The organism is Duncaniella muricolitica, assembly GCF_910574735.1.
Taxonomy (GTDB): Bacteria; Bacteroidota; Bacteroidia; order Bacteroidales; family Muribaculaceae; genus Duncaniella; species Duncaniella muricolitica.
Genome location: NZ_CAJTCF010000030.1, coordinates 1 through 44,661, shown reverse-complemented (window position 1 = coordinate 44,661; position 44,661 = coordinate 1). Strand labels below are relative to the sequence as shown.

39 protein-coding genes are annotated in these 44,661 nt (G+C 54.4%); 12 read left to right on the top strand and 27 right to left on the bottom strand.

What is annotated here, in order from left to right; genetic code table 11:
* Window positions 1–199: 199 nt before the first annotated feature.
* The 8 genes from QGT73_RS08275 to QGT73_RS08240 all read right to left on the bottom strand — a co-directional run bounded on the left by QGT73_RS08275 (window position 200) and on the right by QGT73_RS08240 (window position 7,832).
* Entirely contained in the window at window positions 200–1,153 is a 954-nt protein-coding gene (locus QGT73_RS08275; RefSeq protein WP_280122140.1) for a methylenetetrahydrofolate reductase, read from the bottom strand.
* A gap of 14 nt (window positions 1,154–1,167) precedes the next feature.
* Window positions 1,168–1,944 (bottom strand): glycosyltransferase family 32 protein, encoded by a 777-nt coding sequence (locus tag QGT73_RS08270; protein ID WP_280122139.1) that lies wholly within the window; start codon window positions 1,942–1,944, stop codon window positions 1,168–1,170.
* 23 nt (window positions 1,945–1,967) lie between these two features.
* Entirely contained in the window at window positions 1,968–2,606 is a 639-nt protein-coding gene (locus tag QGT73_RS08265; protein ID WP_280122138.1) for a WbqC family protein, read from the bottom strand.
* Between the two features lie 120 nt (window positions 2,607–2,726).
* The gene (locus QGT73_RS08260; protein ID WP_280122142.1) at window positions 2,727–4,127 is read right to left on the bottom strand and encodes a S26 family signal peptidase; all 1,401 of its coding nucleotides are present in this window, start codon (window positions 4,125–4,127) and stop codon (window positions 2,727–2,729) included.
* A 49-nt stretch (window positions 4,128–4,176) separates the two neighbouring features.
* Window positions 4,177–4,968: a 4-hydroxy-tetrahydrodipicolinate reductase gene (locus QGT73_RS08255; RefSeq protein ID WP_123616583.1), complete on the bottom strand. Its 792-nt coding sequence runs from the start codon at window positions 4,966–4,968 to the stop codon at window positions 4,177–4,179.
* 66 nt (window positions 4,969–5,034) lie between these two features.
* Window positions 5,035–5,736: a hypothetical protein gene (locus QGT73_RS08250; RefSeq protein WP_280122137.1), complete on the bottom strand. Its 702-nt coding sequence runs from the start codon at window positions 5,734–5,736 to the stop codon at window positions 5,035–5,037.
* Window positions 5,733–6,842, bottom strand: a complete 1,110-nt coding sequence (locus QGT73_RS08245) for an AAA family ATPase (protein ID WP_280122136.1) — start codon at window positions 6,840–6,842, stop codon at window positions 5,733–5,735. Before QGT73_RS08245 ends, QGT73_RS08250 begins: the two co-directional genes overlap by 4 nt.
* Before the next feature lie 138 nt (window positions 6,843–6,980).
* Window positions 6,981–7,832: a phospholipase A gene (locus tag QGT73_RS08240; protein WP_280122135.1), complete on the bottom strand. Its 852-nt coding sequence runs from the start codon at window positions 7,830–7,832 to the stop codon at window positions 6,981–6,983.
* Between the two features lie 110 nt (window positions 7,833–7,942).
* On the opposite strand from QGT73_RS08240, the gene QGT73_RS08235 reads away from it, so the two are divergent.
* From QGT73_RS08235 to cysS, 7 genes are all read left to right on the top strand, one after another.
* Window positions 7,943–9,031, top strand: coding sequence for a hypothetical protein (locus QGT73_RS08235; RefSeq protein WP_280122134.1), 1,089 nt, complete (start codon window positions 7,943–7,945; stop codon window positions 9,029–9,031).
* 24 nt (window positions 9,032–9,055) lie between these two features.
* Window positions 9,056–9,313 carry a sialidase family protein gene (locus QGT73_RS08230; protein WP_280122133.1) on the top strand — a complete coding sequence of 86 codons (258 nt, stop codon included), beginning with the start codon at window positions 9,056–9,058 and terminating at the stop codon, window positions 9,311–9,313.
* 45 nt (window positions 9,314–9,358) lie between these two features.
* Window positions 9,359–10,753: a right-handed parallel beta-helix repeat-containing protein gene (locus tag QGT73_RS08225; protein ID WP_280122132.1), complete on the top strand. Its 1,395-nt coding sequence runs from the start codon at window positions 9,359–9,361 to the stop codon at window positions 10,751–10,753.
* Between the two features lie 81 nt (window positions 10,754–10,834).
* Complete coding sequence (locus QGT73_RS08220) at window positions 10,835–11,782, top strand: phosphoribosylaminoimidazolesuccinocarboxamide synthase (RefSeq protein ID WP_123616590.1); 948 nt, start codon at window positions 10,835–10,837, stop codon at window positions 11,780–11,782.
* Window positions 11,783–11,788: 6 nt separating this feature from the next.
* Window positions 11,789–12,523, top strand: coding sequence for a bifunctional demethylmenaquinone methyltransferase/2-methoxy-6-polyprenyl-1,4-benzoquinol methylase UbiE (gene ubiE, locus QGT73_RS08215; protein ID WP_280122131.1), 735 nt, complete (start codon window positions 11,789–11,791; stop codon window positions 12,521–12,523).
* 64 nt (window positions 12,524–12,587) lie between these two features.
* Window positions 12,588–12,911: a DUF3467 domain-containing protein gene (locus QGT73_RS08210; RefSeq protein WP_280122130.1), complete on the top strand. Its 324-nt coding sequence runs from the start codon at window positions 12,588–12,590 to the stop codon at window positions 12,909–12,911.
* A 96-nt stretch (window positions 12,912–13,007) separates the two neighbouring features.
* Window positions 13,008–14,483, top strand: coding sequence for a cysteine--tRNA ligase (gene cysS / locus QGT73_RS08205; protein ID WP_280122129.1), 1,476 nt, complete (start codon window positions 13,008–13,010; stop codon window positions 14,481–14,483).
* Window positions 14,484–14,602: 119 nt separating this feature from the next.
* Here the strand turns inward: cysS and QGT73_RS08200 are convergent, their stop codons facing one another.
* The 12 genes from QGT73_RS08200 to QGT73_RS08145 form a co-directional block, all read right to left on the bottom strand.
* The gene (locus tag QGT73_RS08200) at window positions 14,603–15,997 is read right to left on the bottom strand and encodes an alkaline phosphatase (protein WP_280122128.1); all 1,395 of its coding nucleotides are present in this window, start codon (window positions 15,995–15,997) and stop codon (window positions 14,603–14,605) included.
* A 38-nt stretch (window positions 15,998–16,035) separates the two neighbouring features.
* The gene (locus QGT73_RS08195) at window positions 16,036–17,553 is read right to left on the bottom strand and encodes a GH3 auxin-responsive promoter family protein (RefSeq protein WP_280122127.1); all 1,518 of its coding nucleotides are present in this window, start codon (window positions 17,551–17,553) and stop codon (window positions 16,036–16,038) included.
* Window positions 17,554–17,605: 52 nt separating this feature from the next.
* The gene (locus QGT73_RS08190) at window positions 17,606–18,316 is read right to left on the bottom strand and encodes a DUF4919 domain-containing protein (protein ID WP_280122126.1); all 711 of its coding nucleotides are present in this window, start codon (window positions 18,314–18,316) and stop codon (window positions 17,606–17,608) included.
* A 157-nt stretch (window positions 18,317–18,473) separates the two neighbouring features.
* Window positions 18,474–18,953, bottom strand: a complete 480-nt coding sequence (locus QGT73_RS08185) for a hypothetical protein (protein ID WP_280122125.1) — start codon at window positions 18,951–18,953, stop codon at window positions 18,474–18,476.
* 126 nt (window positions 18,954–19,079) lie between these two features.
* On the bottom strand, window positions 19,080–19,511 hold the full coding sequence (locus QGT73_RS08180; protein WP_280122124.1) for a SufE family protein: 432 nt from the start codon (window positions 19,509–19,511) through the stop codon (window positions 19,080–19,082).
* Between the two features lie 370 nt (window positions 19,512–19,881).
* Window positions 19,882–21,897 carry a hypothetical protein gene (locus tag QGT73_RS08175; RefSeq protein WP_280122123.1) on the bottom strand — a complete coding sequence of 672 codons (2,016 nt, stop codon included), beginning with the start codon at window positions 21,895–21,897 and terminating at the stop codon, window positions 19,882–19,884.
* 135 nt (window positions 21,898–22,032) lie between these two features.
* Window positions 22,033–22,461 (bottom strand): phage holin family protein, encoded by a 429-nt coding sequence (locus tag QGT73_RS08170; RefSeq protein ID WP_280122122.1) that lies wholly within the window; start codon window positions 22,459–22,461, stop codon window positions 22,033–22,035.
* A gap of 192 nt (window positions 22,462–22,653) precedes the next feature.
* A complete protein-coding gene (uvrC, locus tag QGT73_RS08165; protein WP_280122121.1) occupies window positions 22,654–24,465 on the bottom strand; it encodes an excinuclease ABC subunit UvrC in 1,812 nt (603 codons plus the stop codon).
* Window positions 24,466–24,557: 92 nt separating this feature from the next.
* Entirely contained in the window at window positions 24,558–25,076 is a 519-nt protein-coding gene (locus tag QGT73_RS08160; protein WP_280122120.1) for an adenine phosphoribosyltransferase, read from the bottom strand.
* A 106-nt stretch (window positions 25,077–25,182) separates the two neighbouring features.
* Entirely contained in the window at window positions 25,183–27,063 is a 1,881-nt protein-coding gene (gene mnmG / locus QGT73_RS08155; protein ID WP_280122119.1) for a tRNA uridine-5-carboxymethylaminomethyl(34) synthesis enzyme MnmG, read from the bottom strand.
* Between the two features lie 113 nt (window positions 27,064–27,176).
* Window positions 27,177–27,605 carry an rRNA maturation RNase YbeY gene (gene ybeY, locus QGT73_RS08150; protein WP_425278394.1) on the bottom strand — a complete coding sequence of 143 codons (429 nt, stop codon included), beginning with the start codon at window positions 27,603–27,605 and terminating at the stop codon, window positions 27,177–27,179.
* A 215-nt stretch (window positions 27,606–27,820) separates the two neighbouring features.
* Entirely contained in the window at window positions 27,821–28,426 is a 606-nt protein-coding gene (locus QGT73_RS08145) for a DUF4254 domain-containing protein (RefSeq protein WP_280122118.1), read from the bottom strand.
* Window positions 28,427–28,700: 274 nt separating this feature from the next.
* Here QGT73_RS08145 and QGT73_RS08140 point away from each other — a divergent pair, with 274 nt between their 5' ends.
* Window positions 28,701–29,480, top strand: a complete 780-nt coding sequence (locus tag QGT73_RS08140; protein ID WP_280122117.1) for a radical SAM protein — start codon at window positions 28,701–28,703, stop codon at window positions 29,478–29,480.
* 55 nt (window positions 29,481–29,535) lie between these two features.
* The gene (locus tag QGT73_RS08135) at window positions 29,536–30,441 is read left to right on the top strand and encodes a S66 peptidase family protein (RefSeq protein ID WP_280122116.1); all 906 of its coding nucleotides are present in this window, start codon (window positions 29,536–29,538) and stop codon (window positions 30,439–30,441) included.
* Window positions 30,442–30,511: 70 nt separating this feature from the next.
* On the opposite strand, the gene QGT73_RS08130 is transcribed toward QGT73_RS08135, so the two are convergent.
* The 4 genes from QGT73_RS08130 to pyrH form a co-directional block, all read right to left on the bottom strand.
* Window positions 30,512–31,648, bottom strand: coding sequence for an MFS transporter (locus tag QGT73_RS08130; protein ID WP_280122115.1), 1,137 nt, complete (start codon window positions 31,646–31,648; stop codon window positions 30,512–30,514).
* A 159-nt stretch (window positions 31,649–31,807) separates the two neighbouring features.
* A complete protein-coding gene (locus QGT73_RS08125; protein ID WP_280122114.1) occupies window positions 31,808–33,787 on the bottom strand; it encodes a retaining alpha-galactosidase in 1,980 nt (659 codons plus the stop codon).
* A 91-nt stretch (window positions 33,788–33,878) separates the two neighbouring features.
* A complete protein-coding gene (frr, locus tag QGT73_RS08120) occupies window positions 33,879–34,436 on the bottom strand; it encodes a ribosome recycling factor (RefSeq protein WP_280122113.1) in 558 nt (185 codons plus the stop codon).
* A 62-nt stretch (window positions 34,437–34,498) separates the two neighbouring features.
* The gene (pyrH, locus tag QGT73_RS08115; protein WP_280122112.1) at window positions 34,499–35,209 is read right to left on the bottom strand and encodes a UMP kinase; all 711 of its coding nucleotides are present in this window, start codon (window positions 35,207–35,209) and stop codon (window positions 34,499–34,501) included.
* A 154-nt stretch (window positions 35,210–35,363) separates the two neighbouring features.
* Here pyrH and QGT73_RS08110 point away from each other — a divergent pair, with 154 nt between their 5' ends.
* Both QGT73_RS08110 and QGT73_RS08105 read left to right on the top strand, forming a co-directional pair.
* On the top strand, window positions 35,364–36,077 hold the full coding sequence (locus QGT73_RS08110; RefSeq protein ID WP_280122111.1) for a response regulator transcription factor: 714 nt from the start codon (window positions 35,364–35,366) through the stop codon (window positions 36,075–36,077).
* Entirely contained in the window at window positions 36,067–36,687 is a 621-nt protein-coding gene (locus QGT73_RS08105) for a ribonuclease HII (RefSeq protein WP_280122110.1), read from the top strand. Before QGT73_RS08110 ends, QGT73_RS08105 begins: the two co-directional genes overlap by 11 nt.
* Window positions 36,688–36,739: 52 nt before the next feature.
* Here QGT73_RS08105 and metH read toward each other — a convergent pair whose 3' ends face one another.
* From metH to QGT73_RS08090, 3 genes are all read right to left on the bottom strand, one after another.
* Complete coding sequence (metH, locus tag QGT73_RS08100) at window positions 36,740–40,384, bottom strand: methionine synthase (RefSeq protein ID WP_280122109.1); 3,645 nt, start codon at window positions 40,382–40,384, stop codon at window positions 36,740–36,742.
* 83 nt (window positions 40,385–40,467) lie between these two features.
* Window positions 40,468–41,253, bottom strand: a complete 786-nt coding sequence (locus QGT73_RS08095) for a M48 family metallopeptidase (protein ID WP_280122108.1) — start codon at window positions 41,251–41,253, stop codon at window positions 40,468–40,470.
* A 92-nt stretch (window positions 41,254–41,345) separates the two neighbouring features.
* The gene (locus tag QGT73_RS08090) at window positions 41,346–42,419 is read right to left on the bottom strand and encodes an SGNH/GDSL hydrolase family protein (RefSeq protein WP_280122107.1); all 1,074 of its coding nucleotides are present in this window, start codon (window positions 42,417–42,419) and stop codon (window positions 41,346–41,348) included.
* Between the two features lie 894 nt (window positions 42,420–43,313).
* Here QGT73_RS08090 and QGT73_RS08085 point away from each other — a divergent pair.
* Window positions 43,314–44,441 carry an SU10 major capsid protein gene (locus QGT73_RS08085; protein ID WP_280122106.1) on the top strand — a complete coding sequence of 376 codons (1,128 nt, stop codon included), beginning with the start codon at window positions 43,314–43,316 and terminating at the stop codon, window positions 44,439–44,441.
* The last annotated feature ends 220 nt before the right edge of the window (window positions 44,442–44,661 follow it).

The window sequence follows — 44,661 nt, the reverse complement described above, 5'->3', positions numbered from 1 at the left end:
GTAAATGTTATAATTGGACACTATAAATTTACGAATTTTTCGCGAGAATACCAAGAAAATCAGCCATTTAGTTTTATGCTAAATGGCTGATTGTTTTATTATTGGATAACTGAACTCTTATATCGAACTCACGTTAAAATAAAACCGACGTCGATAACGACGCCGGTTTTATTTTATTGAAATCTTCTGTTTCAATCTCTTAATATATCTCCTTTGCCACTCGGGCCACTGAGTCGGTGGCCATGAGCGTGTAGAAGTGGAGCGAGGGGACTCCGTGGGCCATAAGGTCGCGACACTGCGCTATGCACCATTCGACACCTACGGCTTTGGCCTGCTCGTCGGTGGTGCATCGGGCGAGCTCGGCTGCAAAAGGCTCGGGAATGTCGCTGCGAAACACTCTCGGCAACACCGTGAGCTGGCTGCGTGTGACCACAGGCTTGATGCCGGGAATGATGGGGACCGTGATGCCTTCGGCCCGGCAGCGGGCTACGAAATCGTAATATTTCTGATTGTCAAAAAACATCTGGGTCACGAGATATGACGCTCCGTTGTCGACTTTCATCCGCGCGTAACGCAGATCGCTCTCCATGTTGGGCGCGGCCTCGTGCTTTTCGGGATAACAGGCCATGCCGTAGCTGAAAGGTGTGGCGTTGGCCTCGAAGGGCTCGCCGTCGGCATAGATGCCGCGGTTGAAATCGTTGACCTGAGCCTGAAGATCGGTGGCATGAAGATTGACCAGTGACGGGTCGGTCGACTTGTCGGGCCCCTTGGCGTCGCCCTGGAGGAGCAGCAGGTCATGCACTCCGAGAAAGTTGAGGTCGATGAGGGCATATTCGGTCTCGTCGCGGGTGAATCCCTTGCATATGATGTGGGGGACGGCCGTGATGCCATACTTGTTTTGTATGGCCGAGGCGATGGCTACCGAGCCGGGACGCTTGCGTATCTTTTTCTTGACGATAGTGCCGTCGGGGCGTTCCTGATACTCGACGGTGCTGCGGTGTGACGTTATGTTGATGTACTTCGGGTCAAACTCGCGCAGACGGTCGATGATGCCGTATACGCGCGATATATCGTTGCCCTTGAGCGGGGGAAGTATCTCAAAAGAGAATGCCGTGCGCCCGTCGTTGCGTGTAAGGTGGTCTATTACTCTCATTAATTATATCGGTTCTAATTTTTCTTGATTACCTCATAGCCCATTGCCGAAAGAATGGCCCTGAGCACGGCCACGACGCGCCACTCTATCTTGTAACGCCAGTCGTCTTTAGGACGCACTATGCGGCTTTCACGCCATGAGCCGAGTGCCAGATGCTGTCCGTAGCTGTCCGGACCGGGAGGCTGAGGATCGAAACATTCGCTCGGATAGACTGTGAGACCGTCGGGCAGCTCCTGCAACTCATCGCGCAGTGTCGAGGGACTGTAGCCCCACTGTTTGGCTATCTCGCTCTGGATATAGGGCATCAGTGTCATATCCAGCGTGAGCGATACGGGCAGGTCGGGGCATGTGCCTGTGACAAATCGCCGTCCTTCGTAATAGTCGAGACACCTCTTGATATAGGGATGACGGGGCTCGGCTCCGAAACAGTGTGAGGTCAGGAAGTGCTCGGTGCGGTGCTCGATGAGATGAAACGAATGTTCACGCCCGATAAACGCGCGATGCCGGAGCATAGGGTCGAGCGACCGCAGAATCTTCATATCGGTGTCGAGATATATGCCTCCGTAATGATAGATGGCATGAAGACGCACAAAGTCGGCGGCAAATGCCCATTTGCGCTTGGCAATGGCTTCGCGCATGAATATGTTGTCGATGTCGGCTATGCTCTCCAGGTCCCATTTCATTATGGTGTAGTTGGGCATATGTTGCTGCCAGGAGTCGATGCAGGCCTGTATGTCGGCTGAGAGCGGCTCATTGCTAAACCATGTATAATGAATTATCTTGGGAATCATCGGTTAGTCAGATGTGTGAGTCGTTATAGGTCGTTATATAATGTGTTTGCGAGGTCGTTGAGATATATCTGTGACTCGGGGCCGAGATTGAATATGAGGTCGAGCACCGAGAGTCCCGGCAGAAAACCGAGCCGCGACGCTCTGACCTGACGGTAGGGGGGAAGCTGCAGGTCGGCCGCTTCTTTAAGCCGGCTGTCGTGCTCCGTCGCCTCACGCTGGTTGTCACGGGTCAGCCCCAGGATGTCGGCTATCTGCTCATCCCAGGCCGAGGCGAGGTCACAGAGACGGGGATAGCGGTCGGTGACTCCGACGGTGAGCATGGGCAGGAAGCGGTCGATGTAAAACTCGAAGTAGGGTGTACGGCCATAGGCACTCTCCAGAGCCACACGGTGTACATCCCACCATGCCCCGTGGGTCGAGACTCCGATTTCACTCCACCGGCAACGGCTTGAGGCCGGTTTGGCAATCGGGACTGTCAGGTCAAGACGGCCGCGGGTGTCGGCTATGGTGAAACGGTGGGTGGCTTTGTCGCGCTTGTCAAAAGCCGTATCCCAGTCCATGGCATAGCTCCCTGCCGCCCACGCTCTGACATACAGTTCTATCCCCCCGCAAAGACGGGGAGGAAGAGTCAGATGAACGGATGGATAAAGTATCGGTCGCAAAACCACTTTTTTTAATTAGTAATTAGCAATTAGTAATTAGTAATTAGCATTTCGCAATTGACAGTGGGTAATCTCCGGCTAATAATCCTTGGCAAGCCAAGAATTACTAATTGATAATTACTAATTACTAATTGAATTAAGTATGCGGTTCCAGCGGATGCCGCCGTCAAAGAGTGAGCGGTCTTTGTCAAAAGAGATGAGCACACGTTCGGGACGACCTACGATGTGATTTTCGGGGACAAAACCCCAGTAACGCGAGTCGAGCGAATTGTCGCGGTTGTCGCCCATCATGAAGTAATAGTCCATCTTGAAGGTATAGGTGTCGACAGGCTTGCCGTCGATATACACCTTGCCGTCCTCGCCCAGACGTGCCGAAGGATTGCCCTCATAGTCGCGTATCACGCGGCCGTAACGCTTCCAGGCCTCGGGCGAGAGACGCAGCGTAGAGCCTTTGGCCGGAATCCATATCTCGCCATAGTCGGCACGGGTCCATGAGGATGACACACCTTCGGGATAGAGATATTCCTCATGCGTGGCCGGCATTTTCATCACCTTGGCCACCGCAGGATCGGCCTCGAGAGCCTTGACCATAGCCGAAGTAAGAGGCGAGGCGTAGACCTGGGGCACAGTGCCGTCGGGATTGACCGTAAAGCCGAGCTGACGCAGAGCCTCGACGTCATCCGGACCAACGGGCACCATGTGGCGGTCGTCGGCCGAGATGCCGAGCGCGTCAAAGGTCTCGTCGCTCATACGGCCGTTCTTGAGCTGGTAATAATAGTTGAACTGCACCATCTCGGGCTGCTCGATAGGCTCACCGTTGATATATATCACACCGTCGACTATCTTGAGCCGCTCGCCCGGGAGTCCGACAGCGCGCTTGACATAGTTCTCGCGACGGTCCACGGGACGATAGATAATCTCACCGAAGGTCTGCGGATTGGAGAGCACATTGTCGCGCCCGTACATCTTGCAGAGCGTATAGTAGTCGGGGTTTTGAATCTTGACAGCCACAGTGTCGCCGGCAGGGAAGTTGAACACCACGATGTCGCCGCGCTCCACACGGCCGAGCCCTTTGAGACGATGATATTTCCACTGAGGCGAGTCAAGATAGCTCTTGGTGTTGAGTATCGGGAAAGTGTTCTGCACCAGAGGGAAGTGAATCGGGGTGAAAGGCACGCGCGGGCCATAGGCCATCTTGTTGACCCACAGATAGTCGCCTACGAGAAGCGACTTTTCGAGCGAGGAGGAGGGTATCTGATAGTTCTGTCCGACGAAAGTGAAGACAAAATAGACGAGAATCAACGCGTAGACTATCGCGTCGACCCAGCTCATCACGGCCCGCACGGTGGCATTTTTCGACTTCTTCCACCACGTGAAGGGTATATAGCCCGTGATGTAGATGTCAAAAAGCAATATCCACGCCAGAGCCACCCACCAGTTGCCCAGCCAGGCGACCCACAGGAAGAAAATGAGCGAGACGATGCCGAAACGCACCCATCGCGACACACTGTTCTCGCGCACGCGACGCTTGAAGCCGTCAATAAAAGTTTTAGAGTCCATAGATGATGTTTCAGAGGATGTCTTCCATCATTCGGTCAATTGTAAATATACCCTTGCGGTGGGCTATCCACTCGGCGGCGATTACCGCTCCGAGAGCAAAACCGTCGCGCGACTTGGCCGAATGTTCGATGGTGATGGTGTCGACGGCCGACTCCCATTTTACCTTGTGTATGCCCGGCACTTCGCCGTCGCGATAGGTGAGTATGCCGAGTTTGTCGTCGCCGAGCTCACGGGCGCGGGCCTCGGCGGCAGCCATCTGAGCGTCGCGCTCCTGCTCGGGAGCATTCTTCCACACCACGCCGGTCTCGTCCCAGCACTTGATGCGCGGACACTCTTCCAGAATGCCGTCGGCGATGGTGATGGCCGTGCCCGAGGGATGGTCGAGCTTGTGGATGTGGTGGGTCTCGGTCATCGAGGGCTCATACTGCTCCAGCTTGTCCATGATGCGGGCCAGACGGCGCGAGATGCTGTTGAACACATGCACGCCGATGCTGAAATTGCTTGAAGCTATCAGTGCCGACCCGGCGTTGAGCACAGCCTCCTCGACCTCGGCGCGGCGGTCGGCCCAGCCGGTCGAGCCGCACACCACGGGCACTCCGCGCTCAGCCGAGCGCACAATGTTGACCGGAGCGGTCGAGGGGGTGGTAAACTCGATGGCCGCATCGGCCGATGCAAAGGCGTCGGAGTCAAACTCGGCGGTGTTGTCGGCATCTATCACCGACACTATCTGATGGCCACGCTCGAGAGCTATACGCTCGATGGCATGACCCATCTTTCCATATCCTATGATTGCTATTTTCATGACTCTGCAAAAGTACACAAAAATCAGCAAAATTCATCAAAAATCACATGTTTAGGTGTCAAAATATCATTCAGAGGCAGCTAATTTATCTTTTACGAACATATACCATCTCCCGAACGAAGCAATGTGGCCTGTATCGTGCCACCGTTGTATTATCCTGTCGAGATAATGCTTCTCGCATACATCTCCGGGCCGCGCCTTGGAATAGATAATGTGTTGCTCGCGAAAAATACGTTTCAGATATGAATGATGAAACCGCGCTCTTGTAGAAAATTCCTCCACATCTATATTCTCCATCAATTCAGGATCATTTTCCCTGACATTATAATGCGATATGTAACGCCGCAATTCGGCATCTTCAGGGTTGGACTTGAATATCCTGCGGTTGCCAAGAAACCATGACTCCATGCTGACTTTCTGCTCAAATACTTCAAGGCCAAATGATTCTATACTTATCTTTCTCTGAGCCAGGGTGTCATTAATCCGGTCAAGTATATATTCACGCGACTCCTCCTCCGTGTCGATGCACACCAGCAGCCAGTCAATCCTGACGTCCCCGGCAGCATTGATATTGTTGATATCCTCGACCGCATTGGCGATATGGCTATATATTGACGGTATTCCTCCTCCGCTGAAAAGGTAATAGTTATTATCCTGCATATCACACACGTTGTCAACCCTGACAAGGCCGGGCGCAAGAATATCAAGCCATCGCGGATAAACGATATACTCGGTGCACGCGCCCTCAACTATGATATATACATTCATGACTGCCCTGTGCGATAAGCCGATGTCTGCATCAACTGCATAAAAGCATCATGTCTGGAATGTGTGCCTATGCGTAACTCTCCGGCCGTATGTACGGTCACAACACTCCCGCTACGCGATACAATCCTCCAGTCATTTAACGGTATAGCATTGATTATATAAGGATGATGACTTGTCATAATTATCTGGACGCTGACATCAGGATCCTTTGCCATATCGGCAAGACGGTCTATACAATTAATACCTAATCCGTTTTCAAATTCATCTATAAGTATCACGTCTCCGTCGTCAGCAAGGGCAAGCGCGACAATCTGAGAGAGTGTGCGACACATTCCGGCCGATATGTCAGGCATATAAATCCATGCTTCGACGTTCCGCTCTTTGATTTTAAGCAGAGGGAGGACCTTATCTTTATATAACGCTGTAATTTCAAAATCAATATCCTCGACAAGCGGAAAGATATCTATAAAAATCTCCTTGATGAAATCAAAAAGCTCCGGGTCATTTTTTTGCACAAGGAAAAGTTTATCTATCGGAGTAAACATCCCGTGCTCTTTAATGTCCTTTCGGGCGAGAGGAGCATTAATATCATCCTGATGTGGAATCATACTCGGGAAACCGGCTGATTCAAGATGCAACCAGCTTATTTTTTTAAAAGCTCTATTTATCGGAGCTATATCATCCTGCTCTTTCAGCAGCTCCACTGCACTTTGTGTCTGATCCAGTTTTACTGTCGGAACTCCGTGATAATTCAATTGTCCGAAATCTCTCACAAATATTTCCTCTCCGGCCTTATTTACAAGAGATTCTCTCTCTATTGCAAGATTGACTTCTCCTCCAAAAATTCGGTCCTCGTTCTTATATGGATCATACTCAAAACGACCCGACCACACATAACTTTCGCCGTCTTCATCAAACTCCACACTCCATTCCAGACCATTGTAGGAACATCCGGCAGCAATACGACCCAGCGTCCCTATAGCCTTTAGTATCTGGGTTTTGCCGACTCCTGACGCTCCGACCAGAAGTGTTAGAGAGCCAAATTTGACATCTTCAAGACACCAGCCGGTCTTATGATTTTTGAAATAAAGTTTTTTAAGCCTCATATTGACAAAGACAGATATAAATAGGATTGTATATTTTTTTAATTTTTTGACAAAAATACAATAAATAATCCTACAATACAACAATCTAACTGACTGAAATTTAAAATAAAATATTCTTAACAGCCCAAAAGATGTTTATTAATAATCGCTGAACAGGCGGGGCTTGATGCCGAGGCCGATGCGGATGGTGGAGTGAAACTCCTTGTAGGCGAGAAGACCCTCGCCATAGCCGTTATAATACTGGAGGAAGAGATACTGGTTGTCGCGCTTGAAAATGCGATAGTTGAGCTCGATGATGGTGTTATAGTTGAGCCGCCAGCCCTTGCGCTTGACCAGCGTCACGGCCGCGCCAAACCGCTCGTTGCGCGTGGTAAACGAGGTGCCTATCTGATAGATGCCGCAATAGTCGAGTATGTCCTTGTTCTCCATGCCGTCGATTATAGGTATCCAGAATTTGCCGTGCACCGTGATCTGCGGGTCGATCATGATGCTTCCGCCGAGCGAGACACGGTTCCACGAGCGCGAGGCGGTGCCGTCGCGGCCGTTTGACTCATGCTCGAGTATGAGATTGACCTTGCCGACAAAACGGTTGCGCACAAAGAGCGGTTTGGTCAGACCGATGCCCGGATTGAAATTCAGATCGGTCATGGGCATGGAGTTCTCGAGCACATTCCAGAAACACTTCTGGGAATAGAACAGAAACAGATAGGTGCCCAGCGGGAGCGTACTCTTGGTGAGACGCTGCGCGATGGAAATCTGAAACTTTATATTAGTGTTGGTCTTGGATATATGCTGTCCGACGGGACATCCGAAGATAAAATAATTGTCCTTGTAAAGACCGAAATAAGGCCCCGAGTCAAATGCCCGGCGTATGCTGTCGGAATTGACGGGGGCTTCAGGCTCGATGTTGACTATCTGAGCCGCAGCGCGCGGGGCCGACAGCACGGTCAACGATATCGTGAGCAGAAGCAGACGGGTGATGAGATTCATTGTTGTGAGTGATTGTGATGCAAAATTACGCAAAACCGCTAAATAAGTTGGCAGTAAGTGAAAAAATTGTCTACTTTTGCCAATAGTTTCAGATAATCCGCACAACCGCGATGAGAAAAATTTTCACCATACTGTCATTTATCGTGCTGCTGGCCGTAACGGCCTGTGGCGGCGAGGAGGGGTTTGTAATCAAATGCGAAATCGAGGGGCTCGACACACGAGGCCTCGAGATGGTATATATGACCCGCGGCGGAGTGTCGCGCGCCTCGTTTCACCCGGTCGACGGGAAGGTGGAACTTAAAGGCACATCCTCCCAGCCGACTCTGGTGGAAGTGTTCGCGCTCGATGGCTCGCGCCTGTGGAGCTGCGTGGCCTCGGACGGCGACCGCCTGAAGGTCAAGATGAAGCTCGGCGACCCGTCGTCGCTTAAAGTGACGGGCCAGGACGCCTCGCGCGACTATGCCGCCTTTGTGGCCCAACACGACTCGATACTTGCCCACGGCTCGGACAGCGAGGTCAACCGCCTCATCACCGAGGCCGTCCGCTCCAACCCCGCGAGCATGGCTTCGACACTGCTCATGGTCACACAGTTTCGCGCGGCGGGCCACGAACTGCTGGCCGACTCGCTGCTCAACGAGATAGCCCCCGAGGCGCGCCCCGCCCTGCTCGCATCGGCCTATGCCTCGACCGTGGGCGAACAGGTGACCACCTCGGCCCGTGGCGATGTCAAATCGTTTACGCTCCGCACCGGACTCGATTCGCTCGGCCACGACACCATAGTGAGATATGTACCGAGCATGCAGAGCTACTCGCTGCTGATGTTCAGCGACGCCGCCCGTCCCGACAGCATCACTGCCCGTCTGCGCTCGCTGCGGCGCGCCCTGTCACAGCGCAGACTCAAGATTATCGAAATCTCGGTGGCTCCCGACTCGGCCATGTGGCATGCCTACTCCAAAGGCGACAGCATCAAATGGTATCAGGCCTGGGCCCCCGGCTCGACCTCAGGCCGTGAGATACGCCGTCTGGCCATACCACGCACCCCCTTCTACATCGTGGCCGACAGCTCCGGAGCGCAGCTCTACCGAGGCACATCGGCCTATGAGGCCGACAGGCTGATACGCTCGCGTATGCCTCAAAAAGCCCCCGCCGACACCATCAAGGCCACTACCGACTCAATAACTCCCGAAACCACCCGATGACCCTTCTGCCGAAAAGATTACGGCTTGCGGTTTTACCGTATCCCGACTATCGTAGCTCTCGATAACGGCTCACTTGTGAGCGTGGCCGACGAGCACATCAGCTGCATCAGAGAAATGAGGCGCATGTGCACACTATTGAGATCGACCGACAAGGGTGTTGCCTGGAGCTGCCCGCAACAGGTGGTCACACGACTCGACCCGGATGTCAACGACGGCTACCGCATATGTCACACAAGGATTCCCGCCTCGGAGATAGCAGGCCTTCGCAAAGCCGCACACTGACGCCACACTATATACTAAACAAGGCTTTTTCACGTTGTTAAGATTATGATGAAAAAGCTCTATGCGGCCATTGCGGCCATCGTTATACTCCTCTCGTCCCAAAGCTGTATAGAGGACGGATATGCCACCTCGGCATTGTCGCAGCCGGTGTTTTCGGTCGACACCCTCGACATGGGCACCTACTTCACCGGGCAGCCCACACCGACGGCACGGTTTGTGGTGCACAACCGCCATAACAAGATACTCAGCATCTCAAGCATCTCGCTCCGCGAAGGGAGCGAGGGCTCATTCCGCGTGAATGTCGACGGCTTTGCGGGATCACAGTTTTCCGACGTCGAGATACGCCCCAACGACTCCATCTATGTGTTTGTCGAGGCCACACTCCCCGTCAACTCATCGCCACAGCCCTCGGACGTGCGCGGCCATCTCGATTTTCTCACCAACGGTGTCAGCTCGACAGTCGTGCTCAGCGCGCGGGGCCAGGACGTAATCAGGCGCGAGGCGGTCGAAATAACAGCCGACGAGACTTGGGACGCCACCTACCCTTACCAGATATTCGACTCGCTTGTCGTGGCTCCGGGAGCCACACTGCGCCTCGACCCGGGCGTGCGGCTGCACTTTCATGACGGAGCCTATATGGCCGTATACGGGTCGCTCATCTGTGACGGCACCCCTCAACACAACGTGGAGCTGAGCGGCGACCGCACCGACAACGTGGTGGGCGACATATCGTTTGACCTCATGGCCTCGCAATGGAATGGTCTACGCTTCTCGCCCGAGAGCCGCGGCAACATGCTGTCACACACCATAGTCCGCAACACTGTCAGCGGCGTCTCGCTCGACTCCCTGTCGGCCGTGACTATGGTCAACTGCCGCCTGCGCAACTCGGCCGGCTACGCACTCTCCACCCGTCACGCCGAGGTCAGGCTATATGGATGCGAAGTGGCCGAGGCATCTTATGGCGCGATGCTGATGCACGGTGGCGACGTGCTGGCTAACCACTGCACCTTTGCCAATTATTACCTCTTCACCGCGCCGCGCGGAGCCATCGTGCAGTTTGACCACTATGACCGCGATTCGGACGACGGCTCGGGCCTCGCCTATCTACGGGCCTCGATTACCAACAGCATAGTCTACGGCCTCGGCACCGACCTCTCCGTGGGCGACTTCACAGGCACGGACGTTACATTACGCTCATGCGTGCTCAAGAGCAAGGGCTCCGACGACGCCAACTTCATCAACTGCCTGTGGGACACCGACCCGCTCTATGCCACCGTGCGTAACGAATATCATTTCGACTACCGCCTGAAACACGACTCCCCTGCCCTGACCTACGCTGACTCGTCGCTCACCTCACCCGAGAGCGTCCTCGACCCCTACGGCACTCCGCGCCTCCCCGCCCCGCGTCCCGGAGCCTATCAGACACCCGCAGAGGAATAGATAATAAGAGGGTGTTTTAATTAGGAGATTAAAACGGAAATTTGTAATTTTGCCCTAAAATCAATTATTACGGCATATATTATGGCAACAACACTGGTTAATACCGAATTTAACTTCCCCGGCCAGACGGCGGTATATCATGGCAAAGTACGTGACGTCTATTCGATAGGCGACGACCTCCTGGTGATGGTCGCTACCGACCGCATCTCGGCCTTTGACGTAATCCTCCCCAAAGGCATCCCCTACAAGGGACAGGCTCTCAATCAGATAGCGGCATCCATGCTCGACGCTACCGCCGACCTCGTGCCCAACTGGAAAATAGCCGTGCCCGACCCCATGGTCACCGTAGGCTACCGCTGCGAGGGTCTGAAGCTCGAGATGATTATCCGCGGCTATCTCGCCGGCAGCGCGTGGCGCGAATACAAGGCCGGCATGCGTGAGCTCTGCGGAGTGAAACTCCCCGAGGGAATGGTTGAAAACCAGCGTTTCCCCGAGCCCATCATCACCCCCACCACCAAGGCCGACGCCGGTCACGACGAGAACATCTCGCGCGAGGAAGCCATCGCACAGGGCATCGTCACCGCCGAGCAGTTTGACACCATGGCCGCCTACACACGCGCCCTCTTCAAGAAGGGTTCGGAGATGGCCGCCGAGAAGGGCCTCATACTCGTCGACACCAAGTATGAGTTTGGTCTGCGCGACGGCAAGGTGATACTCATCGACGAAATCCACACCCCCGACTCGTCACGCTACTTCTATGCCGAAGGCTATGAGGAGCGTCTGGCCAAAGGCGAGCCCCAGAAGCAGCTCTCCAAGGAGTTTGTACGCGAGTGGCTCATGGCCAACGGATTCATGGGCAAGGAAGGCCAGCAGGTGCCCGAGATGACCGACGCTTTCTGCGAGGAGGTCTCGGAGCGTTACATCGAGCTCTACGAGCACATCACAGGTAAGAAATTCGAGAAAGCTCCCGAGCAGCACCTCGAGGACCGCATTGCCAAAAACGTGCTTGACTGTCTCAATCAACTCTAATCCAAATTGGACGTAGAACGCATCACCCCTTACGGCGACGGCTCGGGCGACAAGACCCGGCAAGTGCGCGAGATGTTTGACAGCATCGCCCCGGCTTATGATTTCATGAACCGGGCCATGACCATGGGCATCGACCGACTGTGGCGATACAAAGCCGTGAGACTGCTGCGTGACTGTCAGCACGACGATATTCTCGACATAGCCACCGGCACGGGCGACCTGGCCATCAAGCTGGCCCGCGAGCTCGACCCCATAGCCGTCACCGGCGTTGACCTGTCGGAAGGCATGATAGAAATCGGACGTGCCAAAGTGGCTAAAGAGGGTTTGCAGGAAGTGGTGACGCTCGGCATCGGCGACTGTCTGCTGCTGCCGTTCACCGACGCCTCGTTTGACGTGGTGACATGTGCCTACGGCGTGCGCAACTTTGCCGACCTCCTGGCCGGCTATCGCGAGATGCACCGTGTGCTCCGTCCCGGAGGACGGGCCGTCATACTCGAGCTCTCCACACCGACATCGCCTATGGTCAGACCGCTCTATAACTTCTACACCCGCCATGTCATCCCGACTGTCGGACGCCTGGTGTCGAAAGATGTGCGGGCCTACAGCTATCTGCCCGAGTCGATTGCAGCCGTGCCGCAAGGCGACGCCATGACAGCCATAATGCTCGAGGCCGGATTCTCTCAGGCTCGCGCGATACCCCTCACCATGGGCGTATGCACCATCTATGAAGCAGTCTCTTAACCGCAAGGCTTGATAAAGACAATAACACACCCTGAAATATACAACATTAAAAATCATAAACAAAATGGATAAGCAACAGGAAATCAAGATAGAACTCACTCCCGAGGTAGCCAAAGGCATCTACTCCAACCTCGCAGTAATCACCCACGGCCCCAACGAATTTTTCGTTGACTTCATCACCATGGCCCCCAACATGCCCGGAGCCAAGGTGCAGAGCCGCATCATCATGAGCCCCGAGAACGCCAAAAACCTCCTCGGCGCACTCATGGACAACGTGAAGAAGTATGAGCAGACCTTCGGTCCCATCGTGCCCAAGCGTCCCGTAGGCGGCCAGAACGGCAACAACGGCGAGATACCCAACCCCTTTATCATGGGTGGCAAAGCCTGATAGAGTTTTAAAACAATAAACATTAAAATGGGAAATTGGGCTTCGCATCCACCGCGAGGCAAATTTTCCATTTTTCCAATTTTAAATCCAACCCCCGTGAGTCTGACTATTTACAACACCCTCACCCGCACCAAGCAGGAGTTCAAGCCTCTCCACGAGGGACGCGTGGGCATGTATGTGTGCGGCCCGACAGTGTATGGCGACGGCCACCTGGGCCACGCCCGTCCGGCCATCACGTTCGACATACTGTTTCGCTACCTGCGCCACCTCGGCTACAAGGTGCGCTATGTGCGCAACATCACCGACGTAGGCCACCTCGAGCACGATGCCGACGAGGGCGAAGACAAGATTGCCAAGAAAGCGCGCCTTGAGCAGCTCGAACCGATGGAAGTGGTACAGCACTACCTCACCCGCTATCACAAAGCCATGGAGGCTCTCAACGTGCTGCCCCCCTCGATCGAGCCGCATGCCTCGGGCCATATCATCGAGCAGATAGAATATGTCAAGAAGATACTCGAGAGCGGATATGCCTACATATCTGACGGCTCGGTCTACTTCGATGTGCCCAAATACAACCGCGACCACCGTTACGGCAAGCTCTCGGGCCGAAATATCGACGAACTGCTCTCGACCACCCGCGCCCTTGACGGACAGGAGCAGAAACACAATCCCGCCGACTTCGCGCTGTGGAAAAAAGCATCGCCCGAACACATCATGCACTGGCCCTCGCCCTGGAGTGAAGGCTTCCCCGGCTGGCACCTCGAGTGCTCGGCCATGGGCGAGAAATATCTCGGCGAGAGCTTCGACATACACGGCGGCGGCATGGACCTCATGTTTCCCCATCATGAGTGCGAGATAGCCCAGTCAATGGCCCACAACGGCCACGAGACCGTACGCTACTGGATGCACAACAACATGATTACAATCAACGGCAAGAAGATGGGCAAGTCGCTGGGCAACTTCATCACGCTCGACGAGTTTTTCAACGGCTCACACCCGCTGCTCACCCAGCCCTACAGCCCGATGACCATACGCTTCTTCATACTCCAGGCCCACTATCGCGGCACGGTCGACTTCTCCAACGAAGCCCTCCAGGCCTCTGAAAAGGCTCTCGGACGTATGCTCGAAGGCTATCGCCGTCTTCAGGAACTCACTCCGTCACCCGCCTCGACTGTCGATGTCAAGGGCATACGCGAGCGTTGCTACGAAGCTCTCGACGACGACCTCAACACCCCGATAGTCATAGCCCACCTCTTTGACGCGCTGCGCATCGTCAACTCCGTAAAGGACGGCAAGGCCACAGCCACTCAGGCCGACATCGACGAGCTAAAGGGTGTGTTTGACACCTTCCTCATCGACATTCTCGGCATTCGTCCCGAGATAGCCGGAGGTGCCGACAACGCCGAGGTCATGAAACCGTTTGAAAAAGCCATGGAACTCATCCTCGAGATGCGCGCCAAGGCCAAAAACGCCAAGGACTGGGCCACCAGCGACCTCATACGCGACCGTCTCGCCCAGGCTGGCTTCACAATCAAAGACACCAAGGACGGTGCCGAGTGGTCGGTACATTGACAGCGACATAATTAGAGACAAAAATAAACACTTATGAGGTGCAAAAATGTCAGACATTTTTGCACCTCATAAGTGTTTTTATTGAGTGCGATGACGGGTCACATCCACGTCATCACATGTCATTGCTCCAGGCCGCATATCGTGCGGATACGCTCCGGAAGAAGGGCATTGTCGGTGAGTGGTATGAAAAGCTCCGAGCCAACGCCGACGGCATAGACGGGCACAAGTCCGCCCGAATGGCCGTTGGTGGTGAAGCCGAGTCCTGTCACACTGTCCTGAATCCTGTAGACCATCTCGGTAAAGGTATTGAACGAGTTGTAAAGCGTATGCTTGTCGGCCGGCAGTTCGCCTTTGAAACAACGCTCAAACTCCTGCTCGAGCGACGCGGTCTGCTCGTCGGTCACGGGCACTGCATGCCAGAATCCCATCCTCTCTTCAAGAAACTCCTTCATGTCGGGCCAGTCGTATATGCGGCGCGAGCGGCGCATGGCGCGGCAATAGTCGGCAAAACGGTCTTTGGAAATCCTCTGCCAGTCGATATAACGCAGATGCAGGTCATAGCCTACCGAATTGTTGCCCAGCCCCATGCCGCCGGTCTCATGGTCGGCAGTGACGAGAATAAGGGTCTCGTCGGGATGTGCGAGATAGAAGTCATAGGCATGGCGCAGAGCCTGGTTGAAGTTAATCACCTCCTTGATGATAGTGCCGCCGTCGTTGGCATGGCCGCCATAGTCGATATTACCACCTTCAACCATCATGAAGAAGCGGTCACGGCCGTTGCTTTTCAGGTGCTCGAGAGCCGCAAGCGTCATGTCGGGGAGATTCATGGCCCCTTTCACCGAGTCGATGGTAAAATTGATCTGGCTCTCGGTTATCTCTTCGGGATTGAGCAGCAGCACACGGCGCGACTTCTTGTCCTTGAGCTGGTCAAGCCCGCGGGCGATGTCGACACCGTTGGCACGGAATGTGTCTATGAGATCATTGGGATTACCATCCTTGTCCTTGGTGCCACGCAGTTTGGAGCCGGCAATGAAGTCATAGCCCGACGCGGCGGCCTGGAGACCTATCTCGTAATACATGGAGCGCGACGGCACATGGGCGTAAAACGCTCCGGGAGTCGCATCGTCAGGCGGCACGGATGTTACGAGTGCCACTCCGTAGCCTCGGTCAAAGAGCTCCTTGGCCACCGATGTTACGGCCGCTGAGTCGGGCGTCATGCCGAGCATGCCGTTGTTGGTCTTGTGGCCTGTGGCAAGTGCGGTGCCTGCGGCAGCCGAGTCGGTCACCGGCGAGGAGGCCGAGTGGGTGGTTGACTGTGAGGCTACCGGAAACTGCATCATGAGCAGAGGCTCGTCATTGCCGAGCACAGTGCGGTTATACACCTGTGCGGCCTGCACCTGGCCCATGCCCATGCCGTCGCCGATGAAATAGAATATATACCTGGGAGCTTCGGCTCCACAGGCTGAGGCTACAGCCCAAAGACTAAGCAGAAACGTGATAATTCCGGTTTTCATTGTGTATATTTAAGGTTGTTTTTGATAGCGTCCGAGCGTCAGGTCTCACCGTTGAGGCGTAGTATCCTGTCGATGATGTCGCGGTTATTGGACAGACGCGGCACCTTGCGTTGACCTCCGAGCTTGCCTGTCGAGGCCAGCCAGTCGTCAAACACGCCGCGGCGGCCTCTGACCACCGTGAGAGGATCGAGAAATATGCCGTGGGCACGTTTGGCCTGATAGTCCGAATTTACATCCTGCAAAGCCCGGTCGAGGGCTTCGGCAAAAGCGTCAATCGAAGCCGGCTCACGCACAAACTCTATGAGCCATTCGTGACGTCCGCGACGATTGTCGGAGGCATAGACCGGTGCGGCCGTATAATTGGCCACTTCGCAGTCCATCTCGTGGCATACGCGCGTCATGGCGGCCTCGGCATTCTCCACCATCAGTTCCTCGCCAAAAGCGTTGATAAACGATTTGGTGCGGCCCGCGATGGTGATGCGCAGCGGGTCGACGCTCTCCACTCTCACTGTGTCGCCGGGAGTGTAACGCCACAACCCGTTGCACGATGTGATGACAAGCGAGTAGATCTCACCCTCTTCAACCTGCCATGCGGGTATCAGTTGGGGACGGTCGCTGTCGACCTGAGAGAGCGGTATGAACTCGTAGAACACTCCGCTGTCGAGAAGCAGGAGCATTGCGTGTGACTCAAGCGTATCCTGCACGGCAAAAAAACCTTCCGACGCATTGTAGCTCTCGAGATAGCGCATGCCCTGACGAGTGATCTGAGCATACTGACCGCGGTAAGGAAGCATGGAGATGCCACCGTGAAAAAACACTTCAAGATTGGGCCACACGTCATGTATGCAATCCACACCGGCCTTGGCCATTACCCCTTTGAGCACCGTGAGAAACCACGACGGCACCCCCGAGATGTTGGTGATATTCTCATGCAGCGAGGCCTCGATGAGAGCCGGCAGCTTGGTGGCCCAGTCGGGCATCAGTGCCACGCTCTTGGAGGGGACACGCACTCTCTCGGCCAAAGGATTTATGCAGTCGATAAGTGTGGCCGACAGGTCGCCGACACGCACCCCGGGAGGAAGCGACAGTTCATTGGCATAACTGCCGCCGAGGATGAAACTCTTGCCCGAGAAGAGACGGCTGTCGGGATATAGACGCAGATATTGCGCCACCACCTGCGCCCCGCCGTCATAATGGTTGTGACGGAGCGAATCGTCGGTAATCGGTATGTATTTGCTTTTGCCGTCCGACGTGCCCGAGCTCTGGGCATAACGCTTCGTGACTCCGGGCCACAACACGTCGGCCTCGCCGCCCACCATGCGCATCACAAGTTCTCTTATCTGAGGATATGTCTGCGGAGCGGGCACCGCGCGGCTGTAACCCTCATAGTCCTGCACACGGTCCAGTCCGCGCTCATGGCCCCATTTAGTGTGACAGCCGTGCGAAATCAGCCATGACAGTGTGGCGCGCTGCACTTCCTCGACCCTGCCGCGCCACGTGAGCGGCTGTCCGGCCTTGTGAATAAACCATGGTCGTACCAAAGGCGTATAATTCATGACTCAGAACGGGTATTTTTAGTGGCTGCTGTATAAACTTCTTAATGCGGGCTTAAAGCTCGTCGGGATGCTTGCGGTAATACTCCTCAAGCAAAGGACCGATATTGAAATAATAGCCTCCGGCATCCTTGCCCGACGAATTTTTGACGGTCAGGTATTCATATGAGGGGTCATAAAACACGTGGTCGCTCACACTGTAGTCCATCATGTTGAGGAGCACATACTCATGCTGTGGCTCTATGACATACCACGCATTTTCCTCGTCAAGTCCTGTACCGGTCGAGACAATAGCCATGAGCAGATAATTGAGCTTGTATTGCCATATGTTGGCAAGATTATTCTTGCCCTTGCCGCGCAGAGCGTTGATGAGCATCACCATCTCGCCAAGATTAAACGGATTGTCGGCCAGAGCCTGCTCGGCATACGCTATGACCGAGTCACACTCCTGACGTGTCAGCTCCTTGGAGCGGTTGAGTGTGGCGTCATAAGTGATGGTACGCTCGCTCGACCGATAGGGATTATAGTCCTCCTGAAACATATAGCCGAGATACAGGTGTCGAAACTTGTCAATCTTCATCAGCGTGTCGTTGCGCTGAAACTCCTTCATGAGACGGGGATAGTAATATGGCGACGTGCGGTCGAGCGTGGCCTGACGTATTGCCGCGAGATCAGGCTTCTCGCGTTTGAGTTGCGGCAACACCTGGGCCTGCGAGCCCACACATGCCGCAATGGCTATGATTATGAGAGTGAATATTCGGGTCATATGGCAAAGTTAACAATTTTATTCATTACATCTCCCCGCCTCAATCACCCTTAACAAAGTTTAAGAGCCCGGGGGCACGACATTATAACAACCCCACCCCGACTTACGTTGCATCGACTGCATGCCGGTAATGGCATAATAATTGCACCCCGTGTATTTAGAATCCGCTTGTGAGTATGGGGATTGTGGTGCCTGTGATGCTGAACGATATGACCGCGGGAAGACCTTTGGCACACAGATAGTTCCAGAATCTGTGAGTGGGATAGGCCAGTTGATGCCCCTTGGGTGTGCGTCCGTAGGCCACCCCTCCGAGTAGAGCCGCGAAAAAGGCCCCGACAATCATAGCCGCATGCGAGACGGTCAGTCCGATGAGCATACCAGCCAGAGAGGCGGTGAAGATGTATGGCACTCCGAGACGCGAAGCCGTCACTCCCTGTGGCAATATGAAGTTAAGAGCTATGACTATAAGCATAGCCACACCCCAGAACATATAGGTGGACGCCCCGAGATGAACACCCGGCATAAGCCCCGACGTACACAGCGCGAGAAAAGCCACCGCCGTGCCATAGGTGGACGAATAGAATGTGAGGGCAACCGCCAGCACAAGAAGAATGATGCAGACTACGAGTATAAACATGTCTTGAGAGGATTGCGGAATACTTTAGTGATACGAAAAAACTCACCCGCGCCGGGTAAATATAACAACGGCGAAGGTGAGTTTGTGCATATGTATTGTCAAAAACTTTTGTTTCTCACATGCTGATTATTGCTGTCCCTGCTTGGCCTTGAACGCCAGCGCGTAGAGACGCATCTGCTTGAGCATGGCCAGCAGTCCGTTGGAACGGGTGGGCGAAAGGTGCTCGCTGAGACCTATGTCGTCGATAAAGTGAAGGTCAGCGTTGATTATATCGTCGGGAGTCTGATTGTCAAGCACCTTGACAAGAAGCGATATGATGCCCTTGACGATGATAGCGTCGGAGTCGGCCGTATAGTGCACACGTCCCTCGGGAGTAAGCTCGGCATTGACCCACACGCGGCTCTGACATCCCTCGATGAGATGGGCCGGATCGCGGTATTGCTCATCGATGGGAGGCAGACTGTTACCGAGATCTATAATCATGCCGTAGCGGTCCATCCAGTCGTCGACCTCGGAAAACTCCGCTACAATATCGTCTTGTATTTCGTTGATAGTCATAATTGGCAATTTTTTACTTTAAGAGGTTGTTTAATAACAAATGTGAAGCCGGAGTGGATGTATTTTTGAGCTAACCTGTTCATAATCTGATGGAGCCATGCTGTAGCATGGTGACTGAAGATTAGGGACAGGGGAGCCAAAAAGACATCCATGCAGGCGAGAGTAACTTATATTAACATTATTATACATTAAAATTGCTTTATTGAAGTTATAAAAAATGCTTGTTTGCATCCATTCTCTTGGATGTATTTCGTGCTGAATTTCAGTCACAATGCTACAGCATTGCTCCTTCAATTCATCCCAAAATCCATCTCAAGAGAATGGACTCCGGCTTTCACATTTGTTTTTAAACAACCTCTAATTTTTAACTCTACTTGGCAGGTCTCGGAGCAGTATTGACATTCTCCGAGGGACGCACTCTGGCAAGCAGATTGATCATCTCGCGGAGCTCTACCGAACCGTTCTTGACGCCTTGACGCATCTTGCGCGAGTTGCCGCGCTCGTTGGGCGAACCGATTGCCTGCCATGCCATATCAACTATCTGAATAGCCTGGGCATTGGTGCAACGGCCTTTCACCGCAAAATAATCATTATTGGCAAGGGCATTGAGGTCACCGTTCTCAATAGCCTGAGCGAGAGCCTTGCCCATAGGGCTGGTCAGCTTGGCAAGCACCCAGGCGGCATTGTTGTTGAGATATTCGACGTCGGCAGTCTCCTCAGGCGTCATCGGAGCCGGGGCCGGAGCAGCCTGGCTGGGCGTGCCGTCCTCCGAGATCATCTCGGTCTCAGCGGCCGGAGTCACGTCATACTCCTCACCTTCGGGCAAGAGAAATGCCACCGCAACGACGATAAGTATCGCTACCAGTCCACCGGCAAGCCACATCAGAGCCTTGCGGCGATAGGGACGAGTGTGTGCCTCGTCGTCATCCTCCTCTTCAGGCGAATCATAACCCTGCTTTTCGGGCTGCACCTCATGACGGCGCGGGTCGGTGGGCACGGTTGTGTCTATGCGCGGACGAGATTCGGAAGCCTCATCGGATACGTTGACAAACTTAGGCGCGTTTTTCTTCACCTCCGAGCCTACAGCCTCCGAACGCGCTGTCTCAAAATTGGGAGCCACGGGCGGATTGATAAGACGCACATCCACGTTGTAGACCTCCGAATGGTCGGAAGTCACCTGACGGTGGGCGCGGAATCCATGGAAATTTCCCGAATGGAGGCGGTTATACTCCGGAGTGTTTTTCTCGATTGAAATCTGTTGCTCAAACACACGGCCTTCGCCGAAATCGAGACGCAGCGTCACTCCCTGCTCCACCGGCTGAAGCTCGAGCACAAGTTCCTCGGTGGTAAGCATCTCGGCCGAAGGACGCTTGAGCTTAAGCGGGCGATAATTGTTTGACGCCACCTGTATCTCCACATCCTCATCGGGAGCCAGGTCACGCTCGGTAAAGTCGATATACGGGTCGGCCGTACTCACGGAGTGTCCGTTGACCGAAATAGTATAGCCGTTGAGGGGAACACCCTTGGTCGAAGTCACCTTGACCGGAATGCGGCGTATGAAGCGTATGCCTGTCTGAGCGGCTGTGCGCACCTGTATGGTCGAACCCTCATATTTCGTATAGGCCGCAGGATTGCCCACCACAACAGTCTCGGTGTGGGTGTTGAAACCCTCCTTGCTATAGGTGAGCACCAGACGGTCGCCGTCATAGACCAGCGGAGCCGAAGCGGTCACACTCTCGGGGCATACCACACCATACTGCTTGCGGATAGGCACCGTGATACGCGGCATCTTCACACCCGGGCGGAGCGATGTGGTGGCCGACACCACTATGATGCAGCGATAATCGGCATACTCGGGCTGGCCGGGAAATGAAAAGATAGCCTCAAGCTCCTGCACGGAGATATATGTGCGATAGGCGGCCTCGCCCTTAGGCTCGGTATTGCCCTCGGCCGGTGCAGTATATTTCCACGCCTCGAGCATGAGCGGCTCGCGGGGCACACCGGCCTCGAGAAGCGCGGCCTCCACTGCATCATCTGTAAGATTCTCATCCTCGATAAAAGCCTTCTTGAGCGCGGTAAATGTGTTGAGCACCTGACGGCCGGTGAGAGCACACCCGTTGGATATAAGCAGCGATATCATCATGAAACCCCGCTCGGGGGCCACAGTGTTGCGCGTGATGAGCGAAATGTAATGTCCCGCCTCCGACTGCTGGAGCACATAACACTCCGACGCGTTGAGAAAACGCTTGACTGCCGCGCCGGGCTCGACCATCATGCTCCCCCAACGGGGGTCGATGTCACTGTCGGCCGGAGAGTAGGAATAGAGAGTGCGAGTCGCACCCTGAACCTCGCCACGAATGGCTACATGTATATAGTTAAAATCCATTTCTTGGTCTGTGAGATAATATACGGACAAAATTAGTGAAAATACTCCTCTTCCACAAACATTACTGTAGCAAACCCTCTACGAAAAACAAACGATAGCGCAACTATACATCATCATTTTTAATAGATGAAATTTTTAAATATTGTTTTTCCTGCCAGAACGGCGCATTTTCCAAAGCGTGGACAGAAGGCGCAGGGCAGAAAAAATGTCGGTGCGGTGGGGTGAGTTTTCGGCGATGCTTCGGGCTTCGATGAGTGCGAGCGAGAGTGCGCCGAGGGTGGTGAGATAAGGAAATGGAGGGAGGGCTGTAGCGGCTCCGTCAAGTCCGGCAAACGTGACGAGGGCAGCGATAATCATGCCGTCGACCACCGTGAGACAAAAGAGGGCGAGATAATATGACGAGAGTTTGGCTACGGTGCGCCTCAGACCGCGCGAGGTGCAGGGACGGCCGTCACGTCGGGCCTTGCGGAGCCCGCTTACAAGGTCGGCGGAGACGGCAAGAAATATGCCGAGATATTCGACCACAAGAAGTGCGAGAAGCGATGAAAAGGTGTGGGATGACATGGTGCGGAAATGTTTTTTTAGATTACTTGCTTAAAATCCCGGAGCGCGTAAATTATAATGCCCGTCGTGATTTCAGCTCGCAATGTTCTGTTGATTGGGATTGCTAAAACACTTCTGCAAAATTAACGGTACAGCCCACACAAAAGGTGCGATAATGACGCGTAGAGACCCGTCCGCATCTCCACAAACTGACTAATCAGTTGGATGAAGCGAGGAGTATACTATCGATGCCTTGGCAGGGCCGATGAGGTCGGCTATTGCGTCGAGATCGGCTTCGCGCAGACGCTTTACGCTCTTGAAATGCGTCAGGAGCGAAGTGCGGGTTTTCTCGCCGATGCCCTTGATGCCGTCAAGCTGTGATACAGCCTGTGTCTTGCTGCGGCGATTGCGGTGATGGGTGATGCCGAAGCGGTGGGCCTCGTCGCGCAACTGCTGCACGATGCGCAGACTCTCGCTGTTTTTGTCGATATAAAGAGGGATGCTGTCTCCGGGAAAATAGATTTCCTCGAGCCGTTTTGCTATACCGACCACGGCTATCACGCCGCGCAGTCCCATGTCGTCGAGAGCCTCTACAGCGGCCGACAACTGACCTTTGCCGCCGTCGACAACTATGAGCTGAGGCAGGGGTTCACCCTCGTTGACAAGACGCGTGTAACGGCGCGTGAGCACCTCCTTCATCGAGGCGAAATCATCGGGGCCTTCGACCGTCTTGATATTGAAATGCCGGTAATCTTTTTTGGACGGTTTGGCATCCTTGAACACCACACACGATGCGACAGGATTTGTGCCCTGGATATTGGAGTTGTCAAAACACTCTATGTGGCGTGGAAGCTGCGAGAGGCGAAAATCCGACTGCATGCGCTGGAGTATACGGTCGGTGCGGGCAGCCGGGTCGCGCTTCTCTATGGTCTTGATTTTATCCACCCGATGCTGGCGAGCGTTCTTCTCCGACACCTCGAGCAGCTTGGCCTTGTCGCCGCGCTTGGGGATGATAAATCTCACTCCCTCCATCTCACAGTCGGGCTCCTGCGCCACGATAACCTCGTCATATTTCACGCCGAGACTCTCGGCTATCTCGGCCATGGCATAACCCAACAGTTGCGGCACTGATTCGTCGAGTCTGCGACGATACTCGAGAGTGACCGACTTGACCACCGCGCCGCGTCGGATGTGCATGTAATTTATGTTGACTTCATCATCCTCGTCGTGCACACCGAAGACGTCAATATCCTCGATGGTCTGCGAGACTATGACACTCTTGGACTGGTAACGCTTTATGAGGTCATATTGCTCCTTGAGCTCCTGAGCTTCCTCAAAACGCAGCTCCACTGACAGCCTCTGCATCTCGCCGCATAGATAATCGAGAAGTTCTGAAATATCGCCGCGGAGTATGGCCCGCACCCTGTCGATGTCGGCTCCATACTGCTCGGGACTGACCAGACCGGTGCAGCACCCCTTACACCGTTTGAGGTGATAGTCGAGACACAACCTTCCCTTTCCGGCACGTATATAATCGGGCGTGATGAGGTGGCGGCACGAGCGCAACTGATAGAGCCGGCGCACCAGCTCGAGCGTCGCGCGGGCCGAGCCGGCGTCGGTGTAAGGTCCGTAATATTTCGACCCGTCCTTGATGCGCTGGCGGGTCATGAACACGCGCGGATAAGGCTCGTTGGTCACCACTATCCAGGGATAGGATTTGTCATCCTTGAGCAGCACATTGTAACGCGGCTGGTGCTCCTTGATCATGGAAGCCTCGAGGTTGAGTGCGTCCTGCTCGGTGGGCACCACTATGTATGACATATCAGTGATGGCGCGGACAAGGAGATTGGTGCGGAGCGAGTCGTGAGTGCGGTTGAAATATGAGCTGACGCGCCGCTTCAGATTCTTGGCCTTGCCTACATATATGACAGTGCCCTCGGAGTCGTAATACATATACACTCCGGGGGTGGAGGGAAGGATGGATATCTTCTCCTCAAGAGCGGCTGACTTGCGGTGCTTGGGCATGTTTCAAGTTTAGAGGGTGGTTTAATTCAGAGAAGGGGCACGTCCCGTCATACCGACAAGGACACACCCCTTCTCCATGATTTTTTAGAGGTTTAATAAGTGATGAGCGATGACACCTCGGCCTCGGCGGGGAGGTTGGCGCGGCCGTTGAGAGCTGACAGCTCAATGATGAAGTTGATGTAAATCTTTTTAGGGTTCATCTGCTTCACGAGCTCATAGGCAGCAGCCATTGTGCCGCCGGTCGCGAGCACGTCGTCATGTATCACCACGATGTCATCGGGGGTGATTGCATCGCGGTGAATCTCGATAGTATCCTTGCCATACTCTTTGTCATACGATGCCTGTATGGTGTCGGCAGGCAGCTTGCCGGGCTTGCGCACGGGCACAAATCCTGCTCCGAGCTCAAAGGCCAGCATTGCCCCGCCTATAAAGCCGCGCGACTCGATACCCACTACTTTAGTAACGCCTTTGTCGCGGTAAAGTTGCGACAGGTCCCAGCCCACGATGTGCAGCCCGCGGGGGTCTTTGAACAGCGTGGTGATGTCTCTGAAGATTATTCCCTTCTGGGGAAAGTCTACTACGTCACGGATGTGTGATTTCAGGTATTCCATATCTTATGTTTTTTGAATGTTATATTTCCTAATGATGAGTTCGTGTTAAAGTAAACAAAATCGCAGACAAAAAAGGTGCGATTGTTCCACGTGAAACAATTTTTCGCTATCTTCCTAAGAGCAACAGCAGTATGTTGACATCAGCCGGAGATATACCCGGGATACGCGAAGCCTGCGCCACGGTTTCGGGGTCAATCTTCTCGAGCTTCTGACGAGCCTCGGTCGACAGAGCCTTGACCGAAGCATAGTCAATCTTGCCGCGCAATTTGAGATTTTCAAGACGGTGGAGCTTCTCGGCATTGAGCTGCTCGCGCTTGATGTAGCCCTGATATTTCATGAGTATCTCGGCCGCCTCGACTATCTCCTCGCGACGGGCCTCTTCGATATTTTCATTGATATAACTGTCAAGCGCGGGCACCCCTTCACGCAGAAGCGCGAGGTTGAGCCCCGGACGCAACACAAGGTCTTCGAGCTTCACGCCCTGCTTGAGCGGCTGCTCGCCTCGCTCCTCAAGCCACGGATTTACGAGGGCCGACTTGACCGAATAAGAGCGGCAGAAATCTATCAGCCCGTCGCGCTGCTCACGCTTGGAGAGCATGGCGGCATAACGCTCGTCGGTAGCAAGACCTATGGCATGGCCTCGCGGAGTGAGACGCATGTCGGCGTCATCTTGCCGCAGGAGTATACGGTGTTCGGCTCTCGAGGTAAACATGCGATAAGGCTCGTCGACCCCTTTGGTCACAAGGTCATCGATAAGCACTCCGATATATGCCTCGTCGCGCGCAAGAGTAAAAGGCTCGGCTCCCTGCACACTCAGCGCGGCGTTGGCTCCGGCCACAAGCCCCTGCCCCGCGGCTTCCTCATAACCGGTGGTGCCGTTGACCTGACCGGCAAAATAGAGCCCTTTGACGAGCTTCGTCTCAAGTGTGTGATGGAGCTGCGTGGGGTCAAAAAAGTCATATTCTATCGCGTAGCCCGGACGGAAAAGCATCACGTCACGCAGCGCGGGTATCGTCTCCAGAGCCTCGATCTGTATGTTGATCGGGAGCGATGACGAGAAGCCGTTGAGATAATATTCAGTGGTCGTCTCGCCCTCCGGCTCGAGAAAAAGCTGATGCTCGTTCTTGTCAGCAAAGGTCACTATTTTGGTCTCGATGCTGGGACAATAACGGGGACCGATACTTTGTATCTGGCCGTTGTAAAGCGGCGAGTCGGGCAGTCCGCGGCGCAATATTTCATGAGTCTGCGTGTTGGTATAGACTGTGTGACACGCGCGTTGCGGAAGCTCTCGCTCCACATCGGCAAGATAGGAAAACTTGTGAAAATCATTGTCGCCTTCCTGCAGGGTGGTCATTGACCAGTCTACGGAACGGCCGTCAATACGCACAGGTGTACCGGTCTTCATTCGGTCGGTCGTAAAACCTAATTCACACAACTGCTCCGTCAATCCATAGGCAGCAGGCTCGGCTACTCGGCCCCCCTCGATTTTGACCGGACCGGTGTGCATGAGTCCGTTGAGAAAGGTGCCTGCCGTGAGCACCACGGCACGCGCCGAAAACTCCACTCCGAGTGCGGTGACGATGCCGCATACGCGTCCGTCGTCCACCTTGACAGCCCTAACGGAGTCTTGCCACATATTGAGATTGGGAGTATTCTCGAGAGTCTCGCGCCACATCTGCGAGAATTTCATGCGGTCGCTTTGGGCGCGCGGGCTCCACATGGCCGGTCCCTTCGAGCGGTTGAGCATGCGAAACTGTATGGCCGTGCGGTCGGTAATGACACCGGTCATGCCGCCGAGCGCGTCAATCTCGCGTACTATCTGCCCCTTGGCTATACCCCCTATGGCGGGATTACAGCTCATCTGGGCAATCTTGTTCATGTCCATAGTGACGAGCAGAGTCGACGCGCCCATGCGTGCGGCAGCGTGTGCAGCCTCGCATCCGGCATGACCGGCTCCGATCACTATCACATCAAATGAAAATTTCATATATAGCGAATTTCAGATATATTCCGAATGGAAAGAGACACACCACAGGCTCCTAACTCCGCCGCATAAACTGTGTCGGAGAATCCCCCGGGGCATGTGTCGTCACGCCGACACTACATCTGCTCCAGAAGAGCGAGGGCCTCGTTTTCGTGACGCTCCATAATCTCGCGCTCACCAGGGCCCTTGTCATTGATGCCGCAGAGGTGAAGCACCCCGTGGACAATCACGCGGCGCAGCTCGGTGGCATAGTCCGCCCCCACCACCTCGGCATTGGTAGCCACGGTGTCGAGCGAGATAAACATATCGCCGCTGATGCGACGGCCGCGCGTGTAGTCAAAGGTTATAATGTCGGTATAATAATCGTGCTGTAAAAACTGACGGTTGACCTCGATGATTTTCTCATCATCACAAAAGATATAAGTCAACGGCCCGAGTATGCGGTCATGCCTCCGGGCCACTTCGTCAACCCAGCGTCCCAACTTCTCCGTGTCAATATCAGGCATCGGAGTCTGCGCGTCAGTGAGCCATTGTATATCGTTCATGAGAGCAAAGTTAGTGAAAATTTGGAGAGCTTGGCCGCTAAGGAGCCAACTTTTTTATTTCGCCAAAAATCCCGAACAAAAAATTTCGACCCAACACGCTATATATTAACGCATTGGGCCGATTTTAACCCTCTGAGATTTTAATATTCACAGCCTCACGTGGGTGCGGAGGCAAAATCTCGGACGCATTTTGTTAAAATATGTAAAGACGGATTTTACTTACCTTTATATAAAACCGGATTTGTATCGGCGTCATTATACATCTTCATCTGCCGATACACCTTCATATATTTTATGCCGGCGGCGATGTCATCGAGCAGAGTGTCGATAGCAGTGGTAAGGTCGACCTGCTGCTGGAGGAGGATATTGAGCTTAGCCTCACACTTGGCTTTATGTTCGGCCGACGCATCCGGACGGCCCACCTCGGCAGCCATATGATAAATCTTCAGCGCGAGTATCGACAGACGGTCGAGAGCCCAGGCTGGCGACTCAGTGTTGATAGTAGCCGAAGCGAGCGGCTTGACATCGGCATACTTCTCGCGGAAGTAAGTGTCAATCTCCTCCACCATATCCGTACGGTCCTGATTGGAGCGGTCAATACGACGTTTGAGCGCGAGTGCGGCCACCGGGTCAATCTCCGGGTCACGGATTATATCCTCGAGATGCCACTGCACGGCATCAATCCAATTTTTGGCAAACAGTGTATGCTCTATAGTACCCTCGGCATAAGGATTCTCGACCACAGCGTCTACATGGTCGGTCTCGTGATACTTCTTTGTCGTCGCAAAGAAAATATCGTAATAGTTTTGGGCAAGTTTCATGCGAAAAACATTTAAGGTTAATGTCTATGTGCAAATTTGCGAAAAATAATCCCAAAAACCAAACGAAAAATTGATTACCTTTGTAAAAAACTTGCCCTTCGGGCAAAGGTTATGAGGTTATGAGGTTATAAGGTTAAAGACATATAACCGTATTACTCTATAACCTTATAACCTTTGGCCGAAGGCCAAACAATAACCAACTCAATAACCTTTGCCCATAGGGCAACTAATAACCTCATAACCTTATAACCTTTGGCCGAAGGCCAAGTAAAATATGCAGACTGTATTATTTCATTCAACGATATTCGGGCCCATACATTCACGCCGACTGGGCGTATCGCTCGGAGTAAACCTGACGCCCGATGACGGCAAAGTATGCACCTTTGACTGCCTGTATTGCGAGGCCGGGTTCAACGCCCAAGGCACCGGCACCACAGGTTTGCCCCCACGCGAGAAAGTCGCCCGACAGCTCGAGCAGAAACTCTCCGAAATGAAAGCTGCCGGAAGCCCGCTCGACGTAATCACCTTCTCGGGCAACGGAGAGCCTACCGTCCATCCCGACTTTCCGGGAATAATCGACGACACCCTCCGCATACGCGACAAATACTATCCCGAGGCTAAGGTGAGCGTCCTGAGCAATGCCACCCGCATCGACCGGCCCGAAATATTTAAAGCATTACTTAAAGTCGACAACAACATTCTCAAGCTCGACTCAGCCCTCACTCCCACCATCCGACAGGTCGACCGCCCTACCCTACCCCACCTCGACGCAGACACTATTATTGAAAATCTCGCCCGTTTCGGCACCGACTGCATAGTCCAGACCATGCTACTGCGGGGCGAATATGACGGAAAACCTATTGACAACACCACCCCCGAGGAAATCGACGCTCTCATCGAGGCCTATCGCCGCATAGGGCCGCGCGAAGTGATGATATACTCCATCGACCGCGCCACCCCTGCCCGACAGCTTGTCAAAGTGCCACGCGAAGAGCTCGAAGCCATCGGCTCGCGCATCACCGCTGCAACCGGCATTCCCGTACAGATAGCCTGATATAACAACCAAAACCATTCGGCCCTTTCGTCCCATCAGCCCCACCCTCCCGACAATGGACATTCTCACCCCGCGCCCGCTGCGTCACGGCGACCGTATAGCAGTGCTCTCCCCGTCGAGCATCATCAAGCCACAGACAGTCTACAACGCCCTGCCCGTCCTTGCCGACCGCGGCTGGGTGACCTATGTAGGCGAGCATACGTTTGACCGCCATGGCACCTATGCCGGCACCGACGACGCCCGCTATGCCGACCTCGAGACAGCCCTGCTCGACCCCGACACACGCGCCATCATATGCTCGCGCGGCGGCTATGGGGCCGTCCACCTGCTTGAGCGGCTCGACCGTCTGCCTCTGCGCGACGACCCCAAATGGATTGTGGGCTACTCCGACATATCGGCCCTCCACGCACTCATGTCAAAGCACGGCATAGAGTCAATCCACGCCCCCATGTGCAAACACATAGCCACTCACAAAGGCAAGGACGACGACTCGCTCCGGCTCTTCTCGCTGCTCGAGGGCACACGCCGTGACGTGACTGTCTCCCCCAACCGTCACAACCGCCACGGACGCGTCACAGGACGTCTGCTCGGCGGAAATCTCGCGGTGATAGACGGACTCATCTCCACCCCCTTTGACGTACTCAGGCCCGACACAATCCTCTTTATCGAAGATATAGCCGAGCCTGTATATAAAATCGAACGTATGCTCTATAACCTGCGGCTCAACGGCACGCTAAGTTCACTGCGGGGACTGATCGTAGGCCGCTTCACGGACTACACGCCCGGAGCCGACGACGAGACCATGGAACAGATGATAGCCCGCATGGTCAGCGCGTATGACTATCCCGTAGCCTTCGGAGTGCCCGTCGGTCATGTCGACCACAACATACCTCTCGTATGCTCCTCGACAGTCACCCTCGACATCACCCCCTACGCAACGACAATACACTACGAGGCCTAAAGGATTATCTCACCCATCAGCCCCATTTGCTCCAAAAAGCCAAGAATGCCCATTAGCCAAGCATCCCGCCTCACTCCCTCTTGCTCAGCGCGAAGAGCATCACAGCCCCCACCGCTGCAAATGGAATACCGACAAGAGCCGGAGACGCCAGGCCGAAACCATGCTGTATGGCCAGGCCGCCGAGAGCAGCCGACATAGCGTTTGACACATTGAACGCAATCTGTATTCCGGCACCGCCGAGCATCTCGCCACCCTTGGCAAACCTCACTATTATATATTGCAGCGGACCGCCGATGCCAAAGAGGCCGGCAGTAGCGATAAACATCAGTATGAGCGACGGCACCTTCATCGACACACACAGATACACTGCCGCCATTACAAACACCAGTGCCGCCGATATACACCCCGTCACGACCGAAGCCTTGTAACGGTCGGCCAGCTTGCCCGAAAGCATATTGCCGACCACCATGCCGGCTCCGGCTATCACCATGACCCAGCTCATCGACGGCGTGGAAAATCCCGTGACTCTGGTCATAATCGGCTCTATGTAACTGAACCAGCAGTATACACTCGCCTGTCCGAAAAACACGCCTCCATATATCAGCCACGGGGCCGCGTTGCGCAGAAATCTGAATTGTCCCTTGATGCCGCTGTCGGGCAGCGGAGCAAGATAAGGCAACCACACGCGTATGCACACCAGCGACAGCAGTCCCACCGTCGCGACTATGCCGAAAGCCACTCGCCAGCCAAAAAGATTACATACAAACGTGGCCGACGGCACTCCGAAAAGATTGGCTATGGTCATGCCGCCGACAAGCACCGCCACTGCCTGCGCGCCGTGACCCTTCTCGGCAAGACGGGCACACACTATGGCCCCGGCACCGAAAAAAGCACCGTGAGGCAAGCCCGATACAAACCTTGCACACAGCAATGTGACATAACCCGGCGACAATGCTACCCCGAGATTTCCAATAAATATCACCGCACTCAGAAGAAGCATAAGCCGCTTCAACGGCATGCGGCGCAACACGATGAGCATCGGTGCACCCACAGCCACTCCGAGCGAATAAGCCGAAATCAGATGTCCGGCCTCGCTGATGCTTACTCCCACTCCCGATGCCACCTCGCCAAGTACTCCCATCATGCCAAACTCGGCTATCCCGAGCGCGAACGTGCCGATGGCAAGCGCGTATAAACCTTTATTCATTACCTATTGAAAATTGAGAACCTTATAAATTTTTCGGCTGCAAAGTTAGCCACAAAAACACATAAATATCAAAAAATTCCAGCTAAAAGACAGGAGTACGGAAGTTAAAATTTTCTACTCCTGTACTCCTGTCTTTTTATCAATTTTGCGTCTGTTGTATCACTCTATTTTCAAGGCAAACCCGCCGCCCGGAGCGAGATGAACTGACAGAGGCAACCCCTGCGACAGCGTAATCTCGCTGCGACAGTAATCGCGGCCGCTGCGATGGGCGTTAACTCCGTCGGCAAACAGTGTGGCCTTATGAGTGTCCGGAGAAAGGAATGAAAGGTCTACGGTAAGATCGCGCGGAGTCTTGTCGGTAATGCCGCCCACATACCACGTAGCCCCCTTTCGGCGGGCAGTCACTATATATTCGCCCATCGAGGCGGCGAGAATGCGTGTCTCGTCCCATGTGGTGGGCACCTCGGCGATAAAGTCGGTACACTCCTGCTCGCGCATATAATTGGACGGCGTGTCACACAGCATGTTGACCGGCGAATCAAACACCATATAGAGAGCCAACTGATGACAACGTGTGCCCTGGCTCATAGGCTCGTTGTAGCAGGGATAATAATTGCCGGGAGCGGCGTTGCGCATGGCTCCCTGAGTGTAGTCGAGCGGACCGGCCACCTGGCGCAGAAACGGCACCATGACATTATATTTCAGATGGTCGCAGTCCTTGTCGGCCCACTTCATGTTTTCAAGACCAAACACCCCCTCGAAGTTGAGCAGATTGGGATAAGTGCGGTTGAGACCGGCGGGTTTGTACATGCCGTGAAGGTCAAGCACGAGACGATGACGCGCGGCAGTCTCGGCGGCGCGAGCTATAAATTCGGTAAGCGGCTGGTCATCACGGTTCATGAAATCGACCTTGAAACCCTTTATGCCCATATCGGCGTAATGCTTGCACACTCGCTCCGTATCCTTGTCAAAAGCACGGTATCCGGCCCATAGTATGAGTCCGACATTACGGTCGGAGGCATATTTTATGAGCATCGGCAGGTCGATATTGTCATTGACCTTAAAAAGATCGGCATTGTCATTGTCCGACCATCCGTCGTCAAGAATCACATACTCTATGCCGTTCTTTGACGCGAAATCTATATAGTACTTATATGTATCGTTATTGATGCCGCTCACAAAGTCCACCCCGTCGATATTCCAGTCATTCCACCAGTCCCATGCCACTTTGCCCGGACGTATCCACGAGATGTCTTGTATTTTTGAGGGCTCGGCAAGCAGATAGGTCATGTCAGTGGCGGCAAGGTCTTTGTCGTCGGCAGTGACCACGGCCATGCGCCACGGCAGCTCGCGCGGCCCGTCGACCTTAGCTATATAATTCTCCACATCCTTGACCATCAACTGTATGTAGCCTCCGGGCTCGACCTCGCTCGGATAGGGCGGAAAGACACCTTTGAGAGTGGTGGACGGAGCTGTCGAGTTGAGATACAGGCCCGGATAATTGTCAAGCCCCGACTCGGAGATACACACTTTCACCCCCTCGGGACGCTCAACGACAAGCGGCAGAAAGGCAAGTCGGGCATTGTTGAGCTGCGACAATGGTGCTTGGGTATACATGTTTTCAAACGAGTTGGAAAACTGCGACCTGAAGTCTCCGTCATTACCCGTAGCCACATAGGGGACAGCCGTCATGGCATCGTCGGGAAACTGAAACTCAACGGTCTCGGATAGAATCTCAAACGGTTTCTTCTCACGGGTCACAAACCTGTAGGCCACGCCGTCGTTGAAAGCCCTGAACTCCACGCTCCAGTTTTTACCGAGCCCGAGAGTCAGTCCGTTATAGTTTTCACGGATGCTGTCGGCTCGATAGAAAGGCGAGGCCACCATGCGGTCGACACTGCCTCGCGAGGCGCGTTTCACTTTGACACGTTCACCCACCACACTGCCGTCCGACAGCGTGAGACCGAGTTGCGAGGGCGCAAAAGCCACCACACCGTCACGCTCCACACTCCATGTGAGCCGGTCGGAGGCGTCAATTGTGGCGGTAATGTGTCCGTCAGGCGACGAGAGGCGATACTCCACACCTCCTGCATTCATGGCCATAGCTGCCATGAATGACATCAAAACTACTTTTTTCATGATAATTGTACCTGAATAAATACAACAAAGGCTCCTAAAAGTCCGACAAAAGACTTTCAGGAACCCTTATTGAAGATGATATATTCTATGATTATACGGTAAGGATTTCTTTTTCTTTTGCAGCGAAAAGTTCGTCGATTTTCTTCATGTAACGGTCATGAAGTTTCTGGGCCTGAGCCTCGGCATCCTTCTCGACATCCTCGCTCATACCCTGCTTGATAGCTTCCTTCAGGCCCTCGATAGCGTCGCGCCGGGCATTGCGCACCGACACCTTGGCGGTCTCGGCCTCAGCCTTTGACTGCTTCACGAGATTCTTACGACGCTCCTCGGTGAGCGGGGGTATGCTCAGACGTATCACCTCGCCGTTGTTTTCGGGCATGATGCCGAGCTCGGAGTTTATGATAGCCTTTTCGATTTCCTTAAACATGGCCTTCTCCCAAGGAGTAATGGTGATGGTGCGCGCATCGGGGACAGCCACATTGGCCACCTGCGAGATGGGCATTGCCGAGCCATAATACTCCACACGTATGCCGTCGAGGATTTTAGGATTGGCCTTGCCGGCACGGATGTGGGCGAGAGCCTCGTCAAGATAAGCCACGGCCATTTCCATTTTTTCTTCGGCCGGATTGAGATAGTCGGAGGGTTCCATTATAGTTTGTTTTAATTTAGTATTATGATTTATATGTCAGGCACACCGGTCTGTGCATCTCATCAATACACTTTTGTGCCTATATTTTCGCCTGCTATCACCTTGGCAAGATTGCCGGGAGTATCCATGTCAAACACCACGATGGGCAGATGATTTTCCCTGCACATGGCGGTGGCTGTGATGTCCATCACCTTGAGTCCGCGGGCAAGCACTTCGTCATAAGTGATTTCGTCAAACTTGGTGGCCGTCGGGTCTTTCTCGGGGTCGGCCGTATACACGCCGTCAACACGTGTGCCCTTGAGCATCACGTCGGCACCGATTTCAATGCCGCGTAGCGCGCTGCCTGTGTCGGTCGTAAAGAAGGGGTTGCCGGTTCCGGCAGCCATGATGGCGACAGTGCCCCCCTCGATGGTCTCGATGGCGCGGCGGTTGGAATACTGCTCGCCGATAGGAAACATGTTGATAGCCGTGAGCACCCGGGCCGGCTGACCTATGTCCTCGAGTGCCGACGAGAGGGCAAGCGAGTTGATGACAGTGGCAAGCATACCCATCTGGTCGCCCTTCACGCGGTCAAAACCCTTGGCCGCGCCCGAGAGGCCGCGAAATATGTTGCCGCCCCCTATCACGATGACCACTTCTACACCTTTGCTTACTATGTCGGCAATCTGACGGGCATATTCGCCCAGTCTGACAGTATCTATGCCATAACCTTGCGCTCCCATCAGCGACTCGCCGCTGAGTTTGAGCAATACTCGCTTATACTTTGTTTCCATATCACAAATTTAGACAAAATAACACATTAACTCCAAATTTTCAGTTGAAAGTTTACTTACCCTCGGGTGTTGTATAATTACAATTCCATTACAAAGCATGCACAATTCAGTTACTCATTTGCCGATATTTCGCACATTTTGTACATTTGCAGTTGTGAACACACATTCTAACATATCTTCCCCGCAAATACTCATCGTAGATAACGACCCGACCATACTGTCATTGCTATCTGAGAATCTTCAGAGCGAAGGCTATGGCGTACAGACCGTATCTGACGCAAGCCAGGCTCTGATGTTGCCGCTTGACCGATACGCGCTCGTCATATCGGAAGTGGAGCTGCCGGGCGAGATTGACGGGTTTGAACTGCTCGAACGCATCAAGGACGACCCCGTCACATGTGCTGTGCCTGTGATGTTCTGCACCGTGCGTGACGGCGAAAACGACATCATACAAGGCCTCAACGCCGGAGCCGACGACTACATCGTGCGTCCGTTCTCCCTGCGCGAGATGCTGGCGCGAGTGCGCTCGGTGTTGCGACGACACCGCAATATGGCTCCCGCCGCCAATCTGCGCACCATCGAATATCGCACTCTCATACTCAACATCGACTCGCACGGTCTGCTTATTGACGGAGAGTCGGTATCGCTGTCACCCACCGAATTTTCAATACTCACACTGCTGCTGCGCTCACGCAACAAGATGTTCACACGCGAAGAGATATTCGCGGCGGCATGGCCCGGCGAGGTGTTTAACAACCCGCGCCTTGTCGACGTAAACATCTCACGTCTGCGCAAAAAGCTCTCGGCCTATTCGCGCAATCTGGTCAACAAGTCGGGCCTCGGATATGGTTTCCTCGATGAAATCTGAACCACTGCCCGCAGCCACCGCATCGTTTGTGCTCGAAGCCGGATGCGACGAAGCCGGACGTGGATGTCTGGCCGGTCCGGTGTGCGCGGCTGCCGTGATACTGCCCGACGGATACACACATCCACTGCTCAACGACTCAAAAAAACTCACCGAACGCCAGCGCGAGCTACTCCGCCCTATCATCGAGCGCGACGCCGTCGCGTGGGCCGTCGCATGGGCCTCCAACGAGGAGATTGACTCCATCAACATTCTCAACGCTTCAATCCTGGCCATGCACCGCGCTCTCGACGCTCTCGAGGTGACTCCGGGCCAGATTGTGGTCGACGGAAACCGTTTCAAGCCGTTTCGCGACATACCCTATCAGACCATCGTGAAAGGCGACGGCAAACTGGGCAACATCGCCGCCGCGTCAATCCTGGCCAAAACCCACCGTGACGAGTGGATGAGACGCGCGGCCGAAGAGTTTCCGCAATATCACTGGGAAATCAACAAGGGCTACCCCACCCGCGACCACCGCGCAGCCATCGCCGCCCACGGCCTGACTCCGCTTCACCGCCTTACATTCAAAGGCTCAGGGAAAAACGACAATTCAGAAGACACAAAAAAATGACAAAAGTACCATCAATACTTTTGTCATTTTTTTGTGTCACTTGTGTTTACACTCATCTGTTGAGCAACCTGCGCACCCGCTCAAGCGGCATGTCGCGGCGGCGGGCATAATCGGCAAGCTGGTCTTCACCCACAGGGCCGAGCATGAAATATCGGGCGGCGGGATTGGATATATACAACCCGCTTACGCTTGCCGAGGGGTGCATGGCACCGTTTTCGGTCAGCGTTATGCCTATCTCACCCATCGACAGCAGTCGGTCAAGCTCGAGATTGAGAGTCTGGTCGGGCATCGAGGGATAACCCATAGCCGGACGTATGCCTGAATATTTGCCCTCGTAAAGCTCGTCAAGACTCATGTCGGGCTCATCCTTGGCATAACCCCACAGCTCGCGGCGCACATGGCGGTGCAGCCATTCGGCCGCAGCCTCGGCCACACGGTGCGACACCGTCTGCATCAGCAGCGATCCGTAGCTGTCCCCCTCGGCCTCGAGCCGGGCCACCTCATCCTCTGTGTGCACGGTCACGGCAAACGCACCTATATAATCACCCTTGGGGGCCACATAGTCGGCCACGGCCGGATAACGGCCCGACTCATCGGGCTGCTGACGGCGCAGAGTGGGAAATCTCACCTCTCCGGCCACTATATCGTCTCCCCCCGAACGGCCCTCCACAATTGTCGTCACGCCGCGTATCTTGCCCGGCGTGCCACATATCTCCTCTATCACGCGACGCGCGTCACGGGCAAGTCTGAGTGCTTCCAAGGCCTTGTCGCGCCCCTCCTTCTCCTCCTTCGACTGCAACCACGCCTCCTCGCAGGCCCGGCAGCCGTGCACACCGAAGGCATCGGCAAGCGTGGCCGAGAGTTTCCATGCACTCATAAAGGCTCGATAATTGATCAGAGGCAGCAGTTCCTCCCCGGGTATATCGGTCACAGTGCGGCCCGGACAGGCAGGGGCAGGGGAGACATATGTGTCACCCGCTCCGCGCACGCTCCGCATGCGGGCCTCGGCGAGCGTAGCCATCTCTCGGGCGGCTGTCTCGCGCTCATGCTCCTCGCGCAGACGGCTGGCCTCCTCCTTGAGCGAGGCGATATAAGCCTCCCTAACCTCGGGGTTGAGCAGACGCGCTGCAAGCAGAGGATTCTGCGAGGCGTCTCTTACATGTATCACGGCCCCTTCATACCGAGGGTCAATCTTAAGCGCGGTGTGCAGACGCGAAGTGGTCGCTCCGCCCACCATCAGCGGTATATGCAGCCCGGCCTTGCGCATCTCCTCGGCCACATGGGCCATCTCGTCAAGCGACGGGGTAATGAGGCCCGACAGACACACTATGTCGGGACGCTCTCTCAGAGCGGTCTCCACAATAGTCTCGGCCGGCACCATCACACCGAGGTCTATCACCTCATAGTTGTTGCAGGCCAGCACTATCGACACTATATTCTTGCCTATGTCATGCACATCACCCTTCACTGTGGCAAAGAGCACCTTGCCGCTCTTTCCCGTCGAGGCGGCCGCCACACTCTTGCGGCGGTCTATCTCGGGCTGCAGTATGGCCACCGCGCTCTTCATGGTGCGGGCGGTCTTGACCACCTGGGGCAAAAACATCTTGCCTTCGCCAAACAGGGTGCCCACCCTGTTCATCCCCTCCATGAGCGGACCGTCGATAATGGCCACCGGCTCCATGCCTGCCTCGAGAGCTTCGCGCAGGTCCTCGGCGAGATAAGTACCCGTCCCGTGCACGAGTGCGTAGCTCAGACGCTCGTTCAGCGGCAGTGCACGCCACTGCTCGGCCTTAGGAGTGTCGTTTTTAGCCTCTTCGGCCCCTTTTGCTGCCATTGAGGCGGCCAGGGCGGCCAGCTCCTCCGACGCTTCCTTGCGGCGATAGAGCACCACATCCTCGAGCAACTGACGCAACTCCGGCTCGACATCGGCATATGTCACGGCCGTGGCCGGATTGACTATGCCCATGTCCATACCTTTGCTTATGGCATGGTAGAGAAACACCGCATGCATCGACTCGCGCAGACGGTTGTTGCCGCGGAAGGCAAACGACAGGTTGCTCACTCCGCCGCTCACCTTGGCTCCCGGCAGATTGCTCTTGATCCACTCCACGGCCCGTATGAAGTCAAGTCCATAGCGGTCATGCTCCTCGATGCCGGTGGCGATGGAGAGTATGTTGGGGTCAAAGATTATGTCCTCGGGCGGAAACTGTGCCTGCTCCGTGAGCAGACGGTAGGCGCGGCCACACACCTCGATTTTTCTTTCATACGTGTCGGCCTGACCCTTCTCGTCAAATGCCATGACCACCACGGCAGCCCCGAGACGGCGTATGCGGCGCGCACGCTTCACAAATGTCTCCTCACCCTCTTTGAGCGATATGGAGTTGACTATACCCTTGCCCTGCACACATTTGAGGCCGCTCTCTATCACTTCCCATTTTGACGAGTCAATCATCACGGGCACACGCGCTATGTCGGGCTCGGCGGCAAGAAGATTCAGAAATCTGCACATCTCGCGCCCGGCGTCAAGCAGTCCGTCGTCCATGTTTATGTCTATCACCTGCGCTCCGTCCTCCACCTGTTTGCGGGCTATCGCTATGGCCTCTTCATAGGCTCCCTCCTTGATCAGTCTCAGAAACTTGCGCGAGCCGGCTACGTTACACCTCTCCCCTACGTTGATAAAATTCTTGTCGGGGGTCACCTCAAGCATCTCGAGGCCCGACAGCCTCATCTCGGGCTTCACCGACGGGGGCACATGCGGAGCCTTGCCCTTCACTATGGCCGGATAGCGGGCTATATGCTCGGGCGTGGTGCCGCAGCAGCCACCTATTATATTGACGAGTCCTTCATCCACAAGCTCGCTCATCACCGCGGCCATGCTCTCGGGGGTCTCGCCATAATTGCCCGAGGCGTCGGGCAGTCCGGCGTTGGGATGACACGACACTGGCCACGGACTCTTGCGGGCCAGTTCGGCTATCCATGGCTTGATTTCCCTCGGGCCGAACGAACAGTTCAATCCCAGCGACGCTATCGGCGCGTGGCTCACCGAGGCTATGAACGCCTCGAGCGTCTGGCCCGAGAATGTGCGCCCGTCCTTGCCGGCAATAGTCACCGACAGCATTACGGGCAGCTCCTCCCCTCTGGCCTTCATCACCGACACGGCGGCATCGAGCCCGGCCTTGAGGTTGAGCGTATCAAAGATAGTCTCGAAAAGCAGCATATCGACACCGCCGTCCATCAGCCCCTCTATCTGCTCGCTGTAAGCGTCAAAGAGCTCGTCATACGTCACGGCTCTCATACCGGGGTCATTGATGTCGGGACTCATCGAGGCCGTCTTGTTGGTGGGACCTATCGAACCGGCCACTCTCACCCTGCGTTCCGACGAGTCGGCAGCCCGACGGGCTATCTCGGCCCCTGCCCGGCTTATCTCGCGGGCAAGTCCGGCCATATCATAGTCGGCAAGCGATATAGCATTGGCGTTAAACGTGTTGGTGCTGATAATATCACATCCGGCCCCGACATATTCGCGGGCTATATCCTCGATAACATCAGGCCGCGTCAGACACAGCAGGTCGTTGTTGCCGCGCAGGTCCACATGCCATCCGGCAAAACGATCGCCACGAAAATCCTTCTCCGTAAGCCCGCGACGCTGTATCATGGTGCCCATCGCACCGTCGAGTATCAATATCCTGTCTTCCATCTACCTTAATTTATATAAATCAAGCCCGTTAGGCCCTTGGAGCCTGACGGGCTTGACATTAAAAGTTGTTGCTATTTAACATCTTACGGTTTCTTAAACCCGTCCTTGGTGGCACGCTCGCTCATACGCTTGATGCGGGCCTTGGTCTCGGGGTGCGACGAGAACATCTTGTCGATATAGCTGGCCTGCGCACCTGCGCCCTGCTCCATTTCGAGAAATTTCTCAAAAGCCTTGACCATACCCCAGGGGTTGCGGCCGTTCTGCACCAGGAAGTCATAGCCACAGTCATCAGCCTCTTTCTCCTGCTTCTGCGAGAACTTTGCCCCGGCGAGCGATTCGCCGAGAGTGCCGAGCTGCGACTCGGTAAGGGCTGCTGCCACACCGCCGGTCGAGGCCACGGCATCCTTAAGCGCACCTGTAAGCAACTCCTGCTTGAAAGCATTCTTGCTGTGACGCTTCATCACGTGACCTATCTCATGACCGATAATACCCATCAGAGCATCATCGTCCATAATATCCATCAGCGAGGAAAACACTCTCACGCTACCGTCGGGACAAGCGAAAGCATTCACGTCGATTACCTCATACACCTTGAAATTCAAAGGTATACCGTCGGCATCCTTCAATCCCTCGGTAAGCTTGTTGAGGCGGATAGTATAAGGGCTGTCGGCATCCGACACCTTATTGTGAGTATCCATCCAGTCGACCGACTCCTTGACATAAGCTGCCATCTGAGCATCGGTGATAGTCAGAGCCTGAACCCCCTTAGCGGCCGCTCCGACAAGTTTACCAACCTTAAACTGTGCATTCACAGGCACTGCCACCATCATCATAAGAAAAGCGGCAATAATCGTAGTTACCTTTTTCATAATGTTGAATTGTTGAATTGTTGAATTGTATAATAGATATTTTGATTATGGATTCAAAGATAAAAAAATTGCTAATTACTAATTACTAATTACTAATTGCTAATTACTAATTGAATAAACTTAGTCAGTTCCTCAGCCATCCTGGCATGCTGCCGAGCCGAAGGATGCCCGTCGGCACCCATACCGAGCTCACCCGTCTGGGGCGACATATCGAAACGATAAGTACCCTCATGGCGCGAAGCCAGTCGGTCGAGAGCACCCCTCACATCCTCAAGCGGCTGCCCCTGAAGCATCGACCCCGTCAGCAACACAATCTTGGCCGAAGGATACACCTCCCGCAGATGAGTCAGAAAACCGTCATAAGCCCTCTCAAAGAGCGAGATATCATAATTATCGGTCGACGTATCGTTAGTGCCCAGATTGATACACACCACATCAGGCTGAAAACGGCTGAAATCCCACATATGCTCAGCATCATAGAGCAGCGTACGGTCATACTCCATCGGCATCGTCCCGACGCTGTCACCCTCAAGCGGACCATTATAGTTGCGATACATGCCTATACCCGAGCGGGCCACGACATTGACATCCGCATCAAGAGCACGTCCCGTCAGATAAGCATAAGTCAGACAATGATTATCCGTGTCATAGCTGAAACCGCGCGCCCCGTCGGGAGCAGCCGCACCATAGCCACACGTAATCGAATTACCGATAAACTCCATCTTCAGCTTACCCTTTTTCGGAGCATCCAGCAGACGCGAACCGCCCGGCATCACAAAACCCCTTATCACAGGATTCTTCTCATAACCCTCTATAGCATACGTGATGCGCACACTGTGAGGCCCCTCGCCAAGCGAATCAGCCACCGTCAGCAGCGAATCATTCTCACCGTAATGAAGTCTGCGGGGCACACCGCCGTCAACCTCGACCATAAAATCGCCGCAGCCACGGCTCGCAAGCATATCCAGGCGACTCCCCTCAAAAGAAAGCAAAGCCGTCACACCCGGATAATTGAACGCCACACCGCCATTATCGGTAACATAAGTACGACCCATATAAGTAATGTGGGACGAATCAGCTCTAAACTCTACATCCTGCTGTCGGCAAGCATTCCAGCTTAGCACGAAAAAAAGAAGGAGAGCCGGAAGAATACTCTTTTTTTCCATAGTCTGTAAATATCTGGCCACGTGCATACAGCCACACACAGCAAAATATCCACAAATTTAATACAAATTTTTCGCTTACCACCAATCGACGCGACATTATCGCACCATTTCCCCCCAAAACCCACCCTAACTTTGCAACATCAAACATAACCCCATTAAAAAACACCACCATGACCCCCACCCCACAACAACAGCAATCACAGCAGCCACCCCACCCTGCCCCCCAGCCACAACAGTCATCCCACCCTGCCCAGCAGCCTCAAAGCCCATCTGCCTCATCCGCCCCATTTGCCCCATCAGCCCCATTAGGCCCATCCGCCTCATCTGCCTCATCCGGCCCATTAGCCCCATCCGGCCCATCTGCCCCATCCAGCCCATTAGCCCCACAGTCCGAAGAGTCACCCCACCCGACTCCTACCCATCCAGACCTCAGTCTCTGGGAACTGATGCGAAAAGAAGCCACCCCCACCCCCGACGACCCCACGTCAAGAGTCCTCACCGCCCCCCGGCCAAGCATCTGGGACCTATAGAGCCTCACCCCGCCCCGGCCACCCTTTAAAAAAGTGTGAGCGCGGAAGCGCGACACCCACCAGCGCGAAGCTTTGTCCATGCCAAGAGCTTCAGCTCGCCCACCTTTGAAAAAAGTGTGAGCGCGGAAGCGCGACCCCCTCCAGCGCGAAGCTTTGTCAAAGCCAAGAGCTTCAGCTCGCCCCCTTTGAAAAAGTGTGAGCGCGGAAGCGCGACACCCACCAGCGCGAAGCTTTGTCCATGCCAAGAGCTTCAGCTCGCCCACCTTTGAAAAAGTGTGAGCGCGGAAGCGCGACCCCCTCATAACCTTATAACCTTATAACCTTATAACCTCATAACCTTTGGCCGAAGGCCAAATTAACAACCATGACAACAACACAAGTAACCCAGCAAGTCTCCCCCACCCTTCTCCGCAGCCACATCGACGAACGCGTAGCCCGCATACGCCCCTCCTCCACCCCCCTCGACCAGATCTCACGAATGGCAGGCGCGCGCAACAGCGGATCAATGAAAGTCGACTACTACTCCGTCGACATAAAACCCGGCACAACCGCCGTAAAAACCACACTCCACTCACGGAGCTACGCCAAAGGCGAGCCCTTCATCCTATCAGTCATCGACAACTCCTACCTCTCCGAGTCCGACACCGTATTCTTCCCCACCGTAAAAACCGACGAAGGGCGGCAGCTCATAGGCTACATCTCCCAATCAGACGGACGCTCAGTCACCATCCATCCCACCAACATCGAATATAACGACGACGGACAATACAACCTCCCGACAATCACCAAAGACACCAAAATCGTACGCATGGGCCGCGCAGCCGGCGAGCTCGACGTCCAGACACCACGCTACAACGCCCTACCGGTCAAAAACTCCAACTACTGTCAGATATTCAAGAGCCAGATTGAAGAATCCCTCCTCCAGCGGCTCTCCGACAAAGAAGTCGGCTGGACATTCTCCGACCAGGAAGAAGTAGCCATCCTCGACATGCGCATGTGCATGGAACGATCCTTCATGTTTGGCAACAAAGCCAAAATATCACTCGAAGAAGGCACCGAAATCATGCTCACCGGAGGCATATGGCATCAGACCGACCATGACTTCACCTACAAGACCATCGACAACCCCACAATGACATCCCTGATGCGACAAGCATTCTCAGGCTCTAACGGATCGACTCGCAAAGTACTCCTTGCCGGCTCGGGACTGATCGAACATCTCAGCAACCAGAACTACCACAAAGTAATGTCGGTCAACGACCGCGTAGTCAAATGGGGCGTCGACTTCGACCTCATAGTCTCAAAATTCGGCACACTCTACGTAGTCCGGAGCGAAGTCTTCGACCTCTGCGGCATGGACAACCACGGCATGGTCATCGACCCCGAATACATCACCAAATACTCCCACATCCCCTTCTCGGCCGACCGCATCAGCTTCCACAAGCAAGGCGTACGCAACACCGAAGCTGTAGTCCTGACAATATTTGCATAGATGTATTTTTATTGCTAACTTTGCATCAAATAATAAAGATGTTATCATGGCTACGAAAAGAGTTATTGGTTATGCTCGAGGGTGTTGCAGAACTCCTCTGATTAAAGCCTCTGAGAATTGAATATTTTAGAATAATCTGGAATTTTTCGAGATTAGTTCGTATATTCGATTCTCAGGAAGTTGAAAACCGGGCATACACTAAAAAAACAGCGAAAATCGG

Bases quoted from the DNA above. Each gene is read 5' to 3' on its own strand.
- QGT73_RS08275 (WP_280122140.1), bottom strand. From the start codon at position 1,153: ATGAGAGTAATAGACCACCTTACACGCAACGACGGGCGCACGGCATTC.
- QGT73_RS08270 (WP_280122139.1), bottom strand. From the start codon at position 1,944: ATGATTCCCAAGATAATTCATTATACATGGTTTAGCAATGAGCCGCTC.
- QGT73_RS08255 (WP_123616583.1), bottom strand. From the start codon at position 4,968: ATGAAAATAGCAATCATAGGATATGGAAAGATGGGTCATGCCATCGAG.
- QGT73_RS08250 (WP_280122137.1), bottom strand. From the start codon at position 5,736: ATGAATGTATATATCATAGTTGAGGGCGCGTGCACCGAGTATATCGTT.
- QGT73_RS08245 (WP_280122136.1), bottom strand. From the start codon at position 6,842: ATGAGGCTTAAAAAACTTTATTTCAAAAATCATAAGACCGGCTGGTGT.
- QGT73_RS08240 (WP_280122135.1), bottom strand. From the start codon at position 7,832: ATGAATCTCATCACCCGTCTGCTTCTGCTCACGATATCGTTGACCGTG.
- QGT73_RS08235 (WP_280122134.1), top strand. From the start codon at position 7,943: ATGAGAAAAATTTTCACCATACTGTCATTTATCGTGCTGCTGGCCGTA.
- QGT73_RS08225 (WP_280122132.1), top strand. From the start codon at position 9,359: ATGATGAAAAAGCTCTATGCGGCCATTGCGGCCATCGTTATACTCCTC.
- QGT73_RS08220 (WP_123616590.1), top strand. From the start codon at position 10,835: ATGGCAACAACACTGGTTAATACCGAATTTAACTTCCCCGGCCAGACG.
- QGT73_RS08210 (WP_280122130.1), top strand. From the start codon at position 12,588: ATGGATAAGCAACAGGAAATCAAGATAGAACTCACTCCCGAGGTAGCC.
- QGT73_RS08200 (WP_280122128.1), bottom strand. From the start codon at position 15,997: ATGAAAACCGGAATTATCACGTTTCTGCTTAGTCTTTGGGCTGTAGCC.
- QGT73_RS08195 (WP_280122127.1), bottom strand. From the start codon at position 17,553: ATGAATTATACGCCTTTGGTACGACCATGGTTTATTCACAAGGCCGGA.
- QGT73_RS08190 (WP_280122126.1), bottom strand. From the start codon at position 18,316: ATGACCCGAATATTCACTCTCATAATCATAGCCATTGCGGCATGTGTG.
- QGT73_RS08185 (WP_280122125.1), bottom strand. From the start codon at position 18,953: ATGTTTATACTCGTAGTCTGCATCATTCTTCTTGTGCTGGCGGTTGCC.
- QGT73_RS08180 (WP_280122124.1), bottom strand. From the start codon at position 19,511: ATGACTATCAACGAAATACAAGACGATATTGTAGCGGAGTTTTCCGAG.
- QGT73_RS08175 (WP_280122123.1), bottom strand. From the start codon at position 21,897: ATGGATTTTAACTATATACATGTAGCCATTCGTGGCGAGGTTCAGGGT.
- QGT73_RS08170 (WP_280122122.1), bottom strand. From the start codon at position 22,461: ATGTCATCCCACACCTTTTCATCGCTTCTCGCACTTCTTGTGGTCGAA.
- uvrC (WP_280122121.1), bottom strand. From the start codon at position 24,465: ATGCCCAAGCACCGCAAGTCAGCCGCTCTTGAGGAGAAGATATCCATC.
- QGT73_RS08160 (WP_280122120.1), bottom strand. From the start codon at position 25,076: ATGGAATACCTGAAATCACACATCCGTGACGTAGTAGACTTTCCCCAG.
- mnmG (WP_280122119.1), bottom strand. From the start codon at position 27,063: ATGAAATTTTCATTTGATGTGATAGTGATCGGAGCCGGTCATGCCGGA.
- ybeY (WP_425278394.1), bottom strand. From the start codon at position 27,605: ATGAACGATATACAATGGCTCACTGACGCGCAGACTCCGATGCCTGAT.
- QGT73_RS08145 (WP_280122118.1), bottom strand. From the start codon at position 28,426: ATGAAACTTGCCCAAAACTATTACGATATTTTCTTTGCGACGACAAAG.
- QGT73_RS08140 (WP_280122117.1), top strand. From the start codon at position 28,701: ATGCAGACTGTATTATTTCATTCAACGATATTCGGGCCCATACATTCA.
- QGT73_RS08135 (WP_280122116.1), top strand. From the start codon at position 29,536: ATGGACATTCTCACCCCGCGCCCGCTGCGTCACGGCGACCGTATAGCA.
- QGT73_RS08130 (WP_280122115.1), bottom strand. From the start codon at position 31,648: ATGAATAAAGGTTTATACGCGCTTGCCATCGGCACGTTCGCGCTCGGG.
- QGT73_RS08125 (WP_280122114.1), bottom strand. From the start codon at position 33,787: ATGAAAAAAGTAGTTTTGATGTCATTCATGGCAGCTATGGCCATGAAT.
- frr (WP_280122113.1), bottom strand. From the start codon at position 34,436: ATGGAACCCTCCGACTATCTCAATCCGGCCGAAGAAAAAATGGAAATG.
- pyrH (WP_280122112.1), bottom strand. From the start codon at position 35,209: ATGGAAACAAAGTATAAGCGAGTATTGCTCAAACTCAGCGGCGAGTCG.
- QGT73_RS08105 (WP_280122110.1), top strand. From the start codon at position 36,067: ATGAAATCTGAACCACTGCCCGCAGCCACCGCATCGTTTGTGCTCGAA.
- metH (WP_280122109.1), bottom strand. From the start codon at position 40,384: ATGGAAGACAGGATATTGATACTCGACGGTGCGATGGGCACCATGATA.
- QGT73_RS08095 (WP_280122108.1), bottom strand. From the start codon at position 41,253: ATGAAAAAGGTAACTACGATTATTGCCGCTTTTCTTATGATGATGGTG.
- QGT73_RS08090 (WP_280122107.1), bottom strand. From the start codon at position 42,419: ATGGAAAAAAAGAGTATTCTTCCGGCTCTCCTTCTTTTTTTCGTGCTA.
- QGT73_RS08085 (WP_280122106.1), top strand. From the start codon at position 43,314: ATGACAACAACACAAGTAACCCAGCAAGTCTCCCCCACCCTTCTCCGC.